This window comes from Enterocloster citroniae, from assembly GCF_040545455.1.
Lineage (GTDB): Bacteria > Bacillota > Clostridia > Lachnospirales > Lachnospiraceae > Enterocloster > Enterocloster citroniae.
Window position 1 is genome coordinate 115343 of sequence record NZ_JBEPLZ010000005.1, and the last position, 57671, is coordinate 173013.

Consider the following 57671-nt stretch of genomic DNA (forward strand, 5'->3'; position numbering starts at 1 on the left):
ACAGCCTTAGTCCGTGTGATGATGTAGCACCGCTGGCAAAGGGTACGGCTGGATGAGAACCATGCAGGGGGGATTCCCATGAGCTTTAGCGAAAGCTGTTCGGTTTGCTTAGATACCATTTTGAATGAAAATTTTTCATTCAAAATCAAATAACTATTCGCAGGAAATACAATCTTAATATTACTTTTGCCACAAAATCTGATATAATATAGACAGATATTGAGGGTTCCATATCTGGTCTATGGAAAGGAGGAACATGATTACAGTAACAAAAAAAGATTTAATAGAACTAGGTTATGGGACTTCATTCGCAGCAGACATCATAAGAGAAGCAAAAAGACTTATGATTTCAAAAGGGCATACCTACTATCAGTCACGCAAACTGGACAGGGTTCCCAGAGAAGCTGTGGAAGAATTGTTAGGGATTAATTTTACTGATAAATCAAACTGATTGTACTTCTTGCACATTTATGTAAGGAGTGAAATCATGGCAAAAGACCTTATTAAGAAGGCAGAAAACGGAACCTATTATTTTAGAGCAAACTTAGGTTTCCATCCGATTACCGGAAAACAGATTCAGAAATACAAAAGCGGATTCAAGACAAAAAAAGAAGCTAGAGAAGCATATTCAAAACTTATACTGGCATCCACAGAGGAATTGGCAGAAAAGAAGCAGCAGCTATCCTTTAAGCAGTTCATTGAGGAAACTTACCTGCCTTGGTATAAAACACAGGTAAAGGAAAGCACCTATCTGAACCGCCGTTCTACCATCCAGAAACATTTTTCATACTTTTACAAAATGACGGTGGATGAGATAAAACCCAGTAACGTCCAGAACTGGCAGCTTGAACTCGCAAAAAAATTTAATCCAAACTATATCCGTATTGTACAGGGGATGCTCTCCATTGCCTTTGACAGGGCGATTGTTCTCGGCCTTGCAAAGAAAAACCCGTCACGGATGATAGGGAATATCAAGAGTAAGAAAACAAAAGTGGATTTCTGGACACTGGATGAATTTCAAAAGGTAATTTCCCTGCTCTACAAGGGCGATTATTACGAACATTACCTTTTCATTTCATACTGGCTCCTGTTTATGACCGGAATGAGAATCGGAGAAGCCGCAGCCCTGCAATGGTCGGACATCAACTTTGAAACCGGACTTTTAAGTATAACTAAAACGCTGTACTATAAAACAATGGACGAATACAAATTTGTGGAGCCAAAGACACAAGCCAGTATTCGCACTATCTATATTGACACAGATACCATCAAAGAATTAAAAGCATGGCAGGAAGTACAGCAAAAAGTTTTAAAGGACTGTGACCTTGTACTAAGCTATAATGGGATTCCCACCAGTAAGCACACCCTCCCACGGGCATTAAAAAAACTTGCCGGATTGGCAGGAGTACACCGTATCAAGATTCATGCACTCAGACATTCCCATGCTTCCCTGCTCATCAGCATGGGAGAAAATCCTTTATTGATTAAAGAACGTCTGGGGCATGAAAAGATACAGACCACGTTGGGCACCTACGGACATTTATATCCCAACACCAACGTGGAAGTTGCCAAAAAATTAACTGGCGTTCTCACTTATACTCCGGCAACAACTAGTGTTGCCGCTTACACCAGCAACCAGCATACATCAATCTATCACAGAGCAGTTGAATAAAAAAATGCAATCAAAATGCAATTCTAAAAGGAAAGAGCCGCAAAACCATTGAAAATAAAGGCTTTGCAGCTCTGCTCCAACTATTCCCACTCAATCGTAGCCGTTGGCTTCGGACTCAAGTCATAACACACTCGGTTCACATTCTTTACTTCATTTAAGATCCTGTCCGTAATCTTCTGCAGAACCTCATAATCGATCCGCTCAATGCTGGCTGTCATGGCATCCACCGTGTTTACAGCCCGGATGATCACTGGATAATCAAAGCAGCGGGCATTGTCCCTTACGCCCACGGATTTAAAGTCGGGAACAATGGTAAAGTACTGCCATACCTTCTTGTCCAGGCCTGCATTTGCAAATTCCTCGCGGAGGATGGCATCAGATTCCCTGACTGCCTCAAGGCGTTCCCTTGTGATGGCCCCAAGGCAGCGCACGCCCAGTCCCGGGCCGGGGAATGGCTGACGGTATACCATGGCATAGGGAAGTCCCAGTTCCAGGCCGCAGGCACGGACCTCGTCCTTAAACAGCTGGCGCAGCGGCTCTACCAGGGTAAAATCCAGGTCCTCGGGAAGGCCGCCCACATTGTGGTGGGACTTGACCACCTTGGCGGTCTTGGTTCCGCTCTCCACAATATCAGGGTAAATGGTCCCCTGTGCCAGGAAATCAATTCCCTCCAGTTTCCTGGCCTCCTCCTCAAACACGCGGATGAACTCGGCGCCAATGATCTTGCGCTTCTGCTCAGGGTCAGCTACTCCGTCCAGTTTTCCAAGGAAACGTTCTGTGGCATCCACATACACAAGGTTGGCCTCCATCTGATCCTTGAACACCTCGATCACGCTCTCAGATTCTCCTTTTCTCATCAGGCCATGATTTACATGGACACAGGTGAGCTGCTTCCCAATGGCTTTGATCAGAAGAGCGGCCACAACAGAACTGTCCACCCCGCCCGAAAGCGCCAGGAGGACCTTCCTGTCTCCCACCTGCTGGCGGATCAGTTCCACCTGGTCAGATATGAAGTTTTTCATATTCCAGTTAGGCTGGGCGCCGCATGTGTCAAAGACAAAGGAGCGGAGCACCTGATCACCATTCTCATCCCAGCTGCCAATGGAACGTTCACAGGCCGCAGGCCCATGACCTGCCGCCATCACGGGATAGCCTGCCCCGTAAATCTCCGGCAGCACGTCAATAGCTGTTCCATCCACTATATTGTTAGGACCTCCATTGATGATGATACCCTTGACATTGGGCAGTACCTTCAGTTCCTCTGCTGTAATATCGTGGGGATAAATCTCACTGTAAACTCCCATCTCCCTGATGTCTCTGGCCAGCTTGGTGTTCTCAGAACTTCCCAGATCCAGAATCACTATCATATCCTGTTTCATCTTTTGCCTCCTAATGGTATTTTATAGAATAGAGCGTTGTTTCCTACATTATACTATGCACAGGCCTGGGACACAAGCAGGAATGTCCCTGCTGCGCGCACAAAAAGCGCCCTGCCTTTTAACCGGCAGGACGCCCTGTACTGCGTCTTAAACCATATTAAACTATATCTTATCTTCTTCGCCCAGGTAAGCCAGAACAGCTTTAAGGCATCCATCCACTCCAACCGGACCGCTGTCCAGGCACAGATGGTAATTCTGGGCACGTCCCCAGGTGTTGCCCGTGTAATACTGGTAATATTCCTTGCGCTTTCGGTCCACCTCACGGATCCGGCGTTCCATCTCTTTCCCGTCTGATTCCGCCTCTGATTCCAGTTCCAGCATCCTCTTGATCCTGTCCTTCATCTTGGCATAGATGAACAGGTTCAGGCTGTCCGTAAGGATCATATCCGCACAGCGTCCCACAATGATGCAGGGACCATGGGAAGCCAGCCTTCTGATCACATTGGACTGGGCCACAAATATCTGGTCCGACATGGGAATCTGATACACATCTGAAAATGCATGGTAGTACTGTCTGTCCAGGGGATCATACACCACGATATGCTCGTCATAGTGGCGGAATGCTTCCTCCGCAATGTTGATATCGTCTGCTGCCATGGAAATCAGTTCCTTGTCATAAAAGGGAATCCCCAGCTTATCCGCCAGCTTTACTCCCAATTCACGGCCTCCGCTTCCAAATTCACGGCTTATTGTAATAACCTTATCCATAAAGCACCGCCCCTTTCTCCTGCTGGTCTGCAGCGCCCGAACTTCCGGCACTGCGTTTGCCTATGTGGACATTATATCACATATACCGGTTAATTCCTATGGCTAAAATCTCTTAAGATTTTCGATACCTGGATGATCACGGTAGGGATCACAGCCAGCAGGCATACCTCTCCCATCTGTGCGGATGACAGCGGTGTGACTGAGAACAGTTTCTGTAGAAACGGTACGAACATTACAAGCCCCAGCAGACAGACACCGGCTGCAAACGCTCCCAGGCTGTACCAGTTGCTGGAAAAGCCCAGCCTGAAGATATTGTGTTTGCTTCTGCAGTTAAATCCGTGGAACAGACGCGCCAGGGTCAGGGTGGAGAATGCCATGGTACTGGCAATTCCCGTATCCCCGCCGGAAAGTCCCATATGGAAAGCGATCATGGTACAGACTGCAATGATTCCGCCCTGTGTCAGGATCGTGAGCATAAAGTCCTTTGTAAGGATGCCGGTTTTTGGATTTCTGGGTGCCTCTGCCAGCAGATCCTTCTCAGCCGGTTCCATACCGATGGCAATGGCGGGCAGTGAGTCTGTCAACAGGTTGATAAACAGCAGGTGGACCGGTGCAAAGGGCACGGGCAATGCTGCCAGTGAGGTGTACAAAACGGACAGGATGCCTGCCATGTTGCCTGACAGCAGGAACTTGATGGCGTTCTTAATATTGCGGTACACGTTACGTCCATTTGCCACGGCCTTGATGATGGTGGCAAAATTGTCATCAGTCAGGATCATGGCAGCCGCATCTTTGGAAACTTCCGTTCCTGTGATGCCCATGGCAACGCCGATATCCGCCTTTTTCAGTGCGGGCGCATCATTGACCCCATCGCCTGTCATGGCTGTAATGGATCCTCTTCTCTGCCATGCATCCACAATACGGATCTTATTTTCAGGTGAAACCCTGGCATACACGGAAATACTGGTAATGCTCCGGTCTAACTCCTCCTCTGTCATGGCATCCAGTTCACGGCCTGTCATGGCAATATCGCCGTCCTCAAATATGCCGATCTGCTTTGCAATGGCCGTGGCCGTTATCTTGTGGTCTCCGGTTATCATCACAGGCTTGATGCCGGCTCTTTTGGCGTCAGCAACCGCTGCCTTGGATTCTTCCCTTGGAGGATCCATCATGGAGATCAGGCCCAGAAAAATGAAGTCATTTTCATTGTCCAGGGACAGGGTATAATTTTCAGGAACTTCCTTATAACCAAAAGCCAGCACCCGAAGGCCTTCCTGGGAAAATTCCAGGTTTTTCTGCAGGATGGCATCCTTATCCTCCTGGGTAATGTCCCTGACCCCGGATTCCATGCGGATCTTGACGGTCCGGTCCAAAAGCACATCCAGGGCACCCTTTGTAAGTACGGTTGGAATGTCGTGAAGCTCATATTTAGTACTCATCAGCTTTCTGTCGGAGTCAAAGGGAATCTCCTCCAGACGGGGCATCAGTTCCCGAAGCAGGTTTTCATCCACCGTGGCTTTGCGGCCCATTTCCACAAGGGCAAACTCCGTGGGATCGCCAATCCCCTTGCCGTCCACAATGGAGGAATCGTTGGTAAGGATCGCATCATAAAGCAAGTAGCGGTGAAGCTGGTTGCGCAGATTCAGCTGGTCTATGGAAATGATCTCCTGGTTAATATAAATGTTCTGTACAGTCATCTTGTTCTGAGTCAGCGTCCCTGTCTTATCAGAGCAGATGACCGATACACAGCCCAAGCTCTCCACTGCCTTCAGTTCCTTGATGATGGCGTGTTCCTTTGCCATTTTCTGAGTTCCCATGGCCTGCACAATGGTGACAATAGAGCTCAGGGCCTCCGGAATGGCAGCCACTGCAAGGGCCACTGCAAACATCAGGGAATCCAGAACAGGCATATCACGGTACAGGCTCAGCAGGAATACCAGGCCGCAGATGACCATAATGCCCATGGCCAGACGGCTTCCAAACTGGTCCAGACTGATCTGAAGGGGTGTTTTCTTTTCCTTGGTTGCATTCATGAGAGCCGCGATCTTTCCGATTTCCGTCCCCATGCCGGTGGAGGTTACAAGAACCACCGCCCTTCCGTAGGTTACAAGACCGCTGGAATACACCATATTGGCGCGGTCGGCCAGGGCACAGTCATCATGGATCAGCCCATCGCTTTTATCTACATTGGTGGACTCACCGGTAAGGGAACTTTCATTCACCTGAAGGGAATAATTTTCCAGGACCCTGCCGTCCGCCACCACCAGATCGCCTGCCTCCAGGTACAGGATATCACCGGGAACCACCTGGGCGGAAGGGATCTCAATCTTTTGCCCGTCCCTTAGTACCTTTGCGTTGGGGGATGACAGGGATTTAAGGCTGTCCAGTGACTTTTCCGCTTTTGCATGCTGCACGGTTCCCAGGATCGCGTTAAGTACAATGACTGCAATGATGACAATGGTGCTCTCCACATTGCCGGACACCATGGAAATAAGAGCTGCAATGATCAGGATCACCACCAGCAGGTCGCAAAACTGCTCAAAAAATACCTGAAGGGTGCTTTTGCGCTTTCCCTCCTCCAGGACATTTTCCCCGTATTCAACCAGGCGCTTTTTCGCCTCCTCACCGGACAGTCCATGTCCCGTGACATGAAACTGCTGCAGCAACTCTTCTTTTGTTTGTTGATAAAATTCTTTCATATGCTCTCCTCCTTGATCAGTCCATCTTCTGCGCCAGCAACCGTCTTTTTAGTATCAGCATTAAAAAAGACTTCCATGAATGGCTTGCCAGAATATGTAAATATCTGCAAACCACACATAAAAGTCTTGTAACCATGACGGTATATATTGCCAGATTCCTTACGAATCGAGTATGTTGACAATATATCTAAACTACTCCCTTTCGAGCTGTGTCGCAATGCTTATGAAGTTTTAATGAGTTTATCCCTTTTTTCTCAACTTGTCAAGGGGAAATCCGTGATTTCATAGAACTTTAACTATTTTAACTATTTAACTATTTCCCCCTGACACAAAAAGATCATTTTCCCCTAGTCTCCATATGTTTTCTTCGCAGATCACCAGGTCCACATCCTGGTCATGGTCCTCCACAGGAATATCATCCCTCATAATCTGTCTCCTGCATATAACAGCCTTCAGGCCTGTCACATGTTCCAGGTACCGGTCATAGTATCCGCCGCCATAACCCAAGCGCTTTCCACTGCTGCTGCAGGACAGGCAGGGTATGATGGCCAGGTCCACCTTCTCCGGCCCGAGACAGGGAGCATATTCATCCGGCTCCATAATCCCGTAAAACCCAACCCTGAGATCTGACAGGGACTGGATCAGGCGTGCATCCATGATGCCTTTGGACCTGCATTTTGGCACAGCCACTTGTTTGCCCAGGCTTAGGGCATGGTTTATGATGGGGGCCGTGTCGATCTCCCCCTTGGTGCCCACAAAACAGAAAATAGCCTTCCCCTGTTTGTATGCCTCCAGTTCTGTCACCTGTTTAAAAATGTCCCGGTCCGCCTGTATACAGTATTCAGGATCCAAACTTTCTATCTTTGCCCTGACTTCTTTTCGCAGGATCTTTTTCAGTTCCTTTGCATCACAGCGTTCCATTTTCCCATACCTCCGCCTCACATCCCGATATTGCGAACCATCATCCTGTTGGCATCACTTTCCAAAACCGTCTCCCGGCATTGTACATTTCTTATATACGCCCTATTCCCAGGTATATGCCCTATTCCCAGGTTTTCCATATCTCCGGGTGATATCCCACCGTAGCCTGGGATGCGTTTCTCACAATGGGGGTTTTCAGCACCTTCTGGTTCTCAAACACCTTCTCTTCCCTGTCTTCCTGGGCAATGTACTGTATCAAAGCCAGCAGATCCCGGTCCCTGCTTGCCTGGTCGATCATGTTCTCCAGGCCGCCCACCGCCTGCTTCACACGGGTAAATTCTCCCCTGCTCATCTCTTTCTCATTCAGGTTAATGGACTGGAATCTAATCCCTCGCTCTTTAAAATACCGCTCCGCCTTCTTTGTTTCAAAGCACTTGCTTCTTCCAAATATCTGTATATTCATGGCTGTGTCTCCCTGTTCCTGTCATATATGTTCCGATTCATATATGCCCTGTTTCACTTGTTCCGTTTTATTATACCAAAAGCAGGCGTACCCGGCAAATGACGGGGACCTTCTACGCCTTCACAGCCCATCTCATCTTTGTTGACCTGGCGCGGCTGTTGATGCCGCACTCCTCCGCGGAAGGACGCACCACATCTGAGGCGATCTCGCTGTAGATCCCCGCCTTGTGCAGCTGCTTAAAAGATTTCTTAACAATTCTGTCCTCCCCGGAATGAAAGGTGAGAATGGCAACACGTCCCCCCGGTGCCAGGACATCCGGCAGTTTTTCCAGAAACTGGTATAAAACCTCAAATTCGCTGTTGATGTCAATACGCAGGGCCTGGAACGTTCTCTGGCAGGATTTCTTAACAGCCTCTTTCCGGTCCGCCTCAGGGATAAAGGAAAGGGCAGTCTCAATGACCTCCCTCAGCCTGGTGGTAGTGGTTATCTCATTTCCCCTTTTGATCTCATTCACAATAGCCTTTGCAATCTCCTCCGCGTAGGGTTCATCTGAATTCTCAATTAACATTCCCTGAAGCTCCTCACGTGAAATGGTCATGAGGCGCTGGGATGCTGGGATCCCTTTTTCAGAATCCAGGCGCAGGTCCAACGGCCCGTCCTTTTTAAAAGAAAATCCTCTCTCCGGGTTATCGATCTGCATGGATGAAACGCCCAGGTCCGCCAATATAAAATCAAAGGGTCCCGCCTCCGCGGCCACCTGGTCAATATGGGCAAAGTTCAGCTGCCTGACGGTAAGGATCTCCGGCCCATATCCCAGCTTTAAAAGGCGCTCTCTGGTTTTGGCCATCTCGATGGTATCCACATCCAGGGCGTACAGATGCCCCTTTGACTGCAGGCACTTTAACATTTCCTGGGTATGCCCGCCGTATCCCAGAGTGGCGTCCAAGCCTTTCTGTCCCGGCTGGATCTGAAGAAACTCCAGTATCTCCCTTACCATGATGGAAATGTGCATACCTACGGGAGTACTCCCCTTACTGATCACCTTTGCCACTGTCTCCGGATATTTTTCCGGCTGCAGTTCTTTGTATTTCTCATTATATTTCTTTGGATGGGTGCCTTTATAGCGGACCCGCCTCTTATGTCCCTGCTCCTGGTATCCCTGCTTTTGATTCTCCTGCTTTTGATTCTCCTGCCCTTGATGTTCCACAATTTCCTCCTGATCATGGTTATGTACTCTCTGATTCCGAGAGTACACCGTTGTAATTCTCTGTCTGCTATTTCCCGGTTGCCTTTTGGATCAGCCTGGCGATCCCATCCTCCGGGTAGGACAAAAGGAGTCCAAATTCCACGGCCAGTTCATAACGCGCCTGTGCCGTGTACCCATTATCCCTGATAAGGCATCTCTGCCTTTCCTTTAATGCCATATACTGTTCCAATACATCCTCTGTTCGGAAGAACAGGTAATTAAACTTGTCCTTATTCGCCCGTTCCGGGAACAGGTCTGTTATCAATGCCTGGTCCTCGGGGTAATACCGGATCCCATACTCGGTGCAGAGCCTTTGCACCTGGCCAAGATAGGAATCGCGCTCCGCCCTTGTATCACAGGGGTGGCTCATGGCAAGCTTCTTAAGTCCGCTGGACACCATTTCGCAGAAACAATCCATGACGCCCACCTCATAGGAGTAGGCGTCAATGGGATGTGGGGGCTGTCCCTCATCCTTCAGCACTTCATATTCATCCCTGTCCAGGGACAGAGGGATTCCCGACACACTGGTCACATTCACTCCGCCATACCAGGTGCTGTCCACGGTAAAAATATCACCGGGCTGGTATTCCATAGAGTATTCATCATTCTTTTTAATAATGCGGATCTTCTGTTTATCCATCCTGTCAGCTCCTGATCTCATTCTTTGCCTATGAGTATAACACAGGGAAGATAAAATGATAAGGGTATTTCCGTTTTAAGCTTGTCAGAATCCCCAATGTCATGTAGAATAATACCATTAATCAAAGGAGTTTTAAGACAAATGAGTATTTTAAATGTTGAACATTTAAGCCACGGCTTTGGAGACCGCGCAATTTTCCATGATGTTTCCTTCCGCCTGTTAAAGGGTGAGCACATTGGCCTCATCGGAGCTAACGGCGAGGGAAAATCTACGTTTATGAACATTATTACGGATAAACTCATGCCGGACGAAGGCAAGGTGGAGTGGGCTAAGAACGTCCGCGTAGGATACCTGGACCAGCACACGGCGCTGGAAAAGGGAATGACGGTCAGAGATGTGTTAAAAAGCGCCTTTGCTTTTCTTTTTGAGATGGAGGAGCAGATGAACCATATCTGCGACAACATGGGGAATGCCAGTGAAGAGGAGATGAATGCCATGATGGAGGAGCTGGGTACGATCCAGGACCTGCTGATGGCACATGATTTTTATATCATTGACTCCAAGGTGGAGGAAGTGGGCCGCGCCCTGGGCCTGAACGACATTGGCATGGACAAGGATGTGACCGAACTTTCCGGGGGCCAGAGGACCAAGGTGCTCCTGGGAAAGCTGCTGCTCCAAAAACCCGATATCCTCCTTCTGGACGAGCCCACCAACTACCTGGATGCGGTGCATATCGAATGGCTGAAGCGCTATCTTCAGGAATATGAGAATGCATTTATCCTTATTTCCCACGATATCCCCTTTCTCAACAGCGTAATTAACCTGATCTATCACATGGAGAACCAGAGTCTGGACCGCTATGTGGGGGACTATGATAAATTCCAGGAAGTATATGCAGCTAAAAAGGCGCAGCTGGAGGCAGCCTACAAGCGCCAGCAGCAGGAGATCTCAGAGTTGGAAGATTTTGTGGCCCGCAACAAGGCCAGGGTGGCTACCAGGAACATGGCCATGTCCCGCCAGAAAAAGCTGGATAAGATGGACGTGATCGAACTTGCAAGGGAAAAACCAAAGCCGGAATTCCATTTTCTCAACGCACGCACGGCAGGCAAATATATCTTTGAGACCACCGACCTGATCATTGGCTATGACGAACCCCTTTCACGCCCCCTGAACCTGGTGATGGAACGCGGTCAGAAGGTAGTGCTGGTGGGCGCCAACGGTATTGGAAAGACCACCCTGTTAAAGAGTATTCTTGGTATCACCCCTGCCCTGAGCGGAAGCGTGGAGCTGGGTGATTACCTGTCCATCGGCTACTTTGAACAGGAGATGGCTCCCGGCAATACCAGCACATGCCTGGAAGAGATCTGGAAGGAGTTTCCATCCTACACCCAGTACCAGGTGCGCTCCGCCCTTGCAAAATGCGGACTGACTACCAAGCACATCGAAAGCCAGGTGCGTGTCCTAAGCGGCGGAGAACAGGCCAAGGTTAGATTATGTAAACTGATCAACAGGGAGTCCAATGTCCTTCTTCTGGACGAGCCAACAAACCATCTGGATGTGGATGCAAAGGAGGAGCTGAAACGGGCCCTGAAGGAATACAAGGGAAGCATTCTGCTCATCTGCCACGAACCGGAGTTCTATGAAGGGCTGGCCACGGACGTGTGGGATTGCAAGGAATGGGCCTTGAGGTTGTCCTGATCAGCAGCAATGATTTGAAAGCGGGGCATGACTACCCGCTTTTTTTATTTCTGTACATGGATTGCACGGCCCTGCCCTGCATTTCTCTCGCTAACGGACTAAATCCACCCGTTTAAGGACACTTCTTTCCTCCCGTCCCCCAGGGTGCTATAATTATGCTCATAAAACAGTTCCGAGCTGCAGCAGGAGAAGAAAAGGGGAAACCTATATGAATTTAATATTTAAAACCGTACTGAAAAAAGCAGGCATGCTCTGCCTGTCTACCCTATTGTTTGCACTGTGCTCTGTGCTCATCTATATGACAAAAATCACTGGCAGCGTACAGCGCCTTCCTGATACACCTGAATTGCCCGCTATGACTGCCAATCCAAACCTGGATGAAAAGACCCTGGAACAGTTGGACGGATACTGGACTGTGGCAGTATTTGGTCTGGACAGCCGCAATGGCAGCGTAGACAAGGGTAATAATGCGGATGTGCAGATGCTCTGTTCCATTAACCGCACAACAGGCGATATCCGTCTCGTATCTGTATATCGGGACACCTACCTTATGAACAATACCACCCGTAACACCTATGGGAAATTAAGCTGGTCCTACATGGACCAGGGCCCGGCCGGAAATGTGGCCGTCCTCAGTACCAACCTGGACATCGCCATTGATGACTATGCCGCATTTAACTGGAAGTCTGTGGCAGATTCCATTAACCTTTTGGGCGGAGTGGACATTGAATTAAGTAAAGCTGAGTTTTACTATATCAATGCATTTATAACAGAAACTGCGGATATAACAGGCTTACCATCCAGTCATTTAGAGGAGTACGGAATGCAGCATCTGGACGGAGTACAAGCTGTTTCCTATATGCGTCTGCGTAAAATGGACACGGATTTTAATAGGACCGAACGGCAAAGAACCGTCATCAGCCAGGTGTTTGATAAAGCAAAAAAAGCAGATCTTAAAACCTTGATGAAGGTGCTTGAAACAGTGCTTCCCCAGATTGGGATCTCCATGGACCAGGAATCCCTGCTGGAAATAGCGCGCAATATAAACAAATATAATATCAGCGCTGCCACGGGATTTCCTTTCACCTACCAACAGGCTTCTCTTGGGAAAAGCGGGGACTGTGTCATCCCTAATACCCTGGAGTCCAATGTAAAGCAACTCCATTCCTTTCTCTATAACAATGAGGAATATAACTGTTCCGACCGGGTAAAGGAGATCAGCAGAGACATAATCAAAGATGCAGTGAGAAATTGAGAGGAAGGAAACAATGATACGGATTGCTGTTTGTGACGATGAACACTGTTTTGTGGCACAAATCCACACCATACTTACATCACAGGCCAAGAGCCTCCCCTGTGCCATACACATTTCCACCTATTTAAGCAGCAGCCAGCTGCTTTATGACGTGGAGGAGGGGAGGCACTTTGATCTTCTGTTTTTGGACATAGAAATGCCGGAAAACAACGGAATGAACCTGGCGTCCGCCATAGGTAAGCTCCTTCCCCTGGCACTGACCGTCTTTGTCACATCTCATACAAAATATGCGGTCAAGGCTTATGAACTGTCTGTTTTCCGTTATATCCCCAAATCGGAACTGGAAACCTGCCTGCCCCTGGCCCTGTCAGATGCCTGCGGACTTTTGACAAGAAATTCCCACGACACTTATGTAATAGAGTCCTCCCGCATGATGAGGAAGATAGCAGCGGATGACATCCTTTATATCTACAAAGACCAGAAATATGCGGTCATTGTGCTTGAACACGAGAAGATTCTTCACCGTAAATCCCTGGATCAGGTCCTTGGGGAGTTGTGTGCCCCCAAAAGGGAGGGAGGATTCCTAATGGTGGAGAGGGGTTATATTGTGAACCTGTTCCACGTGGAAAAAATGGAGGGTAGTGAGCTGTTCCTGGATAACGGAGCCGTTATTCCAGTCAGCCGCAGGAACCAGAAGGAAGTGCGCAATACCATCACTTCATACTGGAGGAAAAAATTATGAGCCAGGCAACCATCAACCAAGTATACACTGGAATGGAATTGTGCTCTAATCTTGTAGAGGCATGGTTATGTTACCATTATATTGGAATCTTCCTGCCGGACAGAATCCGAGGACGCCTGCCCTTTTTTCTTCTGTCCCTGCTCCTGGTGGGCTCTGTGAGGGCTATGGACCATTTTGGAATCGATCCCCTGATCTCCACCCTATGGTTTGTGTTTTTTATCTGCATGACTACGGTTGTACTGTTTCACGTGGATCTGTTTTACGCGGTTTCCCTGGTGAGTTTTTATTTCCTCTGTATGTATATCATCAACTACTTCTGTATGTCGGTCATGGGTGTTATGGCAGGCAACCAGGAATTTGCCCGGTTTATTTTAAACCAGCTGTCCCTGTGGAGATGCGTTTACCTTGCCGTTGACAAAGCCATGCTGTTTCTATTTTATCTGATGGCGCGCAGAGCATTTCGTGAAACCCTATTTTACAATCCAAGGATGGTATTTTTCGTATCCCTATTCGGCATTCTAGGTACAGGTTATCTATCCATGTTTACCTTGAAGGAAATATCGGTCCTCACCCTGTTCAGCTGGGGACTCTGTCTGGTCATCCTCCTTTGTCTCTGCCTGATCATGCTCTTTTACGCCAATTATATTAAGGAGCGGGAAATGCGCAGTATCCTGGAATTTAAGGACAGGTTGATACAACAGGAATACGGGATGATGCAGCAAATACAGAAGGAACAGGAGATTCTTTCCCACAACTTAAAAAACCATCTGCTGATCCTGGATGGCATGGTAAGACAGGGCGATACGGAAAATGCCGGCGCTTACATCAGCCAACTAAGAGCCCCCCTGGACCACCTGACACCTGATGTGTGGACCGGAACGCCTACTCTGGATGTGCTTTTAAACCATACCAAAGGCCGGACAAAACGGGCCGGTATCCGTTTTACCATACAGGCAGATGCCCTGAACCTCTATCCCATGGAGGACCAGGATATCTGTAGTTTGTTTTCCAATCTTCTCGACAATGCCTACGAGGCAAGCGCCCGGATGCCCCATGGCCAAGGCTGGATCCTTGTCAAAATACGCCGTATGAGGGAAATGATCTTTTTTGACATTTCCAATTCATCCCCCAATGCCCCCTGCTGCAAAAATGGAAGACTTATATCCGGCAAGCGCGACCGGATGCTTCACGGAATCGGCCTAAGCAGCGCCTCCCTGTGCGCCCAAAAATATGGAGGACAGCTAGATCATGAATATGCGGACTGCGTATTCTCTGTGCATGTCTGCTTTCTAGGAGGTATCAAAACAATATCCGGCAGTTAATCGGGCAGATAGCAGCAACATTAATATTAGCCTCCATAGATGCTACGCCTATTTTAATGATGAAAACAAGTCAAATGCACCGCCGGAAGGCTTGATCTCAAAGCACATCCTCTCCCCTGCAGCGGGGTGGGGAAATGCCAGGCGGTATGCGCACAGGGCAAGGGCCGGAGATTGGCCGGAGATCCTCCCTGAAGGCTTCTCCTTTATGTCAACCTTTGTGGATATGTGTATACCATACCGCCCATCCCCATAGAGGGGGGTGCCATGACCGGCAAACTGCACCCTTATCTGGTGGTGCCTCCCTGTAAGGAGCTCAATATCTATTAATGAGAGGAATTTTTCTCCGTCCCCAGGGTTGTGGATAACTTCCATCTCCCTGTAGTTAAGGACCGCTTTCCGGCTGTCTTTCACCGACTTATCCACAATAGACGAAGTGTTGTTTTTCTTGTCCTGCCGTAGATAATCCACATATGCCCCCTGTTTATCCACAAGTTTTCCACATACCACCGCCATGTATGACTTTTCCACTTTTTTGTCCTGTAAAGCGGCGCTTAAGGATGCTGCCGACTTCTGGTTTTTGGCATATACCATAATACCGCCCACGGGCTTGTCCAGTCTGTGGATAACTCCCACATACGGGGGCTGGGACCCGGAATTAGCTGTGGTTAGCTTGTGGATATCCTGTGGATTGTGGAGATGGCGGCGTATCTCACTGACCATATCCGGGGCAAATCCGCGGGCTGACTGGGATTCCACGCCCGGGGGTTTTTGTACTACGATAATATCCTGATCTTCATATAATATAGAAATCATGGTCTATCCTCTCTTATCTTTTTTCCTGTTTATCCATTATAAACCAGGTCCGTGGGATACACAATGGGGTGGCACTGTGATCGTCACAATTGTCCCGGATCCGCTGCTTTCAATAGACAGCCTGCCCTCATCCCCATAGAGCAGGAAAAGGCGCTCCGTGATGTTGGCCAGCCCGATCCCGGAATGGGCCCCCTTTCCCTGCCTGGATTCACTGAGGCTTCCGCATACCTCCTCCCTGATCCCATTTCCGTTATCCTCTATGGTGATTCGGACATGATCCCCAGCCTGTCCTGCCTTCAGGCGGATCACAAACAGCTCCTCAACGGAACGCATACCATGGACAAAACAATTTTCCACAATGGGCTGGAGGATCATGGTGGGGATCTTTACATCTTTCAGCTCCTGGGGATAATCGATCTCCACCTTTAGATTATTCTCCTGGATATAATGATAGATCTCCATGTATATTTCCAGTGAACTGAACGCTTCCTTCAGGGTGATAAACTGCTGGTCTGAATAGGCGGTTATGCTCCTGAAATACTTGCCGATGAGCTGGATGGCCTTGCTGATCTGGGGCGCTTTATTGATCTTGGCAACCGCATTCACTGTCTCTAAAGCATTGTATATAAAATGTGGGTTGATCTGGGTCTGCAAAAAACGATACCGGTACTCCAGGGCTTCCAGTTCCGCCTTGTTTTTCAGGCGCTCCTCTGCCACGATCCGGTCCAGCAGCTTAGAAATCCTCTGGTTCATATTGTTGAAGCACTCTGTCAGCTGTCCGATATCGTCATGGCAGTAAACAGGGGTCACCACCCCCACACTGCCCTCGGACACATAAGCCATGGAGTTTGTCAGCGCCTCCAGCTGAAGGCTTACCTTGCGGGTCAGGTAGTGCATCAGCCCGCTTCCCAGAACCATGGATATGAGTCCCAGCAGGATCCCGCTTACCACCACGCTGCGCCCCATTCCCGTAATGCTGACCATGGGAATGATACCCGCAATATGCCATCCCCCGGCGCTCTCCTTTTCTATGGCATAATACGCCTTGCGATCCCAACTCTGGCCGCCCTCCATGTGTCCCCCGGCCTCCAGCTGCTCCAGGACAGCTGCCTGCAGCGGTTCCTCCATGCCTTCCGTATAGATGCATTTCCTTCCCCTGTTGTAAAACAGCAGGGCTATGTCATGTTTGTCATCCTTAAGCATTTCCACTGACTGTCTCTTTACCCGCGCCACCGCATACCCCACATGCTTCAGGGATGTGATCTTTCTCACTGCATGGAGGATATAGACGTGGTTCCGCTCATCCGATGCCCACATATAACCCTGCTTTAACACAGCGTCCTTGGACTCCTCAACAAACCTTCCTGCAAATTCCACTGCCTCATCTCCCCCGGACGCCATTTTCTGGGATGTATCGGCGGTATATCCTTTATTGGTCTCAACATATACAAAATCAAAGGGTGATACGGTGGACACCAGCTGGTTGGCCATGTATCCCAATTCCTGGCCTGCATAGCTGCTTTTGTCCCCGTCCATTTTGGACATGTAGTCCGGGATCTGGAACATGCTTATGGTGTTAAACAGCTGCATTTCCGTGTCCGATACCCTGCGCTCAAAATTATCAGCCACCTGTTTTGTGACCACATCCAGGTTATTGATATAATTCTTTTTTAATATGTTGATACAGAATACCACTAGCAGGCAGATGGATAAGAACAGGCTTGTAATAAGGGAAATGCAATATACCAGGATCAGCTTTTGTTTGAATTTAAGATTGTCAAATTTCTTTACGGAATCCAGCATATCTACTCCCTTTTCCTCATTCTGTATTCACTGGGCGTGATCCCTTCCAGGCGTTTGAACGCATTATAAAAGCTCACATAGTTTTCATATCCCACCGCGTAGGCGATCTCCTCCACCCTCATCCTTGTGTCGTCCAGCATCTGCTTGGACACTGCCATTTTATTTTTCATCATATGCTGCTGAAAGGTGATGCCTGTCTCCTTGCTGATCAGCGAAGACAGGTAATTGGGACTGACATAAAACTCCGAGGCCACCTGCTCCAGCTTGATATTCTCCAATGTATGGATCTCCATATAGCGGAGCACGTTCAGTACCAGCTCCGACTTTCCTTTTCCCTGGTCCCTGGCCTGGTCCACGGCCTTTAGAAATGACTTCAGCCATTTTCCAAACATCTCAATGGACGTGTTCTGGATCGCGCTGTAGATGGCGGAATCCAGGTACACAGCCCATTGCTTGTGCTTTTGGATCACCTTGGTGCAATAGATCACCGACATTACCTGAAGGGAAATGATACTGCCCCCGGTGCACCGCTCAAAGGCGGCATATGTCTTTTCGTAATCCTCGGTCCCCCTGATATCCTGGGCCAGCATGGCCGCCTCGGCCTGCAGGTCGGCCGCTTTCCCATAGCGGATGTCTGTCTTTGCCATTTCTCCCGGTCTTGTAACCCCATACCCCTCCAGCATATTCTCATATGCCTCCAGATACAGATCCTTCACCGAATCCTTCAACCCATAGACCCGGCTCGTCCCGATCCGGACCGTTCTGTCGCTTTCACATAAAACAGCGCTGATTTCTTTTAACTGTATCTCCCAGGATATGTCCTCTTCCTCTGAAGTGCACAAGATCACAAGCTTTTCCTCCAACAGGGTGGATATGGTTCTGCCGGTGATCCGCTGTTCTGAATATTCCACCCTCTGGAGAAGGGGCTGGGAAAATCCGTCATTGGCATAGGCAACAAGCATGGCACAGCTGCCTTTACAGATCTGTATGTCGCTCACCAGGGACCACACAGGCAGGTCCCGGCCGGACATCAAGGCCAGTATCAGCCTGCCCTTTAATACGCCTGTCACCTGCCGGTTAACATTTCTGTCTTTTTGAATGCTTTTAACCGCTCTTTCCAGAGCGGTTAAAAGTTCGTCATCATCAATTGGTTTCAGTATATAGTCAAATACGGACAGCTTGATGGCACGGCTTGCATATTGAAATTTGTCGTATCCGGTGATCACGATCACCTTGCTGCCCAGATCCTGGTCCAGGGAGGTCTCCACCATGCTGAGTCCGTCCATATAGGGCATGTTGATGTCCGTAATTACAATGTCCGGCTTTTTTTCTTCCATCAGCCGCTTCCCCTGCTCTCCGTCATAGGCGGTTCCCGCCACCTCCAGATTCAACGCTCCCCAGTCAACACCATATAACAGCGACTTCACTGTGTTATGGTTATCATCCACAATAATTACTTTATATGCCATATCTTCCCCCTGTGCCTGTCTGTACCCGCCTACCCCTTGACCGCTCCCATCATTATACCACTGACCACATACTTCTGCATACAGAAGTAAAGGATCAGGATAGGCAGCATTGCCAGGATAAAAAAGGCAAATGCCAGGTTAAGTTCTGATGTGTATTCGTTAAAATATGCCATCTGGGCCAGGAGAAGCGTCCTGGATTCCACCTTGCGCAGAAGAATGACCGCAGTGGTGTAATCATTCCATATAAACAAGGTATTCAGTACAAGCTGTGTTGCGTTCACCGGCTTCATAAGCGGAAAAACGATCTTCCAGAACATGGTAAAACGGTTGCATCCGTCTATCCTGGCCGCTTCCTCCAGATCAAGGGGCACTGTTTTTACAAACCCGGTCACTACCAATATGCTGATGGGTATCTGAAGCCCTGTCCTGGCAATGACAAAACCAAGGTTGGAATTGGTAAGTCCCAGGCGGAAGAAGTTAAGGTACAGCGGCAGCATGATACACTGGATAGGGATCAGGATCCCGGACACAAATATCATGTAAACGCTTCTGTAAAACCTGCCGTTAAACCTTGCCAGGACATAAGCTGCCATAGAGGTTGCCGTCATCAGGATCAGGACCGCTGGTATGGTGGTAAGGATGCTGTTCTTATACCCGGTGATAAACTGCTCATTTTCCGTGATCACCTTTACAAAGTTGTTAATGGTGGGATGCTGCGGCCAGGCCAGGCGGTTTACGGATATATCAGAGCTGTCCTTTAACGCGTATATGACGCTGACGTAAAACGGCGCGATCACTGCTGTCATTACCAGGAAGATCGTGATGATCTTAATACAGGTTAGGATCTTCTGCCGGTATCTTCTGTCAATCATGCCTGTCATTCCTCCACCTCCAGCCTGTTGCAGACAGCCGTTATGGCATATGTCAGGATCACCAGCACCACGGTTATGATGATCGCAGCAGCCTGCCCCAGTCCTGCTTTATTGAATCCGAAGATATTGTCATACACATACATGGCCGCTGTCTGGGCCGCTTCCATGTTTCTTGCAACCGCCATGGGATAATCAAAACATTTCAGCCCCCATGCCACCAGAAGGGTCACATTGGATATGATGGCCGGGACGATCAGGGGAAATGTGATCCCCTTTACCCTCTGCCACCAGTTGGCCCCGTCCACCTTGGCCGCATCGTAGTAATCATCGGGAATGGACTGCAGGGCGGCAATGTAGATCATCATACAGTATCCCATATCCCTCCATATGGCGATCACTGCCATTGCCGGAATGACCTGGCTGGAGACTCCAAGAGGGCTTACAATGTTAAACAGCGGGGAAATGATATCCGTATACACATAGCTCCATACAATGGCGCCGCTTGTGAGGGCCACTGTAAAGGGGATGAATACCACGGTCCTTGCAATATTTGTGTACCATTTGGATCTGTTCAGCAGCAGAGCCAGGCCAAGCCCCAGGACATTGGCGCCAGTCACATAGATCGCAGTAAACTGGAAGGTATGTAAAAATGCCTGCTGAAAATACCTGTTCCTGATCAAAGTAATGTAATTGCTGAATCCCACGTAGTCATAGTTTGTGCTGATGACGCTCTTCCAGTTGGTAAAGGAATAGGGGATCCCCTGTAGGAAAGGCAATATCACAACAAATGCAAACAGGGCAAATGCAGGAAGCAGGAATAACAGGTTTGTACCATGTATCCTGGCCTGCTTCATGGATATCTTAGGTGGTTTCATCTGAACAGCTCCCTTCTGCCGCTTTATTTGCTGATCCTGTCTATTTCATCCAGCTCTGCCTGGGAAAAATGGGTATTGCCGACAATCCCCAGATTTTCAATGATCTGTTCCGGCCTGGATGCCCCGATCAGGACACTGGTCACGACCCCGTCCTTTAATACCCAGGATAACGCCATCTGAGCCAATGTCTGCCCCCTCTCCCTGGCTATTGCATCCAGTCTGCGTATCTGTTCCACCCGCTCCGTTGTGAGATCGGACGCGTGGAGGAACCTTCCGTCCCTTGCAATGCGGCTGTCCGCAGGAATACCGTTTATATACTTTTCCGTCAGCATTCCCTGGGCCAGAGGGCTGAATGCAATGATCCCCATACCGTCCCGGGCCGCATATTCCTTTAGTCCGTTTTCTTCAATGGTCCTGTTAAAAATACTATAGCTGTTCTGATTGATCACAAGGGGGAGGCGGACTTCCCGGGCAATCCTCATTGCCTCCCGGGCATGCTCCCCGTCATAGTTGGAGATTCCTGCGTAAAGTGCCTTGCCGCTTCTTACAATCTGCTCCAGGGCCAGGACGGTCTCCTCCACCGGGGTATCAGGATCCATGCGGTGGTGATAGAAAATATCCACATAATCCAGTTTCATCCTTTTAAGAGATGCGTCCAGGCTTGAGATCAGGTATTTGCGGCTTCCTCCATCCCCATATGGCCCGGGCCACATATCATAGCCTGCTTTTGTGCTGATCAGCAGTTCTTCCCTGTAGGGCTTAAGGCAGTTCTCCATGATCCGCCCGAAGTTCTCTTCCGCGCTGCCATATACAGGGCCATAGTTATTTGCCAGATCAAAGTGGGTGACACCATGGTCAAACGCGGTAAAGCACATGGCCTTCATGGTATCATAATTATCCTTGCTTCCAAAGTTATGCCACAGGCCCAGGGAAACGCACGGAAGCTTCAGGCCGCTTTTTCCGCAGCGGCCGTATTCCATATGTTCATATCTTTCCTTGTCTGCCTGGTATTCATTTGCTACGTACATAAAATCTCTCCTTCCAGCAGAGCCACTCTGCTAAACAGACCTTGCTGTCTCCACCACCCACCGGATCCTCTCAAGGGGCAGTTCGTCATGGATGCTGCAGTCCGGCCCTATAATGAACCCCCGTTTTCCCCCTTCCTCTATAAGGGCTTTTGTCTCCGCCTGGATCTCTTCCTTTGTGCCGCTGTACAAAAGGCTTCCCAGGCGGTTGTCAAACCCGCCCCACACCGTGCGTTTAAATGTATCCTTTGCCTGGCTGACGCCCAGGCCGTCAATATAACGTGACCAGCTCACCACCGCCGAGTCATAGTCAGACCAGTCTTCCAGCCTGTTATTGATCTCCTCCCATGCGCAGCAGTGCAGGGCATTCATGTCGCTGAGGGTATTGGCATAATCCAGGACTTCCTTGTCGCTGGGCGTTACCCATTCCCTGTACTCCTCATATGTAAAACGGTTTACTTCCCCATTCTGTACACTGTAAAAGATCCCATCACATCCGGCTTCCTCTATGATCCCCCTGACCAGGAGCTTTACATCCCCTGCAATCACGCGGCAGGCATGTTTTACCGCTTCCGGATCCTCCCTGATCAGTTCCATCATCCTGGGATAACCGATCTCCAGCCTCAGATAGGAAAGGGGGCAGAATATCAGATACAGGCAGCAACATTCATCCTTAAGGGTTGAAACGATTTTTTTGGTGCGGTGGATCTGCTCCCTGATAAACGGATGATCCGGCCCAAAGGCTTTCATTTGATACAGGTCTTTTGCCTGTTCCAGTTTTCCAAGCGCCGGGGCCGGCCAGCCGAAATACCCGTCCGCTGACAGCTTTACAAAATCCACATCCGTCTTTTTGTAAAAGTCAACCTGTGCCTCAATAAATTTGTCTTCCTGCCATAACTCCTGGGGTACATGCTTCCAGAAGCAGACCGGCACATGGTCTGTCTCCAGACCATGGAACGCGGCCCTGACCCGTTCTCTTTTCGTCATATGATTCTGCTCCTTTTACCTTTTTAATTTGTGGCAATGATATCGTCAAACATGGACTGGATATTTGCAATGCACTCTTCATGGGTCATGGGCTTTCCTGTGACCACACTTTCCGCATAGCTTATAAGCGCTTTTCTCCAGGCATTGGTAAACTCAGTGTTCATAGGTTTGGTAAATGCGCCCTGAGATACGTAATTGCCTGATTTTTTCACCTCGGCAATGGTCTGGACAACGGGCAGGAGCTTGTCGGAGCTTTCGCCTGTGATCAGCGGCATCAGTGTGCCCTCAGACCAGGTTAAAGCGCCGTCCGTAACCCAATACTCCAGAAATCCCAAAGACTCATCCAGGGCATCGGCGTTAGGATTCACCATAAAGCACTGGTCCACCAGCACTCCCATCTTTCCTGAGTTTTCCGTATCATCAATGGGCGGTACAAAGAAATCAAACTCAAATCCCTGGTCCTTTCCCCTGGCTTCGATCTCGCCGATATTCCAGTTGCCTGTAAAGATCATGGCGCCTTCCCCTGCTATGAATAATTCCAGGGCCTTGTCCTGGTTATTGGCCATGGCGTCCGTGCGCGGATACAGCATCCTGTCGTCCCACACAGACAGCGCCTCCTCCACATACGGATAATCCGCTACCCCTGCCTTCCCGCTCATCCATTGATCAAAGATATCCAGATCCCCTGCTGCAATTGCCCTGGGCCATATGGTGGAACGTGTTTCCAGATCGCCGGTGGAGCCTTCCCCGTACACATCGATAAAGGGATCGATCCCTGCATCATGAAGCTTTTGTATCACTTCCTTAAACTGGGTCCTTGTCTTCGGCACTTCTATTCCCTGCTCCTCAAATATCTTTTTGTTATAAAAGATACCTGATGTCTTAAAGTCAATGGGAACAGCATATACTTTTCCGTCTGCGGACACATCGTTTAGATCATACTGGTCAAGCCCCATATTCCTGATGACCTCATTATCCGACAGGTCCATTGCATAACCGTTTTCAATGAGGTCCGGGTACATGGCCGGATTTCCCATGATAATGTCAGGCTGTTCCCCGGAAGCCAGAGCGGTTGACAGCTGCGGAAAATAATCCGTGCCCTGGTTGTAGAATACGTTTTCAAAGGTAATTTCAGGATGCGCCTCCATGTACGCCTCCTCCAGCTTAACCAGGGAATCCTGCTTTACGGACTGCCCCATGTAGTGGAATACGGTGATCACCTTGCTTTCCCCCGACTGCGCCTGGGCTGCGGACGTCCCCGCCTGATCATCTTTACCCTGGGCCGCCTTGTCCTGGCCCCCCTTATCCTGAGCCCCTTTATCCTGGGTCTCTTTTCCCTGCGTCTCCTTGTTCTGAGGCGCCCCGTTTCCCCCCTTGGCGCCGCCGCACCCGCTGATACTGGCCATCGCCATGATCAGACTGATTCCTATTGCCACGTGTTTTCTCAAATACATAACGTTCCCTCCCTCTCCAGAGTCTATTTACGCTTCGTACTCATATTATAGTTTTTATAGCAGTTCTCCACAATTAACGAAACTTACTAAATCATTAACAAAAGTTACTGTTTTATTTCTTTGCTTTCATATTTCTTATTAAAGGTCTAAGAAGATATATGTAACAGTTCAGACGGCGGGAAAATTGGTGCAGAGGCGGGCGCTAAGCTGGCTTATAAGACTGATTCTGCACCAGTTTTCACATCGGATGGACATCCGCAGCTTCTTTACCGTCTTTTCCGTTCAGGAAGCTGCGCCGTCTGGACTGTAACAGAGATACACATTTGAATCTAAGGTTTTTTCAAAAAGTGTTGCATAATTTTAAGGATAGGTGTATAGTATATAATACAAACAGATGTAGTAATCGAAACTACATATCAAAGTAACAGTAAATTATTGTCAGTTTTTTAATAGAAGGAGGCTGGTATATATGACAGCAAAACTGAAACGAAATCTTACAAAGGTGAAAGATCCGGGCAGTGCCCTGACACACTTTATCGCCATGGTAATGGCCATCATAGCGGCCATGCCCCTGCTTTTAAAGGCCGCCCGTGACTCCGGCTATCTCCACGTAAGCGCACTGACCATCTTCATACTGAGTATGATAGGGCTGTATGCGGCCAGCACCATCTACCACACCCTGGACATTTCCCCTAAGATCAACCAGATGCTGAGGAAGATTGACCATATGATGATCTTTATCCTCATTGCCGGAACTTATACCCCGGTTTGTATGATCGTCCTGGGTGACAAGACCGGCTGGTCTCTCCTGACCCTGGTCTGGGGAATCGCCGCTGCCGGGATCCTTATAAACGCGCTGTGGATCACCTGTCCCAAGTGGTTTTCTTCCCTCATATACATTGCCATGGGCTGGGTGTGCGTGCTTGCCATTACAAAGATCCTCAGCTCCATGCCCAAAGCCGGGTTTATGTGGATGCTGGCCGGAGGCATCATCTATACCGTAGGCGGCATTATCTACGCACTGAAGCTGCCCATCTTCAACTCCAGGCATAAAAACTTTGGCTCCCATGAGATCTTCCACCTGTTTGTCATGGGAGGGAGTATCTGCCATTATGTGATGATGTACCGTTTTGTGGCCTAGAGGCATTGTAATGCAGCCTGAATGGCGCCTGAAATGTAAAATAACTGAATGATAATAACAAAAAACATCTGTCCCGGAACTGGATCAATATGCTCCGGGGCAGATGTTTTTATATATAACTTTATTTGTAACTTTATATGTGGCTATATATCTGTTTTATGTATGATGGCAGGATCGCTCCAATATCAGCCTCCCATACCCTGCCCTAAGCCGCCGTCCCTGCGCATCAGCATCTCCTTCTGCTTTCTGGTCAGATGTTTGATGGCGTATTCCCGTTTCATGGCTTCTGCCTTTGTCTCAAATGCCTCATAATAGGAAAGCACCACCGGTCTTCTGGGCCTGGTATACTTGGCTCCCCTGCCTGAGTTATGGGCTTTCAGACGCTTGTCCAGATTATTGGTCCAGCCGCAGTACAGGGTTCCGTCCGCACAGGTTAGGATATACGTGTAATTCATTTTCATAACTTCCTCTGTATCAAAGATAGCTGGCTATGTAAACGGCAACAACGCTTTCACTGCGTTATCACCGCCCAGGTTGCCCTGTAATCTATTATAAAGCACCAGCTGGATGCGCGACACAACGATCAGGCCATTGCATAAGCCAGAGAAGATATATCTGAATCATATCTATACTCTATTATATCGCACATACCCTTAAAATGTGCATAAAACCTGATTTATATTCCCAGACATACCCAATTCCATGTAGAATCAGAATCTACGGCCTCCTCCGCCATGGCTGTGGCCGCCGCTGGAGGTATGGGTGGAGCTGCGGCCTGATGAGCTGTGCCCGCCTCCCGAACCGCCTGATCCCCCGGTGTTCCTTGGAATCGGCACACTGGTCACAAATTTATTTAACAGCAAGTCATTACAATTACTGAACATGAATCTTGTATCAGCGCGGTATGCCAGCAGGGCATTGGAGCGGTCCCTCTGCGACTGTTTCATGGAGTAACGTCCCTTTACCCCCAGGCATACACTGCCTGCGATCATGGCCGGTACAATGAGGGCAAACGCAGCTTCATACCACCGTATGCTTTTGTACACACTGATCTCTCCTGTTTCCGTATCATAATTGTACTGGCCCCGCTGGATCCCCTGGTCCACATAATATTCAATGTCCTCAGCAAACCGCATGAAGGCGCCGCTGTAATCCATATATCTGAGATACTCGGCCATATCATCCTGAATGGCTTCAATGCGGCTGTCCGTAAGGATACGGATCATATTACCGCTGGTGGATATCCAGCTCTCCCCGCCCCGCTGGCCCGGCGCGTCCATGTAGAGCAGGACCAGGACGCCGCTTTTCTTGCTGCCTGTCCCATACCCGTTCTGGTCATAGAAATCATCCGCATACTCCATGGCCGAACGTTTTCCGTCATGAAACGCAGTCACGGCCACCACATCCATACCGGTCTTTTTACGGCTGGAGGCAATGGATTCCTCCACCTTGTCCTTTTCCTCATCTGATAAAAGTCCGGCCATGTCAAAGACCCGCTGCTCTGCAGCGCTGCCGCTCTCAGACTGCGCTCCAAAGGCCGTCATACCGCAGACAAAAGTCCAGAATACCATGAACACTGTCACAAGAGCGGCCAGACGCATTTTCCTATTATATCCCATTATCACAGCAGATACCCTCCTATCAGAAACAGAATGCACAGCGGCAGGAAAATGGACAGGAACAGTCTAGCCAGCTTCCTGTTGTCCACAGGCAGCTGACCGCAGACTTTGCCGGTCTGGCCATTGAGGGCAAAGTAATAGATCTTGCCTCTTGCCTTGTCATTATAGGTCAGAGTCCACACCGGAAGCAGGGCATAACTCCATTCTTCTTCCCTGAATTGGGCATCCTTTCGCCGGATCTGCAGGGAATTATAAGAACCTGCCTGGGACTGGAGGCTTTGAAGGGCAAATGTCTTGACCTCGGTCTTCACATCCGTGACAAACTGGTCCTTTTCCATATCCCTGTTCTCTGCCATAAAGCCTGACAGATATCCCATGGAAAACGGCTTCTTTTCCTCCATCCGAAAGGGCAGCACCCCGTCTATAAGCTGCCTGTTTGCCTTTCTCAGTCCGTTTCTGGCCACATTATCCACATCCATGGTCCCCTGGCGCTGGATGTCATAGACTTGGGTCTCCGTGTAACGCATATTGCCGGTATCCCACGTCCTCAGCTTTTTCCCCTGGGCGTCCAGCACGCCGTCCACCTTGCAGCCGTAGAGCCAGTAGGGGAAATATACCCCTGTCATGCTCTCCACCTGTTTACTGGAATAAAATTCATCCACGACATACTTTTTCTTCTTGATCCACTGGGCAAATATCTCCTTCGCCTTGTCTCTGTCGATCTGAAAGGGGATCACATGATCAGGGGCGAATTCCCCGGACAGCCGCCCTGACAGTACCACGGGATTGTGGCAGTAATAGCAGAATGTGGCCGCCGTGGTCTCATCCGTCACGATCTGCGCCCCGCAGCTGGGACAATTATACAGCACGGCCTGGCTGTGTTCCTGATTCTGGCTGTGTTCCTGATCCTGGCTGTACTCCGGCTCCCGGCCGTGATCCGGCCCCTGGCTGTATTCCTGATCCAACTCCTCCTGGGTAAAGTTGGAGAGACAAAATTCGCAGTGGTATTTCTGGGACGAAGGGTCGAAGACCAGACCTCCATCGCAGTTTGGGCATTTATATGTTATAACTCCCATCTGTTATCTCCTGTAAGCATGATATGTGATGCAGCCGGATCAGCCTATGGTCTTGGCTTCCCGCATTCACTGCAGAACTTGCCCGTATTGGTGGTGCCGCAGCTGCAGGTCCATCCCCCCGCCGGTCTTGGACTTCCGCACTCGCCGCAGAATTTGCCTGTATTGGCAGTGCCGCAGTTGGTGCAGTACCAGCTGTCCGGCCCACTGTGAGCGCCTGAAGCCGTGCTTCCCATGGGCTGTGCTCCCGCGGCCGGAGTTCCCATGGCCGGAGTTCCCATGGCCGGAGTTCCCATGGCCTGGGCTCCCGCTCCCTGGTTTCCCATGGACTGGCCGCCGCCATTTCCCTGCATCTGCCCGGCCTGGTTCATCTGCATCTGCTGCATATTGGTGTTGGATGCAGCTCCCATAAAGCCGCCTCCGGTCTGCATGCCAAATCCCATGCCCATGAAGCCTGCCAGGGAACCTGCGGAATTGCCTCCCGCGTTCTTTAGCCCCTCAGCAATGGTGCTCTGCACATATCCCTCGCGGATGCCCGGGTCCCCCATCATGGCGCCCTTGTTCCTTAAGTTGATCAGGTTCTGGGACTCCTCATCATAGGTGATGCTGGCAATGCCCACGGCCTGAATCTCCATGCCCCTGAGCTTGTTCCACTCCTCATCCAGGGTGTCCGCCATATACCGTCCCAGCTCCCTGCTCTTGGAGGTCACAAAGGAAATTCTGGTGCCGTCCGCGGACATCTGGTTTACCGATGTCTGGAATGCCTCCAGGAACTCGGACAGATACTGCTCATTCACGGAATCGATCTCCACCTTGTCCGCATTCTTGGGGATCACCTCAGCGTAAAACTTAAGCGGGTCCGTCACCTTGATGGAATAAGTCCCATGAGCCCGCAAAAACAGCTCCGCATTGTAGAAGTTGTCAAAATAATTGATCGGATTGCGGGTGCCGAACTTGATCCCCTTGATCTCCTGGAGATTGATATAATAAACCTTCTGAGCCCCGGGTGTTATGCCGCCAAACCGGATCCTGTTAAAGGATTCCTTTAATGCCTCCCCAAACTGGCCGTTAAACATGGAGGGCGCGGATGAGTGGTCAATGGTGTAGTAACCCTCCTCCGCAGTATAGTCCACCACCTTGCCTCCGTCCACCAGCATCATAAACTGGTTCGGATACACGTGGATCACGGATCCGTTGGACACAAGGTCGGAGGATCCCTTTGTGTTGGATCCCTTTCCCCTGCGCACCTGTACCCCGCGCACAAAGACGGTCTTGTCTCCCATATCATCAGGTTCCACGGCCTCCAGCCATTGGTCTGCCAGAGCTCCCCCTATTGCGGATGTAACTGCTTTAATAATTCCCATGATTTACCCCTTTCTTGCCATTCTTACGCCTGCGCTTTACAGGCTCTACGCACCTGACCGCTATATAGATCATCAGGATCGCCAGCGCCAGCTGGATCAGGATACTCACCATAATCCAATTGTCCGTTATAAAATTTGTGGTCGTCATGCCAAAATAGCTTCTTATTTTGGTCAGCGGCGCGCTTCCCCCCACCTGGCCGTTGAGAATGGCCAAAAAGGTGGCCGCCGGGTTCAGAAGCAAAAGATAAAATGCTCCGCCGGAAGTGGCCTTTACCGCGTTTTCCCCAAATCCGTATGCCGCCACGGAGTTATTGATATTCATGGAGGAAAGGGACAGGGTGAATTTGTTGATAAAGTAAGTCCCGGCCACCACGGCTACCAGTACCCCGTAGGTTACCACCGTGGATATGGTGGAGCGCTTAAACAGCGCTGAGAAGCAAAGCCCCACGCTGCCTGCAAAAAAGGCCACTGTGATGTAGCACAAAAGCAGGGAAACCGCATCTCCCCAGGTGATGCCCCCGTACACAAACACCATGGCCACTGCCGGGAAGCTGGATACGATCAGGAGCAGAAGGGTGCTGAGTGCACTCATCAGTTTTCCTATCACCACCTGGAACGCAGTCATCTGGGTGGTCAGCATCAGCTCCAGGGTCTGGCGTTCCCGCTCCCCGCTGATACTGGAGGCGGTCACGGCCGGCACAATGAACATCAGCAGTATAAATTCAATGGTGGTCACAAACTCATACATATCCATAAAGCTGCTGTACTGAATGGCAGCCGTTGTCCTGACCTGGGCCACGGCAGAATACATATTAAGAAGTGTTACCAGGGACAGGATACCGTTAAACAAAAGAATGATCACAGGAAGCCTCACGCTTCTGGAATTCACCTTCATCTCACGGCTAAAAACCGGATTCCGCATCATATGACACCACCACCTTTTCTTCTTCATGTTCTGTCAGCTGCATGAACACTGACTCCAGACTGCCCTTTTCCCTGGTAAACCCATTGACCAGCACATCACTGTCAATGAGCTGCTGGAGCAGCAGGGCCTCATCCTGGGCATCCCCGCTAAAGCGCACACAGATATCCTGTTCCCGGAGGGAAATGGTCTGTACGCAGGGATGGCTCTTGAGAATGGACAGGGCCTTTTCCAGGTTGCTGAAAACCGTTATCACCAGCGGGTTGGATGTGTTGACCCTGGAAAGGATATCGTCAATGTTCCCCTCCAGCACCATCCTGCCCTGGTCTATGATCCCAATATCCGTACACAGCTCCGACAATTCCGACAGCACGTGGGAGCTGATGACAATGGTCTTGCCGGACTCCTGCAGCTCCTTTAATATTTCCTTGAATTCAAACCTGGTCCTTGGGTCCAGACCCGAGGTAGGCTCGTCCAGTATCAGTATGGACGGATCGTGGATCAGGGCCCTTGCCAGGCACAGCCTCTGCTTCATGCCCCGCGAAAGACCGTCCACATAAAAATCCAGCTTATCCTCCAGGCCCACCTGCTCCAGCAGGGCCGTATACCGTTTTCTGGCCACAAGCCCGTCCAGGTGGTGGCAGGAGGCAAAAAATTCCATGTATTCCGACACTGTAAGGTTGTCGTAGACCCCGAAAAAATCCGGCACATATCCGATCCTGGCCTTCAGGTCCTTAAGGTCCCTTAAGGCATTGATCCCGTCTATGGTGATCTTGCCCTCATCTGCCGTGAGCAGGCCTGCCATGATCTTAATGGTAGTGGTCTTTCCGGCACCATTGGGCCCCACAAATCCGTACAGGGCACCTGAGGATACATTCATGTCCAGGCCGCTTAGGGCATGGTACTTACCGTATATCTTATGTAATCCTTTGATCTCCAGCATTATTTACTCCTCCCTGTAACGGTCAGCACGGGCAGCATGATATTCCAGGTATAGTCACCGGTCGCGTCATATACATATTTTACAGTCAGCGTATTGCCTGGTGATAAATAGGGCTCCAGATCCTCCCTGACATATTCTGTGACATTTGTATCAAAGGAATCATAGCTTCCCGTGTTGTAATTATAGAAATACATGTTTCCGCTGAAGGGCACCGTGTAATAATACCGCATGCTCTTGGCAACCTCATCACTGAGATGATAGAAGTTCAGTTTTTCCACCTCTATATTATTCCCCAGATAGTATTCCAGCATAACAGGCGACATTCCATACATGGTATTATTCTGCGCGTAGTATTCTCCGGACAGCACATTGGGCTGCTTCTGCATGGCGGACTGGTAGATCATCCCATCCTTCTCATAATTCACATCAATGGATGAGGTGAGCAGGGTGGAACCATATGTCTCATACCCTGATGATTTTAAAAATCCAGTCTCGTCCTTATCCTTGCTGAACGCCACCACCCTGGCCTCGGAATGATATCCGGACAGATAGTTGCTCATATAGAAGGAGAGCAGGTTGGTCCTTTCCAGCGCCCCCACATAGGCGGCATCCCCAATATCCTTATCCTCTTTATACCTGGAAGCCCCGGTGATCTGCTCCGCCATGGCATAACCGAAATTGGTGGCCCCATATACCATCTTCATATCATCCAGGTCCAGGGTCTCACCCGGATCCATATGGCCCACATACATCATCTGGTTGTACAGGAGGATGGCTACATTTTCCACTTCCTTGCTGTAATTATTAGTAAGGGTACCTGTCACCTTGCCGTCAAAGCAGTTGATATCCCCTGTGAACCCCACTCCCTCCTGATTGGAGGTGTGCTTTTCCATCATAAAGAATTTGGAGTTGAACGCCCCTACATTATCGGCTTTGATGCTGGTCCCGTCCTTGCCGTAATGGATGGTGATGGCGGGCGGCTCCTCCCCTGTGAACTTGGGGACAGGCGTCATGTTGTAGTAGACATTTCCCGTAAGGGGATAAAGGGTGTAATCCTGGTTCAGATTGACAAAATACGGCTTATTATAAGGCGCCCTCATATTGATAAAGGTGGTCTCCGACACGCCCTCACTGTCCGCGTCCTGAATGGAGGCATAGGTGAAAAACGGGCCCGTGAACCTGGTGGTCATTCCCATGAGAAGGACCATTCCCGTACAGCACAGGGAGAGGATCCCCACGGAAGGCATGTAATAGCGCAGCATTCCCCGGTGTTTCATGAAAAAGTAGAGGCCCGGCCCGGCCAGGACCACATAGGCCACTGCCAGGGTCACATACAGCCCCACCTTTGGAAGTTTGGTAAGGTTTCCTGTATTGATCAGGGACTGTACAGACCAGTACTGGTTATAGTTGCCCCCGTCCATGGCGCTGCTCAGGCTGTTGATCCGGCTCTCTCCCAGCAGGGTGGCAAAGAGATTGTCTATATAGGAGATATTCTGCTGGCAAAACTCCCCGATATCCGCGAAGTCATACATGGATACGGCAACGATCCCCTTTCCCGCAGAAACGGAGGAGAGCACGGACAGTTCATCGCTGGAAAGCACCTCGCTGCCGCCCTTTAACAGCACATCCGTACAAGTGAGGGGAATGGAAGCGCCTTCCGGCCCATCCACCGCATACTCCACCCCCATATTGATCACATACTGGTCGGGCTGCGGCACCGGCTCCTCCAGTATATCGCCTGCAAAGGCCCTAAGAGTCTCACTTCCCCTGGCCCCTGTTCCTATGAGCAGTACGCCCCCCTTCTGCACCCAGTCCCATACGGCCTGGATCTGCTGGCCGGAAAGCCTGCCTGTATCAAAGTCAGATATAAGAAGCACGTCCAGCTGGTCCAGCCCCAGTTCGCTGGAAGGCAGGGTGGCGGCAGTCATTTCAATGGACCTGGTGCGCAGGGTGCTGTAATTGATCCCCACCCCATTGAGATACAGAAGCTTTTCAGGATCATCGCTGAGAACACCGATAAAAAGCTCCGCCGTATCCATGTTCAGGTTCAGCTTCAGCCGTTTCTGCCCCACCTGGTTCCCGCTCTCATCCAGCAGGCGGACATACATCTGATCCACCCTGGCCCCCAGGGAGACGCTGAGCATCTCCGTGACGCTGCCCGAGGCAGGTATCTCCACCGGATACTCATACCGGTATACATCATAGTCCAGATCCATACTGTATCCCTGAAGATCGCTTTCCATGGCCAGTACACACAGGGTTCCCGTAAATGCCCGGTCCGCAGTATTTTTAAGGTCCACCCTAAGGGGCAGGAAACGTCCGCTCTTAGCAATGTTCTTATACCCGTACACCACATCCATGGTAATGGGGGAGGCTGTAAGCCCCTCCTCCGGCAGCGTATCCTGGGGCGCTTCCCGGTCCGCTTCCCGGGCCGTGTCCTTGGCCGTGTCCCGGCCCATGTCCTGAGCCGTTTCCCCTGCGGCCCCAAAAGCCTGTACGGTCATGGCCGCTGCCAGAATTAAGCCAAAAAGGGAGCTTTTCAGCACCCTTTTTATATTCCTTGGAAATATCCTCATGTTACAAGTCCTCATTGTACTCTCCCGGGGCGTGTCTCATCATTTATTCCCACAATCCTTACGCCCGAATATCAGTTAATCGTTCCAAAGTTCTCTTTGTTAATATCAAAATGTACCTGCAGCTTCACAGTGAACACGGTTCCGTTAAGATCACTGGCCACCTGGATGGTGCCGCCGTGCATGTCCACGATCTCCTTTGCAATGGCAAGGCCCAGGCCCGTACCTCCCGTGGTGCTGGAACGGGACTGCTCCACCCGGTAAAATTTGTTAAATATAAGGGGCAGCTCATCCGGCGGGATCACATAACCGTAGTTAGTAACGGACACGGTCACCAATTCATCATCCGCATGCAGCTTTACCAGCACGCGCTTTCCGTCCGCCCCATACTTAATGGCATTGCCGATCAGGTTGTCAAACAGCCTGGCCAGCAGATTTCCGTCCGCGGTGATGATTTTGGCCGGAACATTGCTCTGAAGGTCATAGGAAAGGTTCTTTTCCACAAAGTTAGGATAAGCCTCCTCCAAAAGCTGTCCCAGCAGCTTCACCACGTCCAGCTGAGCCACATGCATGGAAATCTTCCCATAGTTCAGCTTTGTGAATCCGAACAGGTCCTCGATCAGTTTTTCCAGGCGCCTTGCCTTGCCGTATGCGATCTCTATGTATTTGTGCTGCATGTCCGCCGGTATCCTGGTATTGCCGGCCAGCAGTTCCAGGTATCCGATAATGGAGGTCAGCGGAGTCCTGAGATCATGGGCCACATTGGTGATCAGCTCATTCTTGGTCCTCTCCGACTCCCTCTCCTTATCCATAAGTCCCTTGATATCTTCCACCATCTTGTTCAGGTTAGCTGCCATGCTGGAAAACTCATCATCTCCGATCACATCAATGGTGGTGTTTAAATTCCCTTCGGAAATGCTCTGCACCGCATCTGAAATCTTACTGATATACCGTATATAGGGTTCCTGAAGGATCATAAATGTTACGGCAAACAGCGCCAGGCCAAAGATCACATAGACCAGCACCACAGCCACATGATAGTCCAGTACTGCCTGAATCAGGCCGTTCATCCGCCCTGATTCCTCCATGTACCTGGCGATCATGGAAACATTGGTCACCAGAAATATTTCCACCAGACAGGAAATAATGGCACTGTATATGATATTGGTAATGACCCGCGTGTGATATCGCCTGCTCATGTCACTTTTCAATTTTGTATCCTACTCCCCATACAGTGGTAATGATCTTATTCTGTCTGGTGTCTTCCTTCATCTTGCCCCTCAGGCGTCTGATATGTACCATTACCGTGTTGTTGGCTTCATATACCTTCTCATTCCAAACACGCTCAAAGATCTCATCCGTACTGAATACCTTTCCGGGATTGGATGCCAGAAGGTACAGAATATCAAATTCAATGGGAGTGAGCTTAATCTCCTCATCATCCACCACCACCTTGTGATTGTCCTTGTTGATGATCATTCCCTTGATGGTGATCTCATTATTGGTCTTGTCCTGGGCCGCGCTGTTGGGATTTAGCTGTGTATAGCGGCGCAGATGGGATTTGACCCTGGCGGTCAGCTCCAGGGGATTAAAAGGCTTCACCACATAATCGTCCGCCCCTGTTCCCAGTCCCAGTATCTTATCCAGATCCGTGGACTTGGCGCTGAGCATGATGATGGGAATATTATTGGTCTCCCTGATCTTCTTGCACATCTCAAGTCCGTTCATTCCCGGCATCATGATATCCAAAAGCACCAGATGGATGTCCTCCTTTGTAAGGATCTCCAGTCCCTTGGCAGCATTTTCCGCCTTAAACACTTTATAGCCATCGCTGACAAGATAAATTTCAATCAGATCCGCAATCTCTTTTTCATCATCTACAACCAAGATATTAATATCGGGCATGATATCCCCTCCTCTTACGTTAACTTATATGTATGCCATGCAGCGCTTATTTTATGCCGCATTGAACCTTAATACCTATTCTAACATAATACATCAAGGTTTTCCTTACTTTTTTCTTGAAATATTGTGGGAATTTCTGTTACAATGAATGGTTCTTTCCTCATATACCAAAAGCAGGATACTGTGGTATAATACCGGTATCATAAATATTTCAGTAAAGTGTACGCATTTGTGTTCGGCTGACAAAAAACCAGCCGCAAAGACAGGTGACGGGAAAACTCCGGGAGTACACGAAACTGGCAGGAGGTGGAAGCCATTAAGATCACAACATTAATGGATAATCTCATGGGCGGACGCAAGGACTTTACGGCGGAGCACGGGTTATCCCTCTATGTAGAAACAGGACATACGCGCATCCTATTTGACTTTGGAGCAGGCGCGCACACATTTGAGAATGGACAAAAAATAAAAATACGGCCAGACAGGATCGATTTTGCCGTGTGCAGCCATGGACATTACGACCATGGAGGAGGGTACAGGGAATTTGTTAAAAACGGACTTCAATGCCCTTTGGTGACGGGAAAAGGATTTTTTACAGAAAAGTATGCTGTCAGCGGCATCAAGTCAGCCTATCTGGGACCCGGATTTGACCAGGAGTTCCTCACGGAAAACCACATTACTCATATGGAATGCCATGGCCTTACCCCCCTTGCACCCGGCTGCTGGGTCATGGGTGATATACGGCGCACCTATGAGTTTGAGTCCGTCCCCGGCAGGTTCGTGCTCCGGGAGCAGGACGCCTGGGTACAGGACAAGTTTTGTGATGAGATCTGCCTGATCATTGAGGAACAGGGGGAGCTGGTGGTGATCGTGGGCTGCAGCCACCCGGGAATCCTGAACATCCTTACCACGGTAAAGGAACATTTTTCACAGCCCATCAAGGCGGTGATCGGGGGAACCCACCTCATGGAAGCGGACGAAGCACGGATCCGTCAGACAGTGGAGATAATGAAGGACATGGGGATCCGTCTTCTGGGATTCAACCACTGCTCCGGAGAACTCTTCAGAAACATGATGGAACAGGAGGAGACTCTCTCCACCGTGTATCTGGGGGCTGGCGACTGCCTGTTCCTGACGTAGGGATACCCTCAGTGGACAAGGAGACTGATGTTTCCTGTTATTTTAAAAGCCATTGGAAGCATAGCACAAACAGCGCTTCCAATGGCTTTTAATAGGTGTGTTACCTTAATATAGTTTTTCCAGTAATTTGTGGTTGTTTAATTCCTTTGGCGGCATGATTGCCTTTCTGTCTATTTTTGAATTTATATTCAAAGGAAATGCATCTAACTGGATCAGGCAGGTGGGGACCATGTAGTACGGGATCTTCTCTTTCATCCGTTCTTTTATGGCCTTCACATCCAGTTTCTTATCCGCGGTAAAATATCCGCAGAGGATATTGCATCCGCCCTGATCGGTAAATGCCTTCACTACCGCTTCCTTCACTTCCCCGCACTCCATGATTGCTGTCTCCACAGCGCCTGCTTCCACCCGAAATCCCCTGATCTTAAACATATTATCCATTCGACAGACATATTGAAGATTTCCGTCCGGAAGTTCCATAAGGATGTCATTGGTCTTAAAAACCCGCTCATATCCCTTTTCCCGGGTAAAGGGATTCTCTGTATAATGAGTGCGTGTCATCTCCGGCAGCCCGTAATACCCACGGCTTACCTGATTGCCTGAAAGCCATAATTCCCCGGGTTCTCCGGGACATACTGCATTTCCGTCCTCTCCCATCAGGTACCCCTTAAGGCCAGGGTTCAGCCGTCCCACAGGGTATATGGCTTTTCCTCCTCCGTCCCTGATCTCATAGTGGGCGATCATGGAACACATCTCCGAGGCGCCATAGACATTAAATATCCTAAAATGCGCCCTGCTGATATCTAGGTTGCGCACCGGCTCACTGCCTACCAGCAGGAGACGTAAGGGTATATCCTCCAGATCCATGGACAGCAGTTTCCTAGCCATATGGGGCGGAAGAAAGGTGATATTGATCCTGTGCCGCCGGTAGAACCGGGCCAGTTCCACAATATTCTTCCGGATACTTCCCGGAATAATATAATTCGCCGCCCCCACAGCCAGGGTGGAAAAAAGGTCGCTGACAGCTGCCACGAATCCAAATCCCGGAAACACCCCGAACCGTTCCTTCTCCGTTGTCTCAAACAGTTGGAGGTTATACACAGAAGCCATTACATTTTTATGCTCCAGCATGACGCCCTTTGGCCTTGAGGTGGAACCTGAGGTATAGATCAGCAGGGCCAGGCAGTCCCGCTCCGAATAATTTATCTCCGGAAGGGTAATTTCCCTGTCTATCTCCTCCCACCACCGGCCGTCTATGAGAATCCGGCAATGGCACTCCAGTATAATATTCTCACTCCTTTCCTTTGGATATGCCCTATCCAGATACACATACACACAGCCTGCTTTCCAGATACCAATGATACTGGCTATGGTTTCCGCCGTTCTTCCCGTACTAACTGCTATAATTTCCTCTTTCTCCACATTGCTTTGTAACAGACAATGGGCAACTGAATTGGACCACCTTAAAAGTTCTTCGTAGGTGACAGTCCTCCCATCCGCATAAACGGCCGTTCTGTCAGGATACCGTTTCACCGTATCCAAAAATATCTCACAGAAGGTTTTATGCTCCATTACCTCATCCCTGTGTGTCTTTAAGTATTCAGCTCTATTTTCTTCATCAAATAATTTTTTCATCCGCAAACGCTTCCGCCATCATGGGAACTATCTCATACAGGTCTCCAACCAGGCCGTAATCAGCCACTTCAAAAATAGGAGCTCTCGAGTTCTTATTGATCGCTATAATGATATCAGAGGATTGCATTCCTGCCAAGTGCTGTATTGCTCCGGATATGCCGCATGCGACATATAGTTTCGGTTTTACCGTGGTTCCGGTCTGGCCAACCTGGTGCGAGTGGTCGATCCATCCTGCATCCACCGCTGCCCTTGATGCGCCGACCACGCCGCCCATGGCATCCGCCAACTTTTTAATTACTGCAAATCCCTCCGCATTGCCGAGGCCGCGGCCGCCGGATACGATCACATCCGCATCAGTGAGGGACACCATCTCTTTGGCGCTTTTTACAATTTCCAGAACCTGGGTTCTGATATCGGACGCTTCCAGTTTGACATCCACATTTATGATCTCGCCCTGGCGGCTGTCATCCGGTTCCAGCTTCTGCATTACGCCCGGGCGCACCGTGGACATCTGAGGACGGTGTTCCGGACAGATAATGGTGGCCATCAGGTTGCCGCCAAATGCAGGACGGGTCTGCATGATCTTCTTGTCCTGGGGATCAATGGACAATCCGGTACAGTCAGCCGTCAGGCCAGTGTTAGCCTTGGCTGCGATTCTGGGGGCCAGGTCGCGGCCGATATGGGTAGCACCATAGAGTACGATTTCCGGCCGATATGTACCGATGGCATCGGTGATCACCTTTGTATAGGCATCGGTGGTAAAATTCTCAAGAAGCGGATGATCCGCCACATACACCTTATCTGCTCCGTAACGGATTAACTCCCGGGCCAGGCAGCCTACATCCTTTCCAAGCAAAACCGCACATACGTCCGTTCCGATGTCTTTAGCCAGCTTCCTTCCCTCGCCCAAAAGCTCCTTTACCACAGGAGTAATCACTCCCTGCCTCTGCTCTGCAAATATCCAAACATTTTTGTATTGACTTAAGTCCATGTTTTACCTCCTGTGTTTACTTAAATAATATGTTTTTCTTTCAGGCTGTCCATAAGCGCGGCCACCTGTTCCTTTGGGCTTCCGCCAAGCACCACGCCTGCTCCCTTTGGCTCCGGAGTAAAGGAACGGAATACTCTTGTTGGAGATGCTTTTAACCCCACCTTGTCCTGGGTAATATCCACATCATTAAAGCCCCATACGGTTATCTCTTTTTCGTAGGCTTCATAGATTCCCTTCATGGTCATATATCTTGGTTTATTCAGTTCTTTTACCGCGGTAAGAAAACACGGTGTCTCTACACGGATCACCTCATATCCGTCTTCCATCTGCCGCTGCACAACCACCGCGCCGTTCTCCAGCCTGAAATCCTGCACATAGGTAACCTGGGGAATATCCAGCTTTTCTGATATCTGCGGTCCCACCTGGGCCGTGTCACCATCAATGGCTTGGCGTCCGCCAAAAATAATGTCATAATCTCCGATCTTTTTAATGGCCGCGGAGATGGCGTTGGACGTGGCCCATGTATCGGAACCTCCAAACTCCCTGCCGCTTAAAAGGATCGCCTCGTCCGCACCCATGGCCAGACATTCCCGCAGCATAACCTCTGCCTGGGGCGGTCCCATGGAAATGACGGTCACTGTCACGTCTTTATATGTATCTTTTAACTTCAGCGCTTCCTCCAGCGCATTGGCATCGTCCGGATTCAGTATACTCTCCACGCCGTCACGGATCAGAGTCCCTTTTACAGGGTCAATTTTCACTTCGTTTGTATTTGGAACCTGCTTTGCGCAAACTACTATCTTCATTACGTATCCTCCTCATCCTATATTTTCATTACTTTCCAAGAACATGATTTGCAATTACCACCCTCTGGATTTCCGATGTACCTTCATAAATTGCCACAAGCCTTGCATCACGGAACATGCGCTCGATGGGGTAATCCTTCATATAGCCATATCCGCCGTGAAGCTGCAGGGAACGGTACGCGATATTGTTGCACAGATCGCCGCAGTAATATTTTGCCATGGCCGCGTTCTTGGAATAGGGCTTTCCGGCGTCCTTTAATTCCGCCGCGTGGTAAACCAGCTGTCTTCCGCACTCCACCTTTGTTGCCATGTCCGCGATCTCAAACTGTGTATTCTGAAGCTTAGAGATGGGTTTGCCGAACTGTACCCTCTCTTTTACATATTTTACCGCCTCATCCAGGGCGCCCTGGGCAATTCCAAGGCCCTGGGTGGCAACGGTGATACGCCCGGAATCCAGGGTGGCCATACAGATCTTGAAGCCCTGGCCTTCGGATGCCAGAAGATTTTCCTTGGGCACGCGCACATTTTCAAAAATCAGGTCGCAGGTAGGAGAACCGTGCATACCCATCTTGTTTTCCACCGCGCCCCTGGAGAATCCCTCCCAGGCCGATTCCACGATAAAGGCGCTGATTCCCTTTACGCCTCTGGCATTTACATCCGTCTTGGCGAAAACAGTCACAAAATCACAGCAGGGACCATTGGTGATAAAACATTTACGCCCGTTTAAGATATAATAGTCTCCATCCGTTTCCGCCGTGGTCGTGATTGCCGCCGTGTCGGACCCGGCCCCCGGCTCCGTGATGGCAAATGCGCCGATCAGCTTTCCCTCCGCCATTCCGCGCAGATATTTCTGCTTCTGGGCTTCATTGCCGAACATCATGAGCGATCCGCCGGATAAAGAGTTTGGCATAAGCTGTGTGGATGCGCTGGCATCTACTTTTGTAAACTCTTCCGTCACAATGGTAGCGGATACGGTATCCCCGCCGCATCCCCCGTATTCCTTTGGAATTACAATTGCGTGGAATCCACAGTCAATAATTTTCCTGCGCAGTTCTTCCGGATACTCCCCTGTCTCATCGATCTGTGCCGCCATGGGTGCAATTTCGTTTTCCGCAAACTCTCTCGCCAGTTTTCTAATCATTTCATGTTTTTTGCTGAACATTCCCATTCCTCCTGCATCATTATTTTTATTCATGCTTACTCTTTGTCCATGATTTTCTTCAGTCCACCCCAGTTTTCATTGAAAATATCGGCCGGCATCTGTTCCAGATTCTCGCTGATCAGCGGACAGAAATCCATCTGCTCCAAAATATCCTTCTGAAGGTCTACGCCGGGAGCGATCTCTGTGAGCAGCAGCCCTTCGCCGGTCAACTCAAAAACGCACCGCTCCGTCACATACATGATCTTTTTTCCCTGGGCCAGGGACGCCTCGCCGTTAAAAGAAATCTGTTCAATCTCATTAACAAATTTCCTGGAATTGCCTTCCTTTATCACCTTGATATGGCCGTTGCTTATCTCATAGGCCGGACCTTCGCCCTTGTGCAGCCCTCCGGTAAAGGTAGCCGCAAACACCACCTTGCTGGCGCCCCCTGCCACGTTTAGGAAACCGCCCACGCCCAGGCCTTCACCGTTTCTCTTACTCACATTCACATTGCCGTTTGGCCCTACCTGAAGCACACCCAGTACGCCCAGATCCAGTGCGCCGCCATCGTACATATCAAACTCATCCGCCATCTCAATGGTGGCCTCCGCATTCCAGCAGCACCCGAAATCATGGCCGCTGGCCGGCACTCCGCCGATGCCTCCGGACTCGGTTGTAAGAGTAATGTATTCGCCGCAGCCTTCCTCCGCCGCAACCGAGGATACCGCCTCAGGTATGCCCACTCCCAGGTTCACAATGGCACCCTTGGTCAGCTCCATGGCCGCACGTCTGGCAATCACCTTTCTGGCGCTCAACTTTTCAGACGGGATGGCATCCAGAGGCACCCGGATCTCCCCTGAAAATACGGGATTATAGTAAGTCTTGGAGGTCTGCCAGTGGTATTCCGGCTTGGATACAAACACATAATCCACTAATATGCCGGGTACGGTCACATCCCTTGGCTTGATGCTTCCGGCTTCCACAATATTCTCAACCTGACAGATCACGATTCCTCCGCATGCCCTGGCAGCTTCGGCCGCTGACAACTGTCCCAGCTTATATCCTTCCTTATAACAGGAAATGTTTCCCTTTGTATCTGCAACCGTGCCTCGGATCAGTGTCACATCCAGTTTGGGAAGCTTATACCAAAGCCACTCTTCCCCGCCAAGTTCCACCAGTTCCACCAGCCGTTCTGCATTTTTTGCCTTTTCGTTCATGCATCCCGCATCCACCCTGGGATCCATCATGCTCTTTAAACCAATTTTTGTGATAACCCCCGGCGTATGAGCCGCAATATGACGGCACATCACAGACATAACACCTTGTGGAAAATTATATATTTCACCTTTGTTGTCACGGCTGAATTCCGTCATGGCAGGTCCGCACCCGTTCAGGTGGCCGCCGACCCCCCGTTTTAAGAATCCTTCATGGGCCGCGTGAGCAAGCCCCCTGTCTCCACGGTTTCCGGTAGCCGACTGCCAGTACATGGTAAGGTTCCTTGGATGCCCTGTATCCAAAAAACTCTTTTCCAATTCCACCAGCGCTTCCTCTGCAAATCCGCCTAGAGTAATACCTGTATACATAATGGTATCTCCATCCTTTATCAGCCTGCTCACTTCTTCTGAACGTATAATCTTCATAGCACTGCATCCTTTCTTCGTAATAATATGAACCTGCTCTATTTAGGAGCAATTTCGGTGCCAACCGTATCTGTCCGGCTGACGGATATAAAAAAGACAGAAATCAGGCAAGAGTTTCCGTTGTCCTGTTTCTGTCTCATAAAATTCTTCACAAAAATATACAGTCCAATTACAAAAGTGTATATTTTATATACATTTATTTTAATCCATATTTTTCCATTTTTTCATAGAAAGACCGGCGGGAGAGACCAAGTTCATTTATTGCCATGCTTTTATTTCCGTTGTTCCGTTTCAGGGAATTTTTGATCATACTCTTCTCCAATTCTTCCACTGCATCCTTTAGCTTTCGCGGACATTCGTCTCCCTGCTCATCCGGACATTCGTCCCCCCGCAGGTACTGGGGAAAATCCTTTATCTCCAGCATATTGCCGGTTTTAACGATCATTGCATATTCTATCACGTTCTGCAACTCCCTCACATTACCGGGCCAGTCATATTCCTCCAGCACACGGATGGAGCCGGGTGTGAGATCCGTACTTTCATCCCCACCGTTTCGGGTGATAAAGTAGCGAACAAGAGGCATGATATCTTCTCTGCGGCTGCGCAGGGGCGGTATATGGATCGGCACAACGTGAAGGCGGTAGTAAAGGTCGCTTCGGAATTCATTTTTCTCCACCATTTCCTCCAGATTCCGGTTGGTCGCGGCGATCACCCGCACATCCAGCTTAATGGTCTTGGTTCCGCCCACCCGTTCCAGTTCCTTTTCCTGGAGTACACGGAGGAGCTTGGACTGCATGGTCAGGCTCATATCGCCGATCTCATCCAGAAGAATGGTGCCCTTGTTGGCAAGCTCAAACTTTCCCAGCTTGCCGCCCTTTCTGGCCCCGGTAAACGCTCCCTCCTCATAGCCGAACAGCTCGCTCTCCAGAAGATTCTCAGGAATGGAAGCACAGTTTACCTTGACCATGGGCTGTTCCTTCCGATTGCTGGCACTGTGGATACACTTGGCCATTACTTCCTTACCGACACCGCTTTCCCCCTGTATCAAAATGGTACAATTGGTATTGGCTACCTTGGCAGCCAGACTCAGTGTCTTTTTCAGTTCCTTGTTCAGACTGATATAGGACTGGAATGAGATAGGAAGCTCCGATGCCTCCAGCTGTGAAGCCAGATACTGGACCATCTCTTTTGTCTTCTGGAGCTTTCTGGTCAGTTCCACTACCTGTGTCACATCCTTGAATATGGCGCAGGCTCCCACCTTCTCCTTCTTCTGATTATACAGCGGAAACGCAAGGCCCACGGAATCTATCTTCAGGGATTTGATATATTCCACCTTATTTTCTTCCTGGCTCCCGCCCTCCTCCATCACCCTTATAAGCTTTGCCTGGGGTTCAATATCATAGAGGTTTCTGCCCAACAGCTTCTCGGGCTTTACCCCCATCCGCTCGGCATAAAACCGGTTGATATAAACCACAGTACCCTTATAGTCGATGACAATGATCGCATTATCGGCATTTTCCAGGATGTCCAGTAAGATGTCCACATCCCACTCCTTAAAATATTCTGTCGTGATCAGCCTTGATTTCAGTGACATAATTGTTTTCTCCTGATGTACATCCATCTCAATATATTGTTAAATTTTTACCATCTAGTTTATAGTATACCGATTTTTTTGTGCAAATTCAACACTTTTTTCAATAAGGATGTCAAAGGGCATATAAAAACGGAAGACAAACCTGACACGTCACCCGTTCAAACTTGCCTTCCGTATTAGTAAGACTCTTTTCCCACCTTACTTTCTTCCGTTGCAGTTATACAATCCCAAACTGTGCAATCACAGCCAGACATAGGGCCACAATCAGCGGTATCACAACCGAGCATACGCCCATTGGTCGGTAACCCACGCGGTGGGGAAGCTTGGCCTGAGTCAGTTCATTGATGATGGTTCCGTTACTTGGCAGGGAATCCAGACCGCCGGAACAAATCGTTGCAATTCTATGTACCACCTCCGGATTCATGGCAAGACCGCCTGCGGACACCGGACCGATAAAACGGTCTGCCAGCGCATTGAGGGCAATGGTGAGGCCTCCGGCCGAAGAACCTGCCACACCGGCTGCAATATTGACCGCCACTACAACCTGGAATTCTCCCGGTCCCGGAATCTTGCCCAGACCGCCGCAGATAATGGCGAATCCGCTGGTAGCTCCTACTACGGACCCGAACGCAATAACCATGGACGCGGTACAGACAGAGTTGATGGACTGCATGGCGCCCCGCTTAAATGTCTCAATCTTGGTTGCCAGTCTCCTCCAATACATGGCATAGCCCACAATAATGCCAAAGGTCGCAGCAATATAAACCGGCTGTTTGAATACATTCAGAGTTACGATCAATACGATGGAGGGGATCAGGCAGGTTATAATGTTCATTTCCTGAAAATCCTCGTCCGCCACCTTTAGCTGCACCTTGGCAATCTCAGCGCCGGTGGGCAGAAATCCTTCGTGGTTCTTCTCCACCTGTGAAATCTCCCATTTAAAATAAATACCTGCCAGGAAAATGGCGATCAGACAGCCGATAATTCCCAGTGTGGGGGCCGCCATTGCATTGGTCCCCAGGGCCTCTCCTGCAATTACGTTATTGACGGACGGAGAACCGGGCGCCATGGTGAGGGCGAGAACGCCTGCTCCCAGAATGTTGACGCCGTAAAGTCTCCACGGCACATCCAGCTCCTCGAACATTTCCTTGGCAACCGCGATCACGGTAAAAAATGCTACGAATACGCTGACTCCGCCGTACCCCAGGATAAAGGACAATGCTGCCAGTGACCACAAGGCCATAAGCTTTTCTTTTCCCGGAAACTTTCTGGCAATCCGGCCAAACTTTAATCCGATGGATTTGGCCGCTCCGCTGTCACCCATCATGGCTCCGAATATGGCTCCTGTAAACATGGTGAGGAAATATTTCTGGATAAATCCTGCCATGCCTTCCATATAGGCGCCGCTCATGCCCGTGGCAATATCCATGCCGCTGGTAATCAGTACCAGAATCGACACCAATGGTGCAACGATTACTGCCGGGATACCTTTGTAGCATGTGTAGATCAATAACGCTACCGCCAGAAGAATACCTATAATACTTACCATCTAATGAACCCCCTTGTCTTGTGAAAGTACGCAAACAGTATCCTGCGGTTTCCCGTGCGATAGAAACAAGCAATGATTCTATTTTGCCATACCATCGTTAATTATTCAACAATATAAAGAGCAAGAAAACTGCCAACTTTTCATTATCTTAAAATTTCTTTTAAAAACGTGTTTATCTGTACCCTGGTTCTGAATTTTCTTATTTCCTGTGTCTACTTATTAAACATTTTGCTTCCGTCACAGTTCCCTTTCTATACACTTTCTATACACTTTCTATTCATTTTTAAGTTCCCCTCCAAACAAAAGAAGACTGCCAGGGCAGTCTCACCTGTCCATAGCAGTCTCAAACAAACCATATTGCATTTTCCGTTAATTACATGTCGTCCCCATATCTGCCGCTATATAAGCTCCAGTTACAATGCTGGATGCATCCGATGCCAGGAATAAAGCTACCGCAGCGATCTCCCAAACCTCGCCCAGACGTTTTAACGCTGTCTTTGCCAGTATCTGCTCCTTTACTCTTGGAATTGCCAGAGGAACCGAATTGATCGCTGTGGGCACATATCCCGGGCAAATGGCGTTGGCTGTAATCCCATAACGCCCCCACTCCATTGCCTCTGTTTTAGAAAGACTAATCACACCGGATTTGGATGCACAGTAAGCCGCGATGTTCTTGGTTCCCACCAGACCGCCTGCGGAGGAAATATTGATCACCCTTCCCTTGATCTCCTTTTCGATCATAACCTTGGCAGCCTCTGCTCCACAGATAAATACGCCCTTTAAATCCGTATCCACTACCTCATCCCACTCATCATCGGACATCTCCACAATTCGTTTAGTGATGCCGATGCCTGCATTACATACCATAATGTCCAGCTTTCCAAAGGTTTCCACGGTTTTGGCTACCATGGCCTGTACTTCCTGGCGGTTTCGTACATCCGCTTTAAAGGGTATGGTGGTTCCACCCATAACATTGATCTCATCGGAAATCTTCTTACAGTCTTCCTCATCCAGACCATTGATCACAACCTTAGCCCCATAAGCGCAGAACGCCACCGCCATACCATACCCCAGCCCGGTGGTGCTTCCCGTGATGACTGCAACCTTTCCTGTCAGATCAAATATCGGAATGTCAAATGGTGTGTTCTTCATTTCAATCATAATCATATCTCCTTTTTTATCAAGTTATTATTATTGCATTCGTTATTCAGCAGCCTATTCTGCCAGTCCTGCTTCTTTATCCAGCTTTCGTGTCCTTTTCTCCGGTTCTTCCTTTTTTTCATTCTGTGATGCAGTATTTGCTGACGCCGGCTGCTGAGATACAGAGTTCGGTGATCCGGGATTCAGGAAAACCGACAGCCTTGGACCGAGAAACCGCCCTATGTACCTGGCAAACCATCCAATCATAAAAGCGGATACTAAAGTGCCTTCCCTTACCCCCTCCACTCTCCCCAGAAACGCCAGGGAAATAATCAGGGCCAGCACCACCATGGAACTGTCAAATATAATCTTGCATATGCCGAAATCCAGTTTGGTAATCTTCTGGATACACACTGCAACACCCTCTCCGGGCAGCATGCCGAAATCAGACATGACTACACCGCAAACACCGGCCGCCAGTACAAAACAGCCGAATATCAGGTACAGCATCCTGAATACATAGCTTTGCGGGACAAACCCTCCAAACAGCACACCGGTAAAATCGATCAGCACCGCAAACACAGAGCTTAGGATAAACTGCGTCAAGAACTTACGAAGCGTGTATTCTTTTTTCAAAACCAGCTTCTGGATCACATAGAGGATCACATTGAGGTACATGGTGCATGTTCCCAGAGATTGTCCCACCACAAAGGAAAATGCATACGGCGCGGATGTAATAGGAGAAATCCCCAGGTTACATACCTTTACTACCGTTATACCGGCTGCATAGACAAAGGAGCCTGCAAGGCATACGGCAATCTTTTTAAACAGATTTTTTTCCATCTGATACCCCCTCAAATTTCAATTCGCACGTGAGGGATTGCTCCCCTGCAGAATATTACTAGCAATTTTAGTGCCAACTAATTTCACGCCGGCTCTTTTGCTACCCTTTTGCCGTTTTGTTTGCCGTTTCGTTTGCCGTTTCGTATGTCATTTCGTATGTCATTTCGTATGTCATTTCCAGGTCACATCCAATTTCTTTCTGGGCGCGCTCCTAAGGTATGCCACTGCCGGATATCCCATGGCTATGGAGCACACCAGCACCTCATCTTCCTCAATGCCGAGTTCCTGTCTAAGTTCGGCGTTCTCCTTTACCGCATCCGCGAAAAAACCGTTGACGCAGGAGCCAATCTCCATGGTTTCCCCCAATAGCTGAATATAAGCAGCCGCCAGACAACCATCCTTATTAACATTAAATCCTCTTTTCCGGTTTCCGACAACCAGTACCAGCCAGGGAGCGTTATAGAATAACACGTCATTTCCCTTCTGACTTTCCTTATAGATCCGGTTGTAGGCCGGTCCGTAAAATCCCTGGCTCTGGGACAGAAGCCCCAGCGTCTGCGCAGCCATGCCGGTGACCTTTCTCAGGTTATCCCTCACGGCCACATACCGAAGTGCCTGCCTGTTTCCGCCCGTTCCCGCATATCTGGCTCCGTCCAGTACGGCTTCGATCTCCTCCTTAGAAGGAGCCTCAATCCGGTAGGATCGCACACTCCTGCGAAAGATCATCCTGTTTTTCAACCCTTCCTTAGATGCAAGTTCCTTAGCCGAAGTCATTTCCACAGACTGCTCGTTGTCATACAGGTCAACGCCTATGGCGTGCCCCGGACACACAGCCAGGCAGTGACCGCATGTAATACAGCGTTTTTCACCGCCGAAAACAGCCTTCTCCTCTTCCATCTTAATACAGCTTAGCGAACAGACATCCCTGCATCTGCCGCATCCGATGCAGGCTTTACGATTGATATGTATCATACAGTTTACCCCTTTCTTTTATCTGAAAGCAGACATTGGTATCCATATTATGATATCCGCAAATTCCATGCCAGCCTTTTATCACATTCCGCCATTCAAATATGTATACTTTTTATACATGCATCCTCAGGATCATTCCATTTCTATACAACCCTTTGTTCCATAATCCGCCTATTTCATACTTTGAATAGCTGGCATAGTTCTTGCTCTTTAAATGACTTGAAAGCGGAATCATCTATACTGTCCCAGAAATGGTAATTTTTTAACAAGCAAATAAATTTTAAGGAGGATTTACTTTATGGCAATTGGAACTTATGAACAATATAAGGAACGGCTTCTCAAAATGAAACCCAATGTCTACCTGAACGGGAAATGTGTGGACCGTTCCAATGGCAAAGAGGGCGAGGAGAGAGACCTGGCGGACTGGATCAAGGGAGGCACCTATGTCATGAAGCAGTGCTATGACGTGGCCAACAACCCCAAGTATGAGGATGTCTGTGTGACCACATCTCATATCAACGGTGAAAGGATCAACCGCTGCACCCATATCCACCACAGCATGGATGACCTGCTGAAGAAACAGCTGATGACACGCCTGATCTGCCAGCATGTGGGCGGATGTATGCAGCGCTGTATGGGAACGGACGCCATGAACGCCCTGTACTCCGTGACATATGACTGTGATGAAGCCTGCGGCACCGAGTACCACAAGCGCCTGCTTGCCTATATTGAGTACTGCCAGAAATATGACCTGATCTGCAACTGTGCCCAGACCGATGTAAAGGGTTCCCGCAATCCAAAATACAAACGCGCCCACATGCAGCCTGATCCCGACTCCTTTGTACATGTGGTGGAGACAGACGTGGACGGCACCGGTGTGGACGGCAAACCGTGCAAGGGCATTATCGTGCGGGGTGCAAAGATCTGTAACTCCTGCGCGCCTTACGTAGATGAGATCATTGTAAACCCAACCAAGTTCATGAGCCAGGATGACAGCGACTACGCGGTTGCATTTGCCCTTCCGGCCGACTGGGACGGCGTAAAGCTGATGGCCCTTCCGGGACTGCACCACAAACGCGCCCACCTGGACGCGCCCTATGCGCAGATCGGAGATGTGGAAAGCCTTACCATTTTTGACGACTGTTTTGTACCATATGACCGCGTATTTATGTGCGGCCGCGACCACGAGGGCGTTGCCCGCTACGCAGGCTATCTGGCTCTGATGTTTGCACACTATCACCGCCATTCCTACACCGGATGTAAAACCGCCGTATCCGAGGTGATCGCTTCCCAGGCAGCCCTTGTGGCCGATGTGAACGACATTGCAAGGGAATCCCATGTACGTGAGAAGATCTGCGATATCATCCAGACAGCAGAGCTGGTATTTGCCGCAGGCGAGGCCGCCGCCCACCACGCAATGGAATTTCCGTCCGGTCAGTGGGTCCCCGATGAGGTTCTGACCAATGCCGGGCGCCGTCTGGCAGGACACAACATGTACCATGAGTATGAGACACTGGCTGACCTGACCGGCGGAGTCTGCGCATCCCTGCCCACCGAGGAGAGCTTCTTTGCCCCGGAGACAGCCGAGCTGTGCAACAAATACATCCGCCGCAACCCGGCCTACAGCGCAGAGGACACCCACCGAGTCATACGCATGATGGAAAATAAGCTGTGCGATTCCTACGAAGCCGCCCAGGCCGTGGCAGGCGTACACGGAGGCGGTTCCCCATTAATGGAAACCATCACACTCATGAGCCGTTATGACCTGGAGGAATTGAAAAAGATCGCAAAATACCTGGCCGGTATTCCCGGTTATGAGAAATGTCCGCGCTACGAGCGCAGCGCCCACACGGCAACACCAAGGGCAATGCTTGCCAAATTTGACGCCATTTCGTCTAAAAAAGAAAATAAATAAAAAAAGTAAATAAAAAGAAAAGGAAGGTATAAGCCATGGCAATCGGTACATATGAACAGTATAAAGAGCGTCTCCTGAAAATGAAACCCAATGTATATCTCAACGGAACATGCGTGGACCGTTCCAATGGAAAGGAAGGTCCGGAACGTGATCTGGCCGACTGGATCAAGGGCGGCACCTATGTAATGAAGCAGTGTTATGATGTGGCCAATGATCCCGACTATGCGGATGTATGCATCACCACCTCCCACATAACCGGGGAAAAGATCAACCGATGCACCCATATCCACCACAGCCAGGAGGATCTGTTAAAAAAGCAGCTGATGACGCGTCTGATCTGCCACCGCGTGGGCGGATGCATGCAGCGCTGTATGGGAACGGACGCCATGAACGCCCTGTTCTCCGTCACCTATGACTGTGACCAGGCCTGCGGCACCGAGTACCATCAACGGCTGTTAAACTATATTGAATACTGCCAGAAATACGACCTGATCTGCAACTGTGCCCAGACCGATGTAAAGGGCTCCCGCAATCCAAAATACAAACGCGCCTACATGCAGCCGGATCCTGATTCCTTTGTACATGTGGTGGATACGGATGTGGACGGCATTGGAGTGGACGGAAAACCTTGTAAGGGCATTATCGTCCGCGGCGCAAAGATCTGTAACTCCAATGCCCCCTACGTGGATGAGATCATTGTTAACCCGACCAAATTCATGGGACCGGATGATGCGGACTATGCGGTTGCATTTGCCCTTCCCGGAGACTGGGACGGCGTGAAGCTTATGGCCCTTCCGGGACTTCACCACAAACGCACCCACCTGGAAGCTCCCTTTGCAAAGATCGGCGATGTGGAAAGCCTTACCATCTTTGATGACTGCTTTGTACCCTATGACCGCGTATTTATGTGCGGCCGCGACAATGAGGGAGTACCGCGCTACGCAGGCTATCTGGCGCTGATGTTTGCACACTACCACCGCCATTCCTACACCGGATGCAAGACTGCTGTTTCCGAAGTGATCGCTTCCCAGGCAGCTCTTGTAGCCGATGTGAACGACATTGCAAGAGAATCCCACGTACGCGAAAAACTCTGCGATATCATCCAGACAGCAGAGCTGGTATTTGCCGCAGGAGAAGCCTCCGCTTACCACGCGACCCAGTTCCCCTCCGGACAGTGGGTGCCGGATGAGGTTCTGACCAATGCGGGGCGCCGACTGGCGGGACACAACATTTACCATGAGTATGAGACACTGGCCGACCTGACCGGAGGCGTCTGCGCATCCCTGCCCACCGAGGAAAGCTTCTTTGCACCGGAGACAGCCGAGCTGTGCAACAAATACATCCGCCGCAATCCTGCCTACAGCGCAGAGGACACCCACCGCGTTATGCGTATGATGGAAAATAAGCTCTGCGATTCCTACGAGGCCGCACAGGCCGTGGCCGGGGTTCACGGCGGTGGATCCCCGCTGATGGAGACCATCACCATGATGAGCCGTTACGACCTGGAAGAGTTAAAAAAGATCGCAAAATACCTGGCAGGCATCCCGGGATACGGGGAGTGCCCGAGATATGAGCGAAGCGCCCACACAGCCACTCCGCGGGCCATGCTGGCAAAATTCGATGCTATGGCTGCCGCGAAAAAAGAAACAAAGTAAAAATCCGAACAAAACGCAGCAGAGGAAGCTAGGCAATAGAAACTGAGTAGGGGATAAACCATGGATGAAGAACTAAAAAAAGACATAGAAGCTGTTTTAAACTTGTTTGTACGGCCCCAGCTATCTAATCACGGCGGCGGACTGGAGGTCATTGACCTGGACCAGGACGGCATACTATGGATCGAAATGCAGGGCGAATGCGCGGGATGCCCGTCAGCCGATGAAACTGCCAAGAGCCTGGTTCAAAAGGAACTGGTAACCCGCATTCCACAGATCCGGGGAGTGGAAATCGACTCCGGGATCAGCGGTGAGATCATTGAGGAGGCCATGAAGCTTTTCACCCATGGCACAGACGGCCGTACAAATAAGAACCATAAAAGTTAAAACAATTACAATGATGTGATTTCTTCATTATCACTTAAGAACCGTTTTGTTTTAAAACCGGCAAAACCCCTGTATCCTGATTCCACAGGACAAGGGGTTTTGTCATTTCTTAGGGGAACATTTCTTTGATGAGAATTTCCCGGAGAAAAAATTCCTGGAGGACAATTTGATGAAAACAAAAATAACAGAGATGCTTCACATTAAACACCCCATCATCCAGGGCGGAATGCAAAATATCGCATATCCCGTCCTTGCCGCGGCCGTCTCCAACGCAGGAGGCCTGGGCACCATCAACGCCACCAATTACAAGACCCCGGATTCCTTCCATGAGGCCATCCGGGAGATGAAGCAGCTCACGGACAAACCCTTCTGTGTCAACATAAGCATTCTGCCTGACCTGGATGCCGGGGATCATGTGCGGCAGTTCATCCACATCTGCGGCATGGAACAGGTAGCGGCAATCGAGACAGCCGGCACAAAGCCGGACAAACTGGTCTCCCTCATCCATGATGCCGGCATCATCCATATCCATAAGGTTCCCGCGGCCCGCTACGGAGTCAGCGCCCAATCCTGCGGAGTGGACGCCGTAACCGCGGTGGGCTATGAATGCGGCGGCCATCCTGGCATGGACGGCATTGGAACTATGGTCCTGGCCAACGAAGCCTCCCGGAGCCTGCATATTCCCGTGATCGCGGGCGGCGGGATCGTGGACGGGCGGGGCATTGCAGCCGCCCTTGCCCTGGGGGCTGAAGCCGTTGTCATGGGAACCCGTTTCCTGGCTACCACTGAAGCGCCCATCAGCCAAAACCACAAAGAATGGATTACCCATTCCACGGAGACCAGCACCATCCTGATCCAAAAAAGTATCCGCAACATGATGCGCGCCGCAGACAACAACGCCGCCCGCACATGCCTTGACATGGAGGATCAGGGTGCTTCCCTGCAGGAACTCATGTCCGTGATATCCGGCGCCAAAGGCAAAGAAGCGTACAAGACCGGCAGGCTGGAGGACGGTATATTCCCCATAGGGATGGGATGCTGCCTGATCCGGGATATAAAACCAGTGGGTGAGGTAATGAAGGAACTGGTGGAAGAAATGGGGCATGCGCTCGGGTCCGTGGCGGAGCGGATGTAGGGTGGAAAATCTAAGGCCGCGGGATTTTGCTAAAAAGACGAAACGTGCCAAAACTCCTTCTGCTCAAACAATGGCACGTTTCACCTTAACGCAAAATCCCGGCAGCCTAAAATTCTCAGTCCCTGCAAATGCAAACCGTCTTCTCGGTTCTATCAGACTCCGCTGCTCTCTATGGGCTTAAACACCCTGGCCCTGGCCGGATCTTCCTCCTCCATGGACGCTTTTGCCGCTGCCATGGCCTCCCGGCAGAACTGCTCCTGGGAGTTGACCAGCACTTTGCCGCGTTTGTCCTCTTTTTCATAGGTACCGTCAGGCTGCAGGATATGCGCTTTTACATTGTCCTCCAGCTCCAGTTCCAGGATATGGATAACATTTTCACGTAATTCCTCGTTTTCCACCGGGAACATGATCTCCACACGGCGGTCCAGGTTCCTGGGCATCCAGTCGGCGCTGCCCATGTATACCTCAGGGCTTCCATCGTTAAGGAAATAGAAAATCCTGCTGTGTTCCAGGAAGTTGCCCACAATGGAGCGGACCGATATATTCTCACTTAAGCCCGGTACGCCTGCTTTCAGACAGCAGATGCCCCTGATGATCATCTCGATCTTGACGCCGGCGCAGGATGCCTCGTACAATGCGGTTATGATCTCCTTGTCGCAAAGGGAGTTCATCTTTGCCATGATGTGGGCCGGACGTCCCTCCCTGGCATGGTCGGCCTCCCTGCGTATCATGCGCAGGAACCGTGCTCGAAGCCACAGGGGTGCCACCGAAAGCTTATTCCAGGCCAATGGCTCAGAATAGCCTGACAGCATGTTAAACACAGCGGTTGCATCCTCCCCGATCTGCGGGTCGCAGGTGAGGATACCGCAGTCAGTATACAGCTTGGCTGTGGAGTCATTGTAATTCCCCGTACCCAGATGGACGTAGCGCCGGATCCCCTCATCTTCCATCCTGACCACCAGGGTTATCTTGCTGTGGGTCTTAAGGCCCACCAGCCCGTAGATCACATGACAGCCTGCTTTTTCCAGCATCTTGGCCCAGTTAATGTTGTTCTCCTCATCAAAACGCGCCTTCAGCTCCACCAGGACCGAAACCTGCTTTCCGTTATCCGCCGCCTCTGCAAGGGCGGCAATAATGGGCGAATTGCCGCTGACACGGTACAGGGTCTGCTTGATAGCCAGAACCTCGGGATCCCTGGCAGCGCTTCGCACAAAGCCCACCACCGGGTCAAAACTCTGATATGGATGGTGAAGGAGGATATCTCCTTTTCTTATGTTGGTAAATATATCGTCATCATTCATCAGCGCAGGAACCGGCTGGGGAATGTATCTGGGGGCTTTAAAATGCTCAAAACCATCCAGCCCGTACATTTTCATAAGGAAGGTGAGATCCAGGGGGCCGTTGATTCCAAATATATCCTGATTGCTGATGGACAGTTCCTTTTTGAGGATCTTCAGAAGCCTTTTATCCACATTGTCCTCTATCTCCAGACGGATCGCTTCGCCCCATTGGCGCTTTTTCAGCTGTTTCTGGATCTCCTCCAAAAGGTCCACCGCCTCTTCCTCGTCAATGGTGAGATCCGCATTCCTCATAATACGGAATGGATGGGATACCACAATGCCGTAATTGAGGAAAAGGGCGGGCATGTTCCGCTCAATAATCTCCTCCAGAAGAATGACCACCCGCTGCTCCTTTCCGTCCCCATCCACCTTTCGCGGAAGTTCCACGATCCGTGGGATAACGGAAGGCACCTGGACCATTGCAAACTCCAGTTCCTCTTCTGTCTGTTCCGCTTTTTTCTTTCTCAGAAGCGCCGCGATGTTAAGGGTCTTGTTGCGGATCAGGGGAAACGGCCTGGACGAATCAAACGCCATGGGAGTCAGTACCGGGTACACATTCTTTTTAAAGTATTCGTCTGCAAATGCAGCCTCATCCTCTGAGAGTTCCTCATGCTCTGTGATCACCCGGAGGCCGTTGGCCTTGAGAGTGGGAAGCAGGGAACGGTTGTAGGTAGAATATTGCATATCCACCAGCTGATGTGTCTTTTCGCTGATCTGGTCCAGCTGTTCCTGGGGAGTCAGGCCCGCAATGTCCGGTTTTGTGTATTTTGCATGGACCATGTCCTTTAAGGAAGCCACCCGGACCATATAGAATTCGTCCAGGTTCGAGGCTGTGATACTCAGGAATTTAAGGCGCTCGAACAAAGGCAGTGTCTTATCCCTGGCCTCGCTGAGCACCCTGTAGTTAAACTCCAGCCAGCTCAGTTCACGGTTTACATAATTATTGGAATCCGCCGCAAAATCCACCGCAGCGGTCTCAGGTACGGCTGTTTTTGTTTTGGCTGCCTTTGGCTTTCCGGTCTGCTGTTTTCCGGCAGACTGCTTTCCACTCTGCTGTTTTCCAACTGATTCTGCCATAATTACATCCTCCTCTTCTGCTTTAACACAGGTCTTACGCCGAATATCTCTTCAAAGAAATCTGCTTTCTGGTCAAAGGAGGATGTCTCCAGTGCCATATCCCCCGTATATCCCGTTGTGATCACCAGTTCATTGTCCCTTACAGCCATGCGGCAGTCCGCCAGCTTTGCCCTGTGGCTTCTGTCCATGGAATTGGCCAGCCGCAGGATGGCTGTAAGCTTGGCGATCAGGATGGTGATGGAGCTGCGGCTGTAGCCCGGAACATTTTCCTGAAGGAGCTGTGTCTCCAGCTGAACCTTGTCATAGTCAAAGTCCCTGATATTGTAACGGACCACATTGGCAATGATCTCCCGCTCCAGATGGCTGAGGCCGATGATCTCCGTGGACATGATAATATTATAGGAACACTCATTGGAATTTCTGATACTGATGAATTTGCCGCATGCGTGAAGCAGGACCGCGATCTGAAGGAGCAGACGCTCACGGCTGCCAAGGCCATGGTATTTTTTCATGCTGTCAAAGATTCCAAGGGCATATTGTTCCAGCACCTGGTTATGGCTGGTGTGGCACTTGTAGCGCTTGGCCATGTTCCTGGACGCTGCCAGGATATCATTTTCAAAATTATGGCTGAACTTCACCAGCTTGTTGTCCTGGGCATATTCCGCCGCAATCCCGTCACACAGGCGGATACCTGGCACCCAGAACATCTCGGCTCCGGTCAGTTCCAGAATGCGTTTGTACACTACCACACTTGGAAGAAGAAGGGAGGCATACTCACTGTTTACACCGAACTTTTCCTCTATCTGATCCGTGGTCAGCTGGCACAGCCTGTCATAAAACCGGTTCATGGCGGCGGCATCGATCTTATCCCCATATGCCTTCAAGTCCATACGGTTGATAATATAGAGGATATTCTCTCCGATTCCGATCAGATTATTGATTTCCCTGTCCTTCAGGTACATTTTGCGGAAGGTAAAGAGCTCATTGTCCACAATCTCCTCTATCTGCTCCCGGTGTTCGCTGACAGTGGCAGGGATCTTAGCCAGAAGGCTTCGGACACGCAGGGTGCCC

48 protein-coding genes (1 of these 48 cut by a window edge) are annotated in these 57671 nt (G+C 50.0%); 12 read left to right on the forward strand and 36 right to left on the reverse strand.

Annotated elements, in window-relative coordinates; genetic code table 11:
- Positions 1-256 precede the first annotated feature (256 nt).
- Positions 257-451, forward strand: coding sequence for a DUF3173 domain-containing protein (locus ABID13_RS08320; protein WP_002566161.1), 195 nt, complete (start codon positions 257-259; stop codon positions 449-451).
- 36 nt (positions 452-487) lie between these two features.
- Positions 488-1672 carry a site-specific integrase gene (locus tag ABID13_RS08325; protein ID WP_002566162.1) on the forward strand — a complete coding sequence of 395 codons (1185 nt, stop codon included), beginning with the start codon at positions 488-490 and terminating at the stop codon, positions 1670-1672.
- Positions 1673-1752: 80 nt separating this feature from the next.
- Here the strand turns inward: ABID13_RS08325 and guaA are convergent, their stop codons facing one another.
- From guaA to ABID13_RS08360, 7 genes are all read right to left on the reverse strand, one after another.
- Positions 1753-3051 carry a glutamine-hydrolyzing GMP synthase gene (gene guaA / locus ABID13_RS08330; RefSeq protein ID WP_048929077.1) on the reverse strand — a complete coding sequence of 433 codons (1299 nt, stop codon included), beginning with the start codon at positions 3049-3051 and terminating at the stop codon, positions 1753-1755.
- Between the two features lie 162 nt (positions 3052-3213).
- On the reverse strand, positions 3214-3819 hold the full coding sequence (locus ABID13_RS08335; protein WP_007861855.1) for a cytidylate kinase-like family protein: 606 nt from the start codon (positions 3817-3819) through the stop codon (positions 3214-3216).
- A gap of 89 nt (positions 3820-3908) precedes the next feature.
- Positions 3909-6518, reverse strand: coding sequence for a cation-translocating P-type ATPase (locus ABID13_RS08340; protein WP_048929078.1), 2610 nt, complete (start codon positions 6516-6518; stop codon positions 3909-3911).
- 309 nt (positions 6519-6827) lie between these two features.
- Complete coding sequence (locus tag ABID13_RS08345; protein WP_048929079.1) at positions 6828-7439, reverse strand: 5-formyltetrahydrofolate cyclo-ligase; 612 nt, start codon at positions 7437-7439, stop codon at positions 6828-6830.
- A 121-nt stretch (positions 7440-7560) separates the two neighbouring features.
- Positions 7561-7902, reverse strand: a complete 342-nt coding sequence (locus tag ABID13_RS08350; RefSeq protein WP_048929080.1) for an arsenate reductase family protein — start codon at positions 7900-7902, stop codon at positions 7561-7563.
- Positions 7903-8014: 112 nt separating this feature from the next.
- Positions 8015-9109 (reverse strand): 16S rRNA (cytosine(1402)-N(4))-methyltransferase RsmH, encoded by a 1095-nt coding sequence (gene rsmH / locus ABID13_RS08355; RefSeq protein WP_048929081.1) that lies wholly within the window; start codon positions 9107-9109, stop codon positions 8015-8017.
- Positions 9110-9176: 67 nt separating this feature from the next.
- Positions 9177-9788, reverse strand: a complete 612-nt coding sequence (locus ABID13_RS08360; protein WP_045093015.1) for a hypothetical protein — start codon at positions 9786-9788, stop codon at positions 9177-9179.
- Between the two features lie 141 nt (positions 9789-9929).
- Between ABID13_RS08360 and ABID13_RS08365 the strand changes: the two genes are divergently transcribed.
- The 4 genes from ABID13_RS08365 to ABID13_RS08380 all read left to right on the forward strand — a co-directional run bounded on the left by ABID13_RS08365 (position 9930) and on the right by ABID13_RS08380 (position 14805).
- Positions 9930-11486: an ABC-F family ATP-binding cassette domain-containing protein gene (locus ABID13_RS08365; RefSeq protein ID WP_048929082.1), complete on the forward strand. Its 1557-nt coding sequence runs from the start codon at positions 9930-9932 to the stop codon at positions 11484-11486.
- 208 nt (positions 11487-11694) lie between these two features.
- Positions 11695-12741 (forward strand): LCP family protein, encoded by a 1047-nt coding sequence (locus ABID13_RS08370; RefSeq protein WP_045093017.1) that lies wholly within the window; start codon positions 11695-11697, stop codon positions 12739-12741.
- A 13-nt stretch (positions 12742-12754) separates the two neighbouring features.
- On the forward strand, positions 12755-13483 hold the full coding sequence (locus ABID13_RS08375) for a LytR/AlgR family response regulator transcription factor (protein ID WP_045093018.1): 729 nt from the start codon (positions 12755-12757) through the stop codon (positions 13481-13483).
- Entirely contained in the window at positions 13480-14805 is a 1326-nt protein-coding gene (locus ABID13_RS08380) for a sensor histidine kinase (protein ID WP_045093019.1), read from the forward strand. The genes ABID13_RS08375 and ABID13_RS08380 overlap by 4 nt, the downstream gene beginning before the upstream one ends.
- Before the next feature lie 48 nt (positions 14806-14853).
- Here the strand turns inward: ABID13_RS08380 and ABID13_RS08385 are convergent, their stop codons facing one another.
- From ABID13_RS08385 to ABID13_RS08420, 8 genes are read right to left on the reverse strand one after another with little or no spacing between them, the layout of a single operon-like run.
- Positions 14854-15618: an RluA family pseudouridine synthase gene (locus ABID13_RS08385; protein ID WP_045093020.1), complete on the reverse strand. Its 765-nt coding sequence runs from the start codon at positions 15616-15618 to the stop codon at positions 14854-14856.
- Between the two features lie 36 nt (positions 15619-15654).
- Positions 15655-17421, reverse strand: coding sequence for a sensor histidine kinase (locus ABID13_RS08390; protein WP_045093021.1), 1767 nt, complete (start codon positions 17419-17421; stop codon positions 15655-15657).
- A gap of 2 nt (positions 17422-17423) precedes the next feature.
- Entirely contained in the window at positions 17424-18890 is a 1467-nt protein-coding gene (locus tag ABID13_RS08395; protein ID WP_007861887.1) for a response regulator transcription factor, read from the reverse strand.
- A 29-nt stretch (positions 18891-18919) separates the two neighbouring features.
- Positions 18920-19771, reverse strand: a complete 852-nt coding sequence (locus ABID13_RS08400) for a carbohydrate ABC transporter permease (protein WP_007861888.1) — start codon at positions 19769-19771, stop codon at positions 18920-18922.
- Entirely contained in the window at positions 19768-20637 is an 870-nt protein-coding gene (locus tag ABID13_RS08405) for a carbohydrate ABC transporter permease (protein ID WP_045093022.1), read from the reverse strand. Before ABID13_RS08405 ends, ABID13_RS08400 begins: the two co-directional genes overlap by 4 nt.
- Positions 20638-20660: 23 nt before the next feature.
- A complete protein-coding gene (locus ABID13_RS08410) occupies positions 20661-21665 on the reverse strand; it encodes an aldo/keto reductase (protein ID WP_045093023.1) in 1005 nt (334 codons plus the stop codon).
- Between the two features lie 30 nt (positions 21666-21695).
- Positions 21696-22649, reverse strand: coding sequence for a uroporphyrinogen decarboxylase family protein (locus ABID13_RS08415; protein WP_045093024.1), 954 nt, complete (start codon positions 22647-22649; stop codon positions 21696-21698).
- A gap of 23 nt (positions 22650-22672) precedes the next feature.
- Positions 22673-24103 carry an ABC transporter substrate-binding protein gene (locus ABID13_RS08420; protein ID WP_007861894.1) on the reverse strand — a complete coding sequence of 477 codons (1431 nt, stop codon included), beginning with the start codon at positions 24101-24103 and terminating at the stop codon, positions 22673-22675.
- A gap of 469 nt (positions 24104-24572) precedes the next feature.
- Between ABID13_RS08420 and trhA the strand changes: the two genes are divergently transcribed.
- A complete protein-coding gene (trhA, locus tag ABID13_RS08425) occupies positions 24573-25244 on the forward strand; it encodes a PAQR family membrane homeostasis protein TrhA (protein WP_007861896.1) in 672 nt (223 codons plus the stop codon).
- Between the two features lie 185 nt (positions 25245-25429).
- On the opposite strand, the gene ABID13_RS08430 is transcribed toward trhA, so the two are convergent.
- The 9 genes from ABID13_RS08430 to ABID13_RS08470 form a co-directional block, all read right to left on the reverse strand.
- Positions 25430-25699 (reverse strand): GIY-YIG nuclease family protein, encoded by a 270-nt coding sequence (locus tag ABID13_RS08430; RefSeq protein WP_040416006.1) that lies wholly within the window; start codon positions 25697-25699, stop codon positions 25430-25432.
- Positions 25700-25954: 255 nt separating this feature from the next.
- A complete protein-coding gene (locus tag ABID13_RS08435; protein ID WP_048929083.1) occupies positions 25955-26869 on the reverse strand; it encodes a TPM domain-containing protein in 915 nt (304 codons plus the stop codon).
- Positions 26866-27939, reverse strand: coding sequence for a TFIIB-type zinc ribbon-containing protein (locus ABID13_RS08440; protein ID WP_045093025.1), 1074 nt, complete (start codon positions 27937-27939; stop codon positions 26866-26868). Before ABID13_RS08440 ends, ABID13_RS08435 begins: the two co-directional genes overlap by 4 nt.
- A 44-nt stretch (positions 27940-27983) precedes the next feature.
- On the reverse strand, positions 27984-29300 hold the full coding sequence (locus ABID13_RS08445) for an SPFH domain-containing protein (protein WP_048929084.1): 1317 nt from the start codon (positions 29298-29300) through the stop codon (positions 27984-27986).
- Complete coding sequence (locus ABID13_RS08450; RefSeq protein ID WP_007861902.1) at positions 29287-30225, reverse strand: ABC transporter permease; 939 nt, start codon at positions 30223-30225, stop codon at positions 29287-29289. Before ABID13_RS08450 ends, ABID13_RS08445 begins: the two co-directional genes overlap by 14 nt.
- On the reverse strand, positions 30203-31165 hold the full coding sequence (locus ABID13_RS08455; protein ID WP_007861904.1) for an ABC transporter ATP-binding protein: 963 nt from the start codon (positions 31163-31165) through the stop codon (positions 30203-30205). Before ABID13_RS08455 ends, ABID13_RS08450 begins: the two co-directional genes overlap by 23 nt.
- Entirely contained in the window at positions 31165-33741 is a 2577-nt protein-coding gene (locus tag ABID13_RS08460) for a DUF8725 domain-containing protein (RefSeq protein ID WP_040416009.1), read from the reverse strand. The genes ABID13_RS08455 and ABID13_RS08460 overlap by 1 nt, the downstream gene beginning before the upstream one ends.
- A gap of 71 nt (positions 33742-33812) precedes the next feature.
- Entirely contained in the window at positions 33813-34949 is a 1137-nt protein-coding gene (locus tag ABID13_RS08465) for a sensor histidine kinase (protein WP_007861908.1), read from the reverse strand.
- Positions 34939-35643, reverse strand: coding sequence for a response regulator transcription factor (locus ABID13_RS08470; RefSeq protein WP_007861910.1), 705 nt, complete (start codon positions 35641-35643; stop codon positions 34939-34941). The genes ABID13_RS08465 and ABID13_RS08470 overlap by 11 nt, the downstream gene beginning before the upstream one ends.
- A 345-nt stretch (positions 35644-35988) precedes the next feature.
- On the opposite strand from ABID13_RS08470, the gene ABID13_RS08475 reads away from it, so the two are divergent.
- A complete protein-coding gene (locus tag ABID13_RS08475; RefSeq protein WP_082173792.1) occupies positions 35989-36783 on the forward strand; it encodes an MBL fold metallo-hydrolase in 795 nt (264 codons plus the stop codon).
- A 105-nt stretch (positions 36784-36888) separates the two neighbouring features.
- Here the strand turns inward: ABID13_RS08475 and ABID13_RS08480 are convergent, their stop codons facing one another.
- From ABID13_RS08480 to ABID13_RS08525, 10 genes are all read right to left on the reverse strand, one after another.
- A complete protein-coding gene (locus ABID13_RS08480; protein WP_048929086.1) occupies positions 36889-38418 on the reverse strand; it encodes an amino acid adenylation domain-containing protein in 1530 nt (509 codons plus the stop codon).
- Positions 38402-39409 (reverse strand): electron transfer flavoprotein subunit alpha/FixB family protein, encoded by a 1008-nt coding sequence (locus ABID13_RS08485; protein ID WP_048929087.1) that lies wholly within the window; start codon positions 39407-39409, stop codon positions 38402-38404. The genes ABID13_RS08480 and ABID13_RS08485 overlap by 17 nt, the downstream gene beginning before the upstream one ends.
- A gap of 20 nt (positions 39410-39429) precedes the next feature.
- Positions 39430-40215 (reverse strand): electron transfer flavoprotein subunit beta, encoded by a 786-nt coding sequence (gene etfB / locus ABID13_RS08490; RefSeq protein WP_048929088.1) that lies wholly within the window; start codon positions 40213-40215, stop codon positions 39430-39432.
- A 28-nt stretch (positions 40216-40243) separates the two neighbouring features.
- On the reverse strand, positions 40244-41377 hold the full coding sequence (locus tag ABID13_RS08495; RefSeq protein WP_048929254.1) for an acyl-CoA dehydrogenase family protein: 1134 nt from the start codon (positions 41375-41377) through the stop codon (positions 40244-40246).
- 35 nt (positions 41378-41412) lie between these two features.
- The gene (locus ABID13_RS08500; RefSeq protein ID WP_048929089.1) at positions 41413-42996 is read right to left on the reverse strand and encodes an acyl CoA:acetate/3-ketoacid CoA transferase; all 1584 of its coding nucleotides are present in this window, start codon (positions 42994-42996) and stop codon (positions 41413-41415) included.
- A 196-nt stretch (positions 42997-43192) separates the two neighbouring features.
- Positions 43193-44590, reverse strand: coding sequence for a sigma-54 interaction domain-containing protein (locus ABID13_RS08505; RefSeq protein ID WP_156200004.1), 1398 nt, complete (start codon positions 44588-44590; stop codon positions 43193-43195).
- A 217-nt stretch (positions 44591-44807) separates the two neighbouring features.
- Positions 44808-46139 carry a GntP family permease gene (locus tag ABID13_RS08510; protein WP_048929090.1) on the reverse strand — a complete coding sequence of 444 codons (1332 nt, stop codon included), beginning with the start codon at positions 46137-46139 and terminating at the stop codon, positions 44808-44810.
- Between the two features lie 369 nt (positions 46140-46508).
- On the reverse strand, positions 46509-47300 hold the full coding sequence (locus ABID13_RS08515) for an SDR family NAD(P)-dependent oxidoreductase (protein WP_227162100.1): 792 nt from the start codon (positions 47298-47300) through the stop codon (positions 46509-46511).
- 54 nt (positions 47301-47354) lie between these two features.
- Positions 47355-48122 (reverse strand): YczE/YyaS/YitT family protein, encoded by a 768-nt coding sequence (locus ABID13_RS08520; protein WP_227162098.1) that lies wholly within the window; start codon positions 48120-48122, stop codon positions 47355-47357.
- 171 nt (positions 48123-48293) lie between these two features.
- Complete coding sequence (locus tag ABID13_RS08525; protein ID WP_048929091.1) at positions 48294-49094, reverse strand: nitroreductase family protein; 801 nt, start codon at positions 49092-49094, stop codon at positions 48294-48296.
- 298 nt (positions 49095-49392) lie between these two features.
- Here ABID13_RS08525 and ABID13_RS08530 point away from each other — a divergent pair, with 298 nt between their 5' ends.
- The 4 genes from ABID13_RS08530 (at position 49393) to ABID13_RS08545 (ending at position 54183) form a co-directional block, all read left to right on the forward strand.
- Positions 49393-51009, forward strand: a complete 1617-nt coding sequence (locus ABID13_RS08530; RefSeq protein WP_048929092.1) for a 4-hydroxyphenylacetate 3-hydroxylase N-terminal domain-containing protein — start codon at positions 49393-49395, stop codon at positions 51007-51009.
- Between the two features lie 35 nt (positions 51010-51044).
- Positions 51045-52664: a 4-hydroxyphenylacetate 3-hydroxylase family protein gene (locus tag ABID13_RS08535; protein ID WP_045093036.1), complete on the forward strand. Its 1620-nt coding sequence runs from the start codon at positions 51045-51047 to the stop codon at positions 52662-52664.
- A 60-nt stretch (positions 52665-52724) separates the two neighbouring features.
- On the forward strand, positions 52725-53048 hold the full coding sequence (locus ABID13_RS08540; RefSeq protein ID WP_007861938.1) for a NifU family protein: 324 nt from the start codon (positions 52725-52727) through the stop codon (positions 53046-53048).
- Between the two features lie 169 nt (positions 53049-53217).
- Entirely contained in the window at positions 53218-54183 is a 966-nt protein-coding gene (locus tag ABID13_RS08545) for an NAD(P)H-dependent flavin oxidoreductase (RefSeq protein WP_048929093.1), read from the forward strand.
- A 152-nt stretch (positions 54184-54335) separates the two neighbouring features.
- Here the strand turns inward: ABID13_RS08545 and ABID13_RS08550 are convergent, their stop codons facing one another.
- Positions 54336-56600 carry an RNA degradosome polyphosphate kinase gene (locus ABID13_RS08550; RefSeq protein ID WP_007861942.1) on the reverse strand — a complete coding sequence of 755 codons (2265 nt, stop codon included), beginning with the start codon at positions 56598-56600 and terminating at the stop codon, positions 54336-54338.
- A gap of 2 nt (positions 56601-56602) precedes the next feature.
- Positions 56603-57671 carry the 3' portion of a Ppx/GppA phosphatase family protein gene (locus ABID13_RS08555; RefSeq protein WP_007861944.1) on the reverse strand. Its footprint extends 497 nt past the window's final position, so 1069 of the gene's 1566 nt are visible here — the last part of the coding sequence; its start codon lies beyond the right edge, outside the window; the stop codon is at positions 56603-56605.

Excerpts from the sequence above, each read along its gene's own strand:
- ABID13_RS08480 (WP_048929086.1), bottom strand. The coding sequence starts at position 38,418 with ATGAAAAAATTATTTGATGAAGAAAATAGAGCTGAATACTTAAAGACA.
- ABID13_RS08485 (WP_048929087.1), bottom strand. The coding sequence starts at position 39,409 with ATGGACTTAAGTCAATACAAAAATGTTTGGATATTTGCAGAGCAGAGG.
- ABID13_RS08365 (WP_048929082.1), top strand. The coding sequence starts at position 9,930 with ATGAGTATTTTAAATGTTGAACATTTAAGCCACGGCTTTGGAGACCGC.
- ABID13_RS08405 (WP_045093022.1), bottom strand. The coding sequence starts at position 20,637 with ATGAAACCACCTAAGATATCCATGAAGCAGGCCAGGATACATGGTACA.
- ABID13_RS08350 (WP_048929080.1), bottom strand. The coding sequence starts at position 7,902 with ATGAATATACAGATATTTGGAAGAAGCAAGTGCTTTGAAACAAAGAAG.
- ABID13_RS08495 (WP_048929254.1), bottom strand. The coding sequence starts at position 41,377 with ATGTTCAGCAAAAAACATGAAATGATTAGAAAACTGGCGAGAGAGTTT.
- ABID13_RS08525 (WP_048929091.1), bottom strand. The coding sequence starts at position 49,094 with ATGATACATATCAATCGTAAAGCCTGCATCGGATGCGGCAGATGCAGG.
- ABID13_RS08370 (WP_045093017.1), top strand. The coding sequence starts at position 11,695 with ATGAATTTAATATTTAAAACCGTACTGAAAAAAGCAGGCATGCTCTGC.
- ABID13_RS08340 (WP_048929078.1), bottom strand. The coding sequence starts at position 6,518 with ATGAAAGAATTTTATCAACAAACAAAAGAAGAGTTGCTGCAGCAGTTT.
- ABID13_RS08470 (WP_007861910.1), bottom strand. The coding sequence starts at position 35,643 with ATGCCCGATATTAATATCTTGGTTGTAGATGATGAAAAAGAGATTGCG.
- ABID13_RS08390 (WP_045093021.1), bottom strand. The coding sequence starts at position 17,421 with ATGCTGGATTCCGTAAAGAAATTTGACAATCTTAAATTCAAACAAAAG.
- ABID13_RS08505 (WP_156200004.1), bottom strand. The coding sequence starts at position 44,590 with ATGTCACTGAAATCAAGGCTGATCACGACAGAATATTTTAAGGAGTGG.
- ABID13_RS08550 (WP_007861942.1), bottom strand. The coding sequence starts at position 56,600 with ATGGCAGAATCAGTTGGAAAACAGCAGAGTGGAAAGCAGTCTGCCGGA.
- ABID13_RS08455 (WP_007861904.1), bottom strand. The coding sequence starts at position 31,165 with ATGCTGGAGATCAAAGGATTACATAAGATATACGGTAAGTACCATGCC.
- ABID13_RS08420 (WP_007861894.1), bottom strand. The coding sequence starts at position 24,103 with ATGTATTTGAGAAAACACGTGGCAATAGGAATCAGTCTGATCATGGCG.
- ABID13_RS08545 (WP_048929093.1), top strand. The coding sequence starts at position 53,218 with ATGAAAACAAAAATAACAGAGATGCTTCACATTAAACACCCCATCATC.
- ABID13_RS08460 (WP_040416009.1), bottom strand. The coding sequence starts at position 33,741 with ATGAGGATATTTCCAAGGAATATAAAAAGGGTGCTGAAAAGCTCCCTT.
- ABID13_RS08375 (WP_045093018.1), top strand. The coding sequence starts at position 12,755 with ATGATACGGATTGCTGTTTGTGACGATGAACACTGTTTTGTGGCACAA.
- ABID13_RS08410 (WP_045093023.1), bottom strand. The coding sequence starts at position 21,665 with ATGTACGTAGCAAATGAATACCAGGCAGACAAGGAAAGATATGAACAT.
- ABID13_RS08520 (WP_227162098.1), bottom strand. The coding sequence starts at position 48,122 with ATGGAAAAAAATCTGTTTAAAAAGATTGCCGTATGCCTTGCAGGCTCC.
- ABID13_RS08530 (WP_048929092.1), top strand. The coding sequence starts at position 49,393 with ATGGCAATTGGAACTTATGAACAATATAAGGAACGGCTTCTCAAAATG.
- etfB (WP_048929088.1), bottom strand. The coding sequence starts at position 40,215 with ATGAAGATAGTAGTTTGCGCAAAGCAGGTTCCAAATACAAACGAAGTG.
- ABID13_RS08500 (WP_048929089.1), bottom strand. The coding sequence starts at position 42,996 with ATGAAGATTATACGTTCAGAAGAAGTGAGCAGGCTGATAAAGGATGGA.
- ABID13_RS08385 (WP_045093020.1), bottom strand. The coding sequence starts at position 15,618 with ATGATTTCTATATTATATGAAGATCAGGATATTATCGTAGTACAAAAA.
- ABID13_RS08430 (WP_040416006.1), bottom strand. The coding sequence starts at position 25,699 with ATGAATTACACGTATATCCTAACCTGTGCGGACGGAACCCTGTACTGC.
- ABID13_RS08475 (WP_082173792.1), top strand. The coding sequence starts at position 35,989 with ATGGGCGGACGCAAGGACTTTACGGCGGAGCACGGGTTATCCCTCTAT.
- ABID13_RS08510 (WP_048929090.1), bottom strand. The coding sequence starts at position 46,139 with ATGGTAAGTATTATAGGTATTCTTCTGGCGGTAGCGTTATTGATCTAC.
- ABID13_RS08345 (WP_048929079.1), bottom strand. The coding sequence starts at position 7,439 with ATGGAACGCTGTGATGCAAAGGAACTGAAAAAGATCCTGCGAAAAGAA.
- ABID13_RS08360 (WP_045093015.1), bottom strand. The coding sequence starts at position 9,788 with ATGGATAAACAGAAGATCCGCATTATTAAAAAGAATGATGAATACTCT.
- ABID13_RS08440 (WP_045093025.1), bottom strand. The coding sequence starts at position 27,939 with ATGGGAGTTATAACATATAAATGCCCAAACTGCGATGGAGGTCTGGTC.
- ABID13_RS08380 (WP_045093019.1), top strand. The coding sequence starts at position 13,480 with ATGAGCCAGGCAACCATCAACCAAGTATACACTGGAATGGAATTGTGC.
- ABID13_RS08515 (WP_227162100.1), bottom strand. The coding sequence starts at position 47,300 with ATGATTGAAATGAAGAACACACCATTTGACATTCCGATATTTGATCTG.
- ABID13_RS08320 (WP_002566161.1), top strand. The coding sequence starts at position 257 with ATGATTACAGTAACAAAAAAAGATTTAATAGAACTAGGTTATGGGACT.
- ABID13_RS08335 (WP_007861855.1), bottom strand. The coding sequence starts at position 3,819 with ATGGATAAGGTTATTACAATAAGCCGTGAATTTGGAAGCGGAGGCCGT.
- ABID13_RS08415 (WP_045093024.1), bottom strand. The coding sequence starts at position 22,649 with ATGACGAAAAGAGAACGGGTCAGGGCCGCGTTCCATGGTCTGGAGACA.
- guaA (WP_048929077.1), bottom strand. The coding sequence starts at position 3,051 with ATGAAACAGGATATGATAGTGATTCTGGATCTGGGAAGTTCTGAGAAC.
- ABID13_RS08450 (WP_007861902.1), bottom strand. The coding sequence starts at position 30,225 with ATGATGCGGAATCCGGTTTTTAGCCGTGAGATGAAGGTGAATTCCAGA.
- ABID13_RS08445 (WP_048929084.1), bottom strand. The coding sequence starts at position 29,300 with ATGGGAATTATTAAAGCAGTTACATCCGCAATAGGGGGAGCTCTGGCA.
- ABID13_RS08325 (WP_002566162.1), top strand. The coding sequence starts at position 488 with ATGGCAAAAGACCTTATTAAGAAGGCAGAAAACGGAACCTATTATTTT.
- ABID13_RS08395 (WP_007861887.1), bottom strand. The coding sequence starts at position 18,890 with ATGGCATATAAAGTAATTATTGTGGATGATAACCATAACACAGTGAAG.
- ABID13_RS08540 (WP_007861938.1), top strand. The coding sequence starts at position 52,725 with ATGGATGAAGAACTAAAAAAAGACATAGAAGCTGTTTTAAACTTGTTT.
- ABID13_RS08535 (WP_045093036.1), top strand. The coding sequence starts at position 51,045 with ATGGCAATCGGTACATATGAACAGTATAAAGAGCGTCTCCTGAAAATG.
- ABID13_RS08400 (WP_007861888.1), bottom strand. The coding sequence starts at position 19,771 with ATGACAGGCATGATTGACAGAAGATACCGGCAGAAGATCCTAACCTGT.
- trhA (WP_007861896.1), top strand. The coding sequence starts at position 24,573 with ATGACAGCAAAACTGAAACGAAATCTTACAAAGGTGAAAGATCCGGGC.